This window comes from Nocardia pneumoniae NBRC 100136, assembly GCF_000308755.1.
GTDB classification, from domain to species: Bacteria; Actinomycetota; Actinomycetes; order Mycobacteriales; family Mycobacteriaceae; genus Nocardia; species Nocardia pneumoniae.
In genome coordinates this window covers 57,204-103,948 of sequence record NZ_BAGF01000069.1, presented here as the reverse complement: position 1 = coordinate 103,948, position 46,745 = coordinate 57,204, and the positions used below count along the sequence as shown (strand labels likewise).

Annotated in this window: 42 protein-coding genes and 1 pseudogene (1 of these 43 only partly in view); 23 read left to right on the top strand and 20 right to left on the bottom strand. The window is 68.0% G+C overall.

All coding sequences use genetic code 11. The annotated features are described in order from the left end of the window. A partial coding sequence (locus ON34_RS22050) for a DUF6542 domain-containing protein (protein WP_373291964.1) occupies positions 1-413 on the bottom strand: 413 nt, incomplete at its 3' end. A 997-nt stretch (positions 414-1,410) separates the two neighbouring features. Between ON34_RS22050 and ON34_RS22045 the strand changes: the two genes are divergently transcribed. Beyond that, positions 1,411-2,586, top strand: a complete 1,176-nt coding sequence (locus ON34_RS22045) for an exonuclease SbcCD subunit D (protein ID WP_040782378.1) — start codon at positions 1,411-1,413, stop codon at positions 2,584-2,586. A 306-nt stretch (positions 2,587-2,892) separates the two neighbouring features. Next, entirely contained in the window at positions 2,893-6,261 is a 3,369-nt protein-coding gene (locus tag ON34_RS22040) for an AAA family ATPase (RefSeq protein ID WP_040782377.1), read from the top strand. 26 nt (positions 6,262-6,287) lie between these two features. Here the strand turns inward: ON34_RS22040 and ON34_RS22035 are convergent, their stop codons facing one another. The 4 genes from ON34_RS22035 to ON34_RS22020 form a co-directional block, all read right to left on the bottom strand. Then, positions 6,288-6,830, bottom strand: coding sequence for a methylated-DNA--[protein]-cysteine S-methyltransferase (locus tag ON34_RS22035; RefSeq protein WP_040782375.1), 543 nt, complete (start codon positions 6,828-6,830; stop codon positions 6,288-6,290). Continuing rightward, on the bottom strand, positions 6,827-8,449 hold the full coding sequence (locus ON34_RS35595; protein ID WP_051022964.1) for a DNA-3-methyladenine glycosylase 2 family protein: 1,623 nt from the start codon (positions 8,447-8,449) through the stop codon (positions 6,827-6,829). Before ON34_RS35595 ends, ON34_RS22035 begins: the two co-directional genes overlap by 4 nt. Positions 8,450-8,620: 171 nt before the next feature. Then, positions 8,621-8,824, bottom strand: a complete 204-nt coding sequence (locus ON34_RS22025) for a YbdD/YjiX family protein (protein WP_040782437.1) — start codon at positions 8,822-8,824, stop codon at positions 8,621-8,623. A 53-nt stretch (positions 8,825-8,877) separates the two neighbouring features. After that, entirely contained in the window at positions 8,878-11,136 is a 2,259-nt protein-coding gene (locus tag ON34_RS22020; protein ID WP_040782372.1) for a carbon starvation CstA family protein, read from the bottom strand. 204 nt (positions 11,137-11,340) lie between these two features. Between ON34_RS22020 and ON34_RS22015 the strand changes: the two genes are divergently transcribed. Genes ON34_RS22015 through ON34_RS22005 form a run of 3 tightly spaced genes read left to right on the top strand, consistent with a single transcriptional unit; the run spans position 11,341 to position 14,476 of the window. Continuing rightward, on the top strand, positions 11,341-12,654 hold the full coding sequence (locus ON34_RS22015; RefSeq protein WP_040782434.1) for an ABC transporter substrate-binding protein: 1,314 nt from the start codon (positions 11,341-11,343) through the stop codon (positions 12,652-12,654). 44 nt (positions 12,655-12,698) lie between these two features. Further along, positions 12,699-13,574 (top strand): carbohydrate ABC transporter permease, encoded by an 876-nt coding sequence (locus tag ON34_RS22010; protein ID WP_040782369.1) that lies wholly within the window; start codon positions 12,699-12,701, stop codon positions 13,572-13,574. After that, on the top strand, positions 13,571-14,476 hold the full coding sequence (locus ON34_RS22005; RefSeq protein ID WP_083889620.1) for a carbohydrate ABC transporter permease: 906 nt from the start codon (positions 13,571-13,573) through the stop codon (positions 14,474-14,476). Before ON34_RS22010 ends, ON34_RS22005 begins: the two co-directional genes overlap by 4 nt. Positions 14,477-14,558: 82 nt before the next feature. On the opposite strand, the gene ON34_RS22000 is transcribed toward ON34_RS22005, so the two are convergent. From ON34_RS22000 to ON34_RS21990, 3 genes are read right to left on the bottom strand one after another with little or no spacing between them, the layout of a single operon-like run. Further along, a complete protein-coding gene (locus tag ON34_RS22000) occupies positions 14,559-14,981 on the bottom strand; it encodes a VOC family protein (protein ID WP_051022963.1) in 423 nt (140 codons plus the stop codon). Between the two features lie 11 nt (positions 14,982-14,992). Continuing rightward, the gene (locus ON34_RS21995) at positions 14,993-15,829 is read right to left on the bottom strand and encodes an AraC family transcriptional regulator (protein WP_040782366.1); all 837 of its coding nucleotides are present in this window, start codon (positions 15,827-15,829) and stop codon (positions 14,993-14,995) included. Between the two features lie 46 nt (positions 15,830-15,875). Then, positions 15,876-16,172, bottom strand: a complete 297-nt coding sequence (locus tag ON34_RS21990; protein WP_083889619.1) for an NAD(P)H-binding protein — start codon at positions 16,170-16,172, stop codon at positions 15,876-15,878. Between the two features lie 250 nt (positions 16,173-16,422). Between ON34_RS21990 and ON34_RS21985 the strand changes: the two genes are divergently transcribed. After that, a complete protein-coding gene (locus tag ON34_RS21985; protein ID WP_040782363.1) occupies positions 16,423-17,346 on the top strand; it encodes a quinone oxidoreductase family protein in 924 nt (307 codons plus the stop codon). 119 nt (positions 17,347-17,465) lie between these two features. Continuing rightward, the gene (gene ychF, locus ON34_RS21980; RefSeq protein ID WP_040782360.1) at positions 17,466-18,545 is read left to right on the top strand and encodes a redox-regulated ATPase YchF; all 1,080 of its coding nucleotides are present in this window, start codon (positions 17,466-17,468) and stop codon (positions 18,543-18,545) included. 38 nt (positions 18,546-18,583) lie between these two features. On the opposite strand, the gene ON34_RS21975 is transcribed toward ychF, so the two are convergent. After that, positions 18,584-19,738, bottom strand: a complete 1,155-nt coding sequence (locus ON34_RS21975; protein ID WP_051022961.1) for a transcription termination factor Rho, short form — start codon at positions 19,736-19,738, stop codon at positions 18,584-18,586. A gap of 525 nt (positions 19,739-20,263) precedes the next feature. On the opposite strand from ON34_RS21975, the gene ON34_RS21970 reads away from it, so the two are divergent. Further along, entirely contained in the window at positions 20,264-20,791 is a 528-nt protein-coding gene (locus ON34_RS21970) for a DUF6508 domain-containing protein (protein WP_040782356.1), read from the top strand. Positions 20,792-20,879: 88 nt separating this feature from the next. Here the strand turns inward: ON34_RS21970 and rox are convergent, their stop codons facing one another. Further along, positions 20,880-22,307: a rifampin monooxygenase gene (gene rox, locus ON34_RS21965; protein WP_040782354.1), complete on the bottom strand. Its 1,428-nt coding sequence runs from the start codon at positions 22,305-22,307 to the stop codon at positions 20,880-20,882. A 550-nt stretch (positions 22,308-22,857) separates the two neighbouring features. Here rox and ON34_RS21960 point away from each other — a divergent pair. Together ON34_RS21960 and ON34_RS33720 are read left to right on the top strand one after the other, a co-directional pair. Beyond that, on the top strand, positions 22,858-23,586 hold the full coding sequence (locus ON34_RS21960; protein WP_245548133.1) for a Rossmann-fold NAD(P)-binding domain-containing protein: 729 nt from the start codon (positions 22,858-22,860) through the stop codon (positions 23,584-23,586). Positions 23,587-23,935: 349 nt separating this feature from the next. Next, the gene (locus tag ON34_RS33720; RefSeq protein WP_051022960.1) at positions 23,936-25,630 is read left to right on the top strand and encodes a hypothetical protein; all 1,695 of its coding nucleotides are present in this window, start codon (positions 23,936-23,938) and stop codon (positions 25,628-25,630) included. A 65-nt stretch (positions 25,631-25,695) separates the two neighbouring features. Here ON34_RS33720 and ON34_RS38590 read toward each other — a convergent pair whose 3' ends face one another. Further along, positions 25,696-26,085, bottom strand: a complete 390-nt coding sequence (locus ON34_RS38590; RefSeq protein WP_083889617.1) for a DUF3237 family protein — start codon at positions 26,083-26,085, stop codon at positions 25,696-25,698. 35 nt (positions 26,086-26,120) lie between these two features. On the opposite strand from ON34_RS38590, the gene ON34_RS21950 reads away from it, so the two are divergent. The 4 genes from ON34_RS21950 (at position 26,121) to ON34_RS21935 (ending at position 32,366) form a co-directional block, all read left to right on the top strand. Then, entirely contained in the window at positions 26,121-27,515 is a 1,395-nt protein-coding gene (locus ON34_RS21950; RefSeq protein WP_040782352.1) for an ATP-binding protein, read from the top strand. 19 nt (positions 27,516-27,534) lie between these two features. Then, positions 27,535-29,487 (top strand): VWA domain-containing protein, encoded by a 1,953-nt coding sequence (locus tag ON34_RS21945; RefSeq protein ID WP_174372062.1) that lies wholly within the window; start codon positions 27,535-27,537, stop codon positions 29,485-29,487. Between the two features lie 65 nt (positions 29,488-29,552). Next, positions 29,553-29,891 carry a hypothetical protein gene (locus tag ON34_RS21940; protein ID WP_040782350.1) on the top strand — a complete coding sequence of 113 codons (339 nt, stop codon included), beginning with the start codon at positions 29,553-29,555 and terminating at the stop codon, positions 29,889-29,891. Positions 29,892-30,221: 330 nt separating this feature from the next. Further along, positions 30,222-32,366, top strand: coding sequence for a leucine-rich repeat domain-containing protein (locus ON34_RS21935; protein WP_051022958.1), 2,145 nt, complete (start codon positions 30,222-30,224; stop codon positions 32,364-32,366). A gap of 183 nt (positions 32,367-32,549) precedes the next feature. On the opposite strand, the gene ON34_RS34825 is transcribed toward ON34_RS21935, so the two are convergent. After that, a complete protein-coding gene (locus tag ON34_RS34825; protein ID WP_083889616.1) occupies positions 32,550-32,756 on the bottom strand; it encodes a transposase in 207 nt (68 codons plus the stop codon). Positions 32,757-33,374: 618 nt separating this feature from the next. Between ON34_RS34825 and ON34_RS21925 the strand changes: the two genes are divergently transcribed. Genes ON34_RS21925 through ON34_RS21910 form a run of 4 tightly spaced genes read left to right on the top strand, consistent with a single transcriptional unit; the run spans position 33,375 to position 35,398 of the window. Then, entirely contained in the window at positions 33,375-33,734 is a 360-nt protein-coding gene (locus tag ON34_RS21925) for a hypothetical protein (protein ID WP_245548132.1), read from the top strand. Continuing rightward, a complete protein-coding gene (locus ON34_RS21920) occupies positions 33,724-34,542 on the top strand; it encodes a MarR family transcriptional regulator (protein ID WP_040782343.1) in 819 nt (272 codons plus the stop codon). Before ON34_RS21925 ends, ON34_RS21920 begins: the two co-directional genes overlap by 11 nt. Beyond that, positions 34,539-35,015, top strand: a complete 477-nt coding sequence (locus tag ON34_RS21915; RefSeq protein ID WP_245548131.1) for a roadblock/LC7 domain-containing protein — start codon at positions 34,539-34,541, stop codon at positions 35,013-35,015. The genes ON34_RS21920 and ON34_RS21915 overlap by 4 nt, the downstream gene beginning before the upstream one ends. 11 nt (positions 35,016-35,026) lie before the next feature. Further along, entirely contained in the window at positions 35,027-35,398 is a 372-nt protein-coding gene (locus tag ON34_RS21910; protein ID WP_040782340.1) for a hypothetical protein, read from the top strand. 7 nt (positions 35,399-35,405) lie between these two features. Here ON34_RS21910 and ON34_RS21905 read toward each other — a convergent pair whose 3' ends face one another. After that, complete coding sequence (locus ON34_RS21905) at positions 35,406-35,882, bottom strand: MarR family winged helix-turn-helix transcriptional regulator (RefSeq protein ID WP_040782338.1); 477 nt, start codon at positions 35,880-35,882, stop codon at positions 35,406-35,408. A 56-nt stretch (positions 35,883-35,938) separates the two neighbouring features. After that, a complete protein-coding gene (locus tag ON34_RS21900; protein WP_040782337.1) occupies positions 35,939-36,919 on the bottom strand; it encodes a helix-turn-helix transcriptional regulator in 981 nt (326 codons plus the stop codon). A gap of 87 nt (positions 36,920-37,006) precedes the next feature. On the opposite strand from ON34_RS21900, the gene ON34_RS21895 reads away from it, so the two are divergent. Next, on the top strand, positions 37,007-37,648 hold the full coding sequence (locus tag ON34_RS21895; protein ID WP_040782335.1) for a TIGR03086 family metal-binding protein: 642 nt from the start codon (positions 37,007-37,009) through the stop codon (positions 37,646-37,648). A gap of 118 nt (positions 37,649-37,766) precedes the next feature. On the opposite strand, the gene ON34_RS21890 is transcribed toward ON34_RS21895, so the two are convergent. Genes ON34_RS21890 through ON34_RS21875 form a run of 4 tightly spaced genes read right to left on the bottom strand, consistent with a single transcriptional unit; the run spans position 37,767 to position 41,342 of the window. Then, the gene (locus ON34_RS21890) at positions 37,767-38,741 is read right to left on the bottom strand and encodes a glycine betaine ABC transporter substrate-binding protein (RefSeq protein WP_040782333.1); all 975 of its coding nucleotides are present in this window, start codon (positions 38,739-38,741) and stop codon (positions 37,767-37,769) included. Then, positions 38,738-39,499, bottom strand: coding sequence for an ABC transporter permease (locus tag ON34_RS21885; RefSeq protein WP_040782330.1), 762 nt, complete (start codon positions 39,497-39,499; stop codon positions 38,738-38,740). Before ON34_RS21885 ends, ON34_RS21890 begins: the two co-directional genes overlap by 4 nt. Next, on the bottom strand, positions 39,496-40,698 hold the full coding sequence (locus tag ON34_RS21880; protein ID WP_051022957.1) for an ABC transporter ATP-binding protein: 1,203 nt from the start codon (positions 40,696-40,698) through the stop codon (positions 39,496-39,498). The genes ON34_RS21885 and ON34_RS21880 overlap by 4 nt, the downstream gene beginning before the upstream one ends. Continuing rightward, on the bottom strand, positions 40,695-41,342 hold the full coding sequence (locus tag ON34_RS21875; protein ID WP_040782417.1) for an ABC transporter permease: 648 nt from the start codon (positions 41,340-41,342) through the stop codon (positions 40,695-40,697). The genes ON34_RS21880 and ON34_RS21875 overlap by 4 nt, the downstream gene beginning before the upstream one ends. Before the next feature lie 198 nt (positions 41,343-41,540). Here ON34_RS21875 and ON34_RS21870 point away from each other — a divergent pair, with 198 nt between their 5' ends. The 3 genes from ON34_RS21870 to ON34_RS21860 all read left to right on the top strand — a co-directional run bounded on the left by ON34_RS21870 (position 41,541) and on the right by ON34_RS21860 (position 44,396). Next, positions 41,541-42,143: a CHAP domain-containing protein gene (locus ON34_RS21870; protein ID WP_051022956.1), complete on the top strand. Its 603-nt coding sequence runs from the start codon at positions 41,541-41,543 to the stop codon at positions 42,141-42,143. A 233-nt stretch (positions 42,144-42,376) separates the two neighbouring features. Beyond that, on the top strand, positions 42,377-43,504 hold the full coding sequence (locus ON34_RS21865; protein WP_040782329.1) for a hypothetical protein: 1,128 nt from the start codon (positions 42,377-42,379) through the stop codon (positions 43,502-43,504). Between the two features lie 178 nt (positions 43,505-43,682). Further along, a complete protein-coding gene (locus ON34_RS21860) occupies positions 43,683-44,396 on the top strand; it encodes a DUF1906 domain-containing protein (protein WP_040782326.1) in 714 nt (237 codons plus the stop codon). 7 nt (positions 44,397-44,403) lie between these two features. Here ON34_RS21860 and ON34_RS21855 read toward each other — a convergent pair whose 3' ends face one another. Both ON34_RS21855 and ON34_RS21850 read right to left on the bottom strand, forming a co-directional pair. Next, positions 44,404-44,763, bottom strand: coding sequence for a hypothetical protein (locus ON34_RS21855; protein ID WP_051022955.1), 360 nt, complete (start codon positions 44,761-44,763; stop codon positions 44,404-44,406). A 126-nt stretch (positions 44,764-44,889) separates the two neighbouring features. Beyond that, on the bottom strand, positions 44,890-45,684 hold the full coding sequence (locus ON34_RS21850; RefSeq protein WP_040782324.1) for an Rv1157c family protein: 795 nt from the start codon (positions 45,682-45,684) through the stop codon (positions 44,890-44,892). A gap of 261 nt (positions 45,685-45,945) precedes the next feature. On the opposite strand from ON34_RS21850, the pseudogene ON34_RS21845 reads away from it, so the two are divergent. Continuing rightward, positions 45,946-46,745, top strand: a pseudogene (locus ON34_RS21845) (mannosyltransferase); its annotated part runs 490 nt beyond the window's last position; the annotation flags it as partial.

Below are 46,745 nucleotides of genomic sequence, written 5' to 3'. Positions count from 1 at the left end.
GCGCCGCCGATCAGGGCCACGGCGACCGTGGCGAGCACCATGGTCGGGAAGCGGTTCACCAGCGGGATCGCCAGGTTCAGCAGGATGTCCTTCATCGAGGTCGAGCCGCGCCCGGTGAGCTGCTGATAGGCCAGTGGCACGGCGACGAACAGCAGCAGCGGCGGCAACACCATGGTGCTGAACAGCCCGCGGTAGCGCACGGCCGCTACGGCCGCCACGCAGCCGAGGATGTACAGGGTGGCGAACGTGCCGGTCAGCTCACCGCCTCCGCCGCCGGCATCGATCAGGAATCCCACAAACGTGCAGGCCACCGCGATCAGAACAGCCGCGCCGACGGGGATCCCCGGCACCGACGGCAGGATCGAGCGTTGCGGCGCGGGCACCCGGGATCGCGCACGTTCGGAAGCAGCCACGCTATGCACCCTAGTTGCCGCCGCGCTCGGCGGCGTCGCGGCACGGCCATATGACCATCTCCTGGACATCCACCGAGGCCATGGCGTGGTCGAGAGCATCCACCACCCTGCCGCCTGTGCGGCCATCCGTTCCGGGGTGATCGCCAGTCACCCGGGGTGGGTGGTGTGGCTCACAGCCGGGTCTGCACCGCCGCCCGAGACCGGCCAGCCCTTGCGCCATCCGAGGCCGCCCAGCGACGGGGTCACCGTCACGATGACGCAGCTCGGCCGACCGGCATTCTTCAGCAACTACGCGCCAGTGATGAGCGCCGTGCCCCGGGCACGGATTGCCACGATGGGCTCCTCACCCGGCAAGGCCACCACACGGAACGCGATAGTGCCGACCGCTGCGGCGGCTCGGGACACCGCGCCGCAACCCAGTCCTTTCCGCGAGGGGTATCTACCTGTGCAAGCGCGGCGGTGCGCCGCGACGACGCCCGAGCGGTCGTCCTCGCCATGGTCCGCGCTCTCCGGTGGCTGGAAATCACGGCCCAGTCATACGGGCCACCTCGACTGCCGTGGCAAGCGCTGACTGTTGGCCGATGGAGCGAGGCGAGCGTCCCTGCCGTGCGCGCGGTGCCCGGGGCCGTGGGGTATGCCCCGCCAGTTGCCCGAGGCGGAATCCGGCCGCGGATACCGTGTCGCGGCGAGCATCGGTGCGGTCATAGCTCGGATAGTGCCGCATGCCACCGACAAGAAATAGCGCGAGCAACCGTGTCGTATCGCGTCGCCGTTCGACCACATACCACATGGCGACTTGGCATCTGGAGTCGCCAGTGGTCCGGCGCTCGGAAGGCCAACGTAAGTGCGATGATTCGATTCGCAGGCCGAACCGAGGTCCTGAGGCCGAACACATGGCTCCCGTCCCGGCGGACACGCCGTGCGGTGGCTGGGCAAACCCGACACAGCGGGCAGGGCGATTGAAGTCTGTCGGTGGGTTGCCCTACGGTTTCGCGGCATGCGGATGCTGCACACCTCGGACTGGCACATCGGGCGCACGTTTCACGGTGTCGATCTGCTTGCCGACCAAGCTCGTTCACTGACCGCGATCGCGGAGCTGGTGGCCGAGGAGTCGGTCGACGTGGTGGTGCTGCCTGGCGACGTGTACGACCGGTCGATCCCGAGTGCCGACGCGATCGCGGTGTGCAACCGGGGGTTCGAGGCCATCCGCGCGGCCGGGGCGCAGATCGTCGCCACCTCGGGCAACCACGATTCGCCTGCCCGGCTGGGCGCGGGAGCCAGTTTCGCCGCGGCGGGCGGGTTGCACTTGCGCACTACGGTCGCCGACGCCGATCGTCCGGTGGTCCTCCAGGACGAGCACGGGCTCGTCGCATTCTATGGCATCCCGTACCTGGAACCGGAGATCACCAGGGCGGAACTCGATGTGCCGCAGGCCCGCTCGCACGCCGAGATCCTGGACGCGGCCATGGCACGCATCCGCGCCGACATCGCGCGGCGGCCGGGCGCGCGGACGGTCGTGCTGGCGCATGCCTTCGTCGTCGGTGGGGAGGCCACCGGGTCGGAACGGTCCATCTCGGTCGGTGGAGTGGAGACGGTACCGCTGGCCGCCTTCGAAGGCATCGACTACGTGGCGCTCGGCCACCTGCATTCGCCCCAGACACTGGCGGAGTCGGTCCGCTACTCCGGCTCGCCGCTGCCGTATTCGTTCGCCGAGAACTCGCATCGCAAGGCGGTGTGGATCGTCGACTTGGACGCGCCCGGCTCGATTGCGGTGCGGCGCCGGGATCTGCCGACCATCCGGGGGCTGAGCAAACTCACCGGAACCCTGGACGAGCTGCTGAGTGACGAGCAGCACACCGCGGCCGAACAGCACTATGTGTCCGCGGTGCTCACCGATATCGCTCGCCCGGTCGACGCCATGCGCAAGCTGCGGGAACGGTTCCCCTATGCCGTGCACGTGGAATGGGCGCGGCCGGAGGGCAACCCGGAGCTGCGCTACCGTGAGCGGGTGCACGGCCGCCGCGACACCGAAGTAGCCCGCAGCTTCCTCACCGACGTCCGCGGCGCGCCGACCCCGAGCGAGATGACGTGGCTGGAGCGCGCGCTCGCCGCCGCCGTCGCGGAACGCGAGCAGGTGACCGCGGTGACCGCGCCCGAGGAACTGTCCGCATGAGCGTGCGCGGCGAGCGAGCCAGGGATTCCACCGAGCGCTCGCGTGTGCTGGAACTTGGCGTCGCTGGGCTGCCGGAATGAGGAAGTGCGGCGACGCGACGGACGTAGACGGACGTAGTCGAGCGCGCGCATGTACGAGAGTCGAGCATCGTCGAGCGCGGCGGTCGAGCCATGGACATAGCCGAGCGCTGCCGTACCGGAATCGAGCACAAGCACAGGGCAGGGCCGAGCTGATGATCGAAACAGCGCGCACCGCGCATGATGGATCCGAGCGCTGGCGAGGCGCGGTCACTTCAGGCGCGGCGGCATGAGGCTGCACAGACTCGAGATGACCGCGTTCGGCCCGTACGCCGACACCACGGTCGTCGACTTCGACGCGCTCGGTGCCGACGGGCTGTTCCTCCTGCACGGTCAGACGGGAGCGGGGAAGACCACAGTGCTGGACGCGATCGCGTTCGCTCTGTACGGCAAGGTGCCCGGTGCCCGCGGCGAAAGCAAGCGGTTGCACTCCGATCACGCCCCGGAGAACACGCCGCCGCAGGTGATGCTGGAGGCGACCTTGGGTGGTCGGCGACTGCGGCTGACCCGCAGCCCCGAATTCGAGCGCCCCAAACGAGACGGCACCGGCATGCGCACCGTGCCCGCCAAGGCCACGCTGACCTGGCTGGACGGCCGCGGCGAAAATCTCGCTCGGATCGTGGATATCGGCGAGGAGATCCTTCGCCTGCTCGGCATGAGCGCCGACCAGTTCTTCCAGGTGGTACTCCTGCCACAGGGTGACTTCGCGCGGTTCCTGCGATCGGACAACGAAGACCGCGAAAAGCTGCTCGAAAAGCTCTTCGACACCAAGCGTTTCGGCACCGTTGAGCAGTGGCTCGCCGACAAACGCCGCGCCGCCGAAGCCGATCTGGACGCACGCACCGAGGGCATCAAGCGACTGATCACCCAGATCGGCATGGCAGCCGCGGTGGCGGATTCGGCCGGGGTGCCGGAGTGCGTCACCTGGTCGGAAGATCTGCTGTCCGCCGCGCGCGTCGACCTCGCGGCCGCCGCCACCGAGCTGGAACGCTGCCAGCAGGAATCGGCGCGGACCCGTGAGCGGGCCGAACAACAGCGTCGACTGCACGACCTGCACCGCCGCATGGCGGCGGCCCGTCGGCAACTGGAGGATCACGCGGCCGACGCCGAACGGCGCGGCGCGCTGCGAGCCGAGCTCGAGCTGGCGCGCCGGGCCGAACCGGTCGCGGCGGCCATCGACGAGGCGCGCGCGGCGGTCCGAAACCAGCGGCAGCGGGAAAGCGAAAAGAAAAGCGCTGCAATCCGATTGGCCGAACGGCTGCGGGAACCGGCGAGCGCCGACCTCGGTGGCGCCGAATTGCTCCGGCCCGATGACGACGCTCAGGTACGCGACGACGCCGACATCGACGCGGCGATCCAGCGGTGGAGCGGGCAGATCGGCGCTCTGGACGAAGTGCGCGCCGACGCGGCTACCGCCACTCGGCTGGGTGACGAGCTCGTCGCGCTGCGGGCCGAGGACAGCACGCTTGCCGAACGCATCGTCGAAATCACCCAGCGACGCGAATCATTGCCCGCCGCGCTCGCCGGAGCGGAGGCCAGATCGCGCGAGGCGACCGAGGCGGCCGCGGCGCTGCCCGGCCTGACCGCGGAAACCGAGCGGCTGCAGACGGCCGCGACCGCCGCCGTCGAACTGGCCGCGCGCCGAACGGCGCTCGATCACGCGAGAATCGAGTTCGACACCGCCCGCACCGCGCATCTCGACGCCAAGGAACTCGTGCTCGACCTGCGCGAGCGCAGGCTGTCCGGAATGGCTGCCGAGCTGGCCGGTGAACTGGTCGACGGAATACCGTGCGCGGTCTGCGGTTCCGCTGACCATCCCGCGCCCGCCCGGCCCACCGCGACCGCGGTGTCCAAGGACGAGGAGGAGACCGCCGCGGCCGCCGAGCGCGCGGCCGAGGACACCCGCGACCGCGCGCTGGCCCGCATCACCGGGTTGGAGCGCGAGATCGAAGCGCTGGTGGCGCGTGGCGGCGACACCGACCGCGTCGAGCTCGCCGCCGCATTGCGCGCCGCCACCGACCGCTACGAGGACACGGCGGAACTGGCCGCGCACGCCGACGACCTGAACGCCGAGCTCGCCCGTCTGCGTGACGAGGAGACGCGCCTGAACGACGAGCTGCGCGAATGCGACGCCCGCCGCAGCGCGGTCGCCGCCACCATCGACTCCGCCGAGAAGCGCCTGACCGAGCTCACCGAGCGGCTGCGCAGCGCAGCCGGTGCCGACCAGACCATCGAGCGCCGCCGCGCCCGGCTCACCGCCCTCGTCGCCGAAGCGTCCGCGCTGCGCGATGCCCGCGCGGAGGCAGTGGCGGCGCGCGAGCAGGTCTCGGTTGTCGCCGATCGCGTCGAAAAGCTCGCCCGCGCTGCCGGTTTCGTGACGGAAGGGCAGGTCGTCGGCTCCGCCGCCGGTGTCGGTGGTTCCGTACCGGAAACACGCCTGGCGGGTGCCTCGGAGGAGCGAGTCGGCGATTCCGCGTCCAGTGTCGGCGGTTCCGTGCCGGCAACATTCCCGGCGGGTGCCGGGGACGAGCGAGTAGGACAAGTCGGCGATTCCGCGTCCGATGTCGGCGGCTCTCTACCCGCAATACACCTGGCGACTACCGCGGACGAGCAGGCGGAGAGCGCAGGCCGGACCGTCGACGCCGCCGTAGCGGTGGAAGGCGGCGACCCGGGTTCCGGCGTAGTGGGTGGCGATACCGCGGCGAGCGGTCCGCGCGACGACGTGGCCTTGCTGACCGCATACGCGAAGGTCGTCGCCGCCGCGTCCCGTACGCCCGAGCGGCAGGCCGAGATCGAAGCCGAACTCCTGGCGGCCGACCGGGCCCGCGCCCACGCGGAAGCCGTGCTCGCGGAACCGGAGATCCAGGCCGCGGCGACGCTGGAGCCCGGTGACCTGGCCGAACTCGACGCGCAGGTAGCGGCCGCGCAGAGCAGCCTGAACGCCGCGGTGGCCGCCCATGCCGAAGCCAGCAGGCGGGCGAGCCAGCTCGAGGAACTTGGCGGCCAGCTCTGGGCCGCCGTCGACCGGATCGCACCGGCCCAGCAGGCCTTCGAGGAGCTCAAAGGACTCGCCGAGGTGGTCGCCGGGCGCGGCGCGAACAACCGCCACATGTCCCTGCACTCCTATGTCCTGGCCGCCCGCCTGGAAGAAGTAGCACAGGCGGGGTCGCTGCGATTGCGCAAGATGTCCGGCGGCCGTTACGAATTCGTCCACTCCGACAAGGCCGGTCCGCGTGGTCGCCGAGGCGGACTCGGCCTCGACATCCGCGATGACTACACCGGCGCCATCCGCCCCGCCAAAACGCTCTCCGGCGGCGAAACCTTCATGGCCGCGTTGTCCTTGGCGCTGGGCCTAGCCGACACCGTCGCGGCCGAATCCGGCGGCGTCGTGCTGGACACCCTCTTCATCGACGAGGGCTTCGGCGGCCTGGACGCCGACAGCCTGGACGCCGTCATGGGCGTCCTCGACGAACTCCGCGCCGGTGGCCGGGTGGTCGGCGTGGTCAGCCACGTCGACGAAATGCGCCAACGCATCCCCAGCCGCCTGCACGTCCTCCGCGGCCGCAACGGCTCCCGCCTACAGGCGACCATCGCCTGACTCGGGCTGGTCCGGGGCGAGGATGCTCACCCTTCGTGGTCGAGTAGCCAGCGCTTCACCGGCAACCCCCAGCGGAATCCGCCGAGCGCGCCGCCGATGCGCAGGATTCGATGGCAGGGCACGAACAGGGCGGCGGCGTTGCGGGCGCATGCGTTGGCGGCGGCGCGCGTGGCGTCGGGACGGCCGGAGCGGGAGGCGAACTCGGTGTAGGTGAGCGGGCTGCCCGCGGGGACCTTGCGCAGCACCTCCCAGGCGTGCACCAGGAACTCCCCGGACCGCTGGCGAACCGGAATCGGGTCTATCGCCGTGAGGTCGCCCTCGTGATAGGCGATTACGGCGCTGGTCACCTCGCCCAGCGAATCGCGGTGCCGTAGCTGGTCGGGGCGCAGCGTGGGATGGATCAAGCCGCGCAGGTTCTCCGCGTCGGAAGTCCAGCCGGAGGCCAAGACCGCGCCCTCCGCGTCGACGAGCGCGGTGAACGGCCCGAGCGGGGTGTCGGTAGTCGCGAAATCCGCGGTACCGGTGACCTTTCCGGCGACTGGGGAGGAAACGGCGATGCTGGCGTTCATGATTCGACACTGCCTTTCGTGGTGGCGAGCGCGTGGACTTTGGTAGACGTGGCGCGGTCGGTCAGGGCCGCTTTCCAGAGGTGCATCGACAGGTATGACCGCCACGGCGCCCAGCGCGCGGTATCCGTCAGATCGATGCCCAGTGCGGTCGCGCCTTGGCGGACGACCAGATCGGTGCTCAGCAGGACGTCCGGATCGGCGAGCAGGCGCATGGTCACGTAGTCGGCCGTCCACGGCCCGACGCCGTCCAGCGCCAGCAGATCCCGGCGCAGGTCGGCGGCGGTACGTCCCTGGTGCAGCAGCAGCTCACCCGCGGCCAGCGCCTCCGCGGCAGCGACGATGGAGCGAATCCGCCGCGCCGGGCCGGTCAAGACTTCGGCGCCGCGCTCGGCGATCACCTCCGGTGCCGGGAACAGCAGCGGAATCGGACCGTCGACTCGCTCGCCGAGCGCCTCGACCAGCCGCGCGGTGTGCGTGGCCGCGGCGGCGACCGAGATCTGCTGCCCGATCATGGTGCGCAGCAACAGTTCCGCACCGTCCAGGCAGCCGGGTACCCGGATACCCGGCGTGAACGACGGGTGTATCGCGCCGAACCGGTCGGCCTCGGGCATCGCCTCGGCATCCGGCGGCGAGCCCGCACCGGCATCCGGCAAATACTCGGTGTGGTGCTCCGACAGCCGTTCCAGGGACGGCCCTGGCGCCCCTGGCCCGACGCCGAGCGCCTCATCGATCCCGACCGGATCGGCGTCCAGATCCAGCAGATGCCGCAGCCGCGCCACCGTCGGCGCCAGATCGCGCATGTCGTGCAGGGACAACTCGGCCCGCACGTGGTCGCGCTGGAAACTCAGCCGCACCGTGGCGTGCCCGTGTGGCGTGCGCAGATTCCGCGTGTAGGCGCCGCTGTCCCACAGCTCCATGCCGGGCACGACGTGCGCGGACAGGAACCACTCCAGCCACGCGCGGTCCAGCGGCTCCCGATAGGGCAGCCGCAGTGTGAGCGAGCCGTTGGCGGGAGGTGCCGCACGACCGGGCGCGTCGGATCTCGCGCGCTGGGCCTCGGTCCGCATGGTGGTGGGGCTGACCGCGAACACCTCGCGCACCGTGTCGTTGAACTGGCGAATGGAGGCGAACCCCGCCGCGAACGCGATATCGGACATGGGCATCGTGGTGGTCTGGATCAGCAGCCGCGCGGTGTGCGCCCGATGCGCACGGGCCAGTGCCAGTGGTCCCGCGCCGAGCTCGGTGGTCAGCACCCGGGTGAGTTGCCGCTGCGAGTAGCCGAGCGTGGCGGCCAGCGCCGGCACCCCACCCCGTTCGATGACGCCGTCACCGATCAGCCGCATCGCCCGCGCGGCCAGATCCGCCCTGGTGTTCCACAGCGGTGAACCCGGCGCGGCGTCCGGCAGACAGCGGCGGCAGGCCCGATAGCCCGCCTGCTGCGCCGCGGCGGCGGTCGGCAGGAACGACACGTTGGCCCGCTTCGGGGTGATCGCCGGACACGAAGGGCGGCAATAGATTCCAGTGGTTCGCACCGCGGTGAAGAATTGACCGTCGAATCGCGAGTCTCGGGTCGACACCGCCCGATAGCACCGTTCGAAGTCCAATGCCGTGATCGTCACGCCAACCACAATGTCAGCTACGGCGGACCCGTGCTAGCGGAAATCCGCCATCAATGCAGGGTGCTGTCGCCACCTCGCACAAGCGTCATGACATCGCACCATTGATACGTGGTGCGCAGTAGTGCGAAGCACCAAAACGACATGCGGCGGCGCGCACCGAAAAAAATTCGCTCAGCAGCAGCGGTTGGCCGGGTTGCGATCCGCCTCGGCATGGCGCTGCCGCCAGTACTCCCGCTCGGTCGGAATCGCGCAGTCCGGATGCCTGCGACGCAGGTGCTCGACGTAGCGCTGGTAGTCCCGCCCGCCCAGGATCGAGTTGAACCACCAGATCCCGGCGCGAACGCCGTTCCCGCAGGCGCGGGCCGTGGCGCGCAGCCGGGCGCCGACCAGTCGCGCGGACCGGTCGGCACCCGTGGCGGCGGAATTACTCATTGCGCGTGCACGTGCGCCGCGCCGGGCGCGCGCACCTGTCCGGTCGCGATCAGCTCGTCCCACTGCTTCTGGACTTCCCGCTCCGCCGCGGTGGCGACGAATCCGCTGGGCGCGAAGATCTTCGACGGCTCCTCCGGAGTCTCGGTGGTCGTCGTCTCGCTGGAGCGCCAGGCGCGGAAGGCGACCACCGCGCCGACCACCGCGACGATCAGCACCAGCGCCGCGAACACGATCGACAACGTGCCCTGGATGAAGGTGTTGCGCACGATCGCGTTCATGTCGTCGGGGGTCTTCGCGGTCAGGCACAGTTTCCCGGCCTCCTGTGCCGCCTGGCAGATGCTGTGCTGCTTCCAGTAACCCAGCTTCGGATCCGCGGAGAAGATCTTCTGCCAGGACGCGGTCATGGTCACCGCGAGGTCCCAGGCCAGCGGAATACCAGGAACCCAGGCCCATTTGGCCAGGCCCTTCTTCACCAGAATCACCAGCACCACGGTCAACGCCATCGCCGCGAGCAGCTGGTTGGCGATGCCGAACAGCGGGAACAGCGTGTTGATGCCGCCCAGCGGATCGGTGACGCCCATCAGCAGGATCGACCCCCACGCGCCGACCACGACCGCCGAGCACAGCCACGCCCCGACCCGCCAGGACGGATCACGGAACTTCTCGGCCGCGCCGCCGAAATTGCCGAGGGCGTCCGACAGCATGAACCGCGCCACCCGGGTCCCCGCGTCGATCGTGGTGAGGATGAACAGCGCCTCGAACATGATCGCGAAGTGGTACCAGAACGACTTCATGCTCGCGCCGCCGAGGAACTGGTGGAACACCTCGGAGATGCCGACCGCCAGCGTCGGCGCGCCGCCCGTGCGGGAGATGATGGTCGTCTCGCCGACGTCGCTCGCGGCCTGGCTCAGCTCCGCGGGCGTCACGGCGGGACCGCTGAGGCCGAGGCTGTTGGTGTAGGCCGCGGCCTTCTCCGCGGTGCCGCCGGTGAGCCCGACCGGCGCGTTCATCGCGAAGTACAGGTGCTGGTCGATGATCGAGGCGGTGATGATGGCCATCACCGCGACGAACGACTCCATCAGCATGCCGCCGTAGCCGATCATGCGCGCGTGCGATTCCTTCTCCAGCAGCTTCGGCGTGGTTCCAGAGGAGACCAGCGCGTGGAAACCGCTGAGCGCGCCGCATGCGATGGTGATGAACAGGAACGGGAACAGCGAGCCCGCGAACGCAGGACCCTTGCCCGAACCGGCGAAGCTCGACACCGCAGGGGCCTGCAACACCGGCAGCGTGACCAGGATGCCGACCGCGAGCAGGACGATCGTGCCGACCTTCATGAAGGTGGACAGATAATCCCGCGGCGCCAGCAGCAACCACACCGGAAGCACCGACGCGAAGAAGCCGTAGGCGATCAGCAGCCAGGAGATGGTCACCGGCGACAGCGTGAACCAGTCCGCGCCCCAGTCGGTTTCCGACACCCAGCCGCCGCCCACGATGGCCAGCAGCAGCAGACCGAACCCGATCGCGGACACCTCGCCGACCTTGCCCGGCCGCAGGAACCGCAGGTAGACACCCATGAACAGCGCGATCGGGATGGTCATGCCGATCGAGAAGACGCCCCACGGGCTGTGCGCGAGGGCGTTCACCACCACCAGCGCGAGCACAGCGAGCAGGATCATCATGATCACGAGAATGCCGACGATGGCCGCCCAGCCGCCGATCACGCCCAACTCGTCGCGCGCCATCTGACCGAGGCTGCGGCCGCGCCGCTTCATCGAGATCCACAGCACCAGGTAGTCCTGCACCGCCCCGGCCAGCACCACGCCGACCACGATCCAGATGGTCCCGGGCAGGTAGCCCATCTGCGCGGCCAGCACCGGACCCACCAGCGGACCCGCGCCCGCGATGGCGGCGAAGTGGTGCCCGTAGAGCACCCGCCGGTCCATCGGCATGTAGTCCTTGCCGTTCTCCAGGATTTCGGCGGGCGTGGCCAGGTCGTCGCGCGGCTTGGTGATCTTGCGTTCGATGAACCTGGCGTAGAACCGATACGCGATGATGTACGTGCTCACCGCGGCGATCACGATCCACACCGCGTTGACCGATTCGCCACGTGAGATGGCGAGTACCGCCCAGGCTATGGCGCCCAGTACGGCGATCCCGGCGAAGATCAATTTCTTGCCTGGCGTGATCGGGGACTTGTCGACCACGCCGACGGGCGGCAGATCGGGATCGGTCCGCAGATATTCGATTGTCGCCATCTGCCTACTCTCCTGTAAAACGCGCAGGATCTTGCTGAAACACGTGACAACGTATCCGATCGATGATCACCGTCGTGCCGATTCCGGCCGCCAGGCGAGCAGCGTGAAATATTGTTCATGTGTCAGCCGTCACCTTGTGATAGCCGAACGTATGCTGCCATGCGGTTCGAAGAAGGTCCACATCCGCCCTGGAGGAGGGCTGTGTTGCCTGCCGATACCGTCGCCCGGGTCCGTCGCCGGACGCTGCTCGGGTCGGCGCTGGCCGCCCCGCTGCTGGCGACCGGCGGCTGCGGCTCCGATGACGACGCGCTGACGTTCTTCTTCCAGGCCAGGCCGGAAGAGGCGCGGGTGCGGCTGAAGATCATCGACGAGTTCCGGAAGCGACATCCCGGCATCCGGATTCGCACCATCATGTCGGGTCCCGACCCGATGCAGCAGATGCTCACCTATTGCGCGGGCGGCAAGTGCCCGGACGTGCTGATGGCCTGGGAGCTGCTGTATTCCGGCTTGGCCGATCGCGGTGTGCTGCTGGATCTGAACACGCTGCTGGAGCGCGATCCGCAGTACGCTGCCCAGTTGCGCGTCGACAGCTACCCGGCACTCTACGACACCTTCAACTACGCCGGTGGTCAGTACGCCCTGCCCGAGCAATGGTCGGGGGTATTCCTCTACTACAACCGCGAATTGTTCGCCGACGCGGGAATCACGCCGCCCGCTCGCTGGCGGGAAGCCTGGTCGTTCGACGAGTTCCTCGCCGCCGCCAGCGCTTTGACCGAGCGCGATTCGTCGGGGCGGACCCGGTGGGGCTTCGCCGACGCCTGGGTGCCCTACTTCTCAGCAGCCTGCTTCGGCATGAACAACGGCGCCGAATGGTTCACCCCGTCGGTGAATCCGACCAGGACCAATATCGGTGATCCGCGTTTCGCCGAAGGATTCCAGTTCTACGCCGACCTCGCGGTGCGCCACCGCGTGGCGCCGAAAGCCGCCGATACGCTGTCGGTTTCGGCGCCGGACCTGTTCCGGAGGGGGCGGGCGGCCATGGCGTTGGGCGGGCATTGGCTGTACTCCGAATTCGCCGGGCACGATGATCTCGCCATCGACGTCACGGTACTGCCCGCAGGTCCGCGCGGCGGTCCGGGCGCGATCACCGACGTCGGCAGCACCGGACTGTCCATTGCGTCGGATAGTCCGCGCATCGAACAGGCTTGGGAATTCGTCAAATTCGCGACCGGGCCGGTGGGACAGGAGATCATCGCCGCGTCCGGCCTGTTCGTTCCGGTGCTGAAGTCCGCCATGAGTTCGCCGGGGTTCGCCGCCGCGCACCGCGAGATCCGGAATCTCGAGGTGTTCACCGACGGCCCGGCCAACTCGCGGCCCCTGCCGGTGACACCTGTCTGGGGCAAGGTTTCCGCATTGCTCGAGCGGGGCTCCAACCGCGTCCTGCGCGGTGCCGCCACCGCCGATTCCTTGAACGGCCGGTTCGCCTCCGACGTCGACGCTCTCCTGGCGGCGCGATGAGCCGAGCGCAGCGATCGCAAACCACGAGCAAAGCACCATCTCGCTTGGCGCGGCGGCGGGAACGGGCTGGTTGGGCATTCGTCGCGCCCAATGTGGGAGCCGTAGCGGTTTTCCTGTTGTTCCCCTTGGGGTTTTCGCTCTATCTGAGTTTCCATTCGTGGGACTTGTTCGGCCCCATGCGGTTCGTCGGCCTGGGAAACTATCGGAGGCTGTTCGGATCCGATCCGCTGTTTCTCATCGCGGTGCGCAACACGGCTGTTTTCACGGTGCTCACTTTGGTCCCCACCGTGGTGATCGGACTCGCGGTCGCCGCGGTGCTGAACCGAAAGCTGGCCGGTATCGGCATCTTCCGGACGATAGCGTTCCTGCCGTTGGTCGCTTCCGCCGTCGCCATGGCGGTGGTGTGGCGGTTCTTGTTCACCGATGACGGTCTGCTGAACGTCGCGGTCGGCTGGTTCGGCATCGACGCGGTGCCGTGGCTGACCGACCCGGACTGGGCGCTGGTGTCGCTGAGCATCGTCACCGTGTGGAAGAGCGTGCCGTTCGCGACGGTCGTCCTGCTCGCCGCCATGCAGGGCGTGCCGGAGACACTCTACGAAGCCGCGAAGATCGACGGCGCCGGAGCGCTGCGGCGGTTCTCCGCCATCACCTTGCCGCTGATCCGAGGGCCGTTGTCGTTCGTCTTCATCATCACGATCATCAATTCGGTGCAGGCCTTCGATCAGGCGTACGCGCTGACCGGCGGTAACGGCGGTCCGGAGACCGGCACCTATCTGCTGGGGATCATGCTGTTCCAGAACGCGTTCGGCTTCTACGAGGTGGGCTACGCCTCCGCGCTCGCCTGGGTGATTTTCGCGATGCTGTTTCTGCTGACCCTGCTGCAATTGCGGATGGCCCGGCGGGCGGAGGTCGAGCAATGAACGCTGTCGAGGTGGTGCGGCGCGCGCTCCCGGTGCGGTGCGGCGCGGTTGTCGCGCGCGGCCGGGCCGAGCGGGCGATCGTGCGGCGGGTGGTCCGGGGTGCCGCCGTGTACGCCGCGCTGGTCGGCGTCGCGTGGTGTGCGCTGCTGCCGATCCTGTGGGCGGTGTCCGGGTCGCTGAAGTGCGACGGTGAGATCGCCGACGCCGCGTTGCTTCCGGAGCGGCCGCAGTGGTCCAACTACGGGAAGGTTTTCCAGCTGCTGCCGCTTGGGCGAATGCTGCTCAACACCACGGTCTACGCGCTGTGCGTCACGGCGGGGCAGGTCTTCTTCTGCTCGCTGGCCGGTTATGCGTTCGCGCGCTTGCGTTTTCGCGGTCGGGACATGTTGTTCCTGGCCTACCTCGCCACGCTGATGGTGCCGCTGACCGTGACGGTGATTCCCCAGTTCCTGCTGATGCGCGCGTTCGGCTGGGTGGACACCCCGTGGGCGATGATCGTGCCCGGCCTCTTCGGCAGCGCGTTCGGCACCTATCTGATGCGCCAGTTCTTCCGCACACTGCCGACGGAACTGGAAGAGGCCGCCATCCTCGACGGCTGCACCACCTGGCAGGTCTATTGGCGGGTCCTGCTCCCGCACACCCGTCCGGCCCTCATGGTGCTCGCCGTGCTCACCTGGATCACCGTGTGGAACGACTTCCTCTGGCCGTTGGTGATGATCCAGCGCGAGGACGTCGCCACGGCGACACTGGGCCTGATCCGGCTGCAAGGCCAGTACCACACCCAGTGGCCGATCCTCATGGCCGCCGCGGTCGTCATCCTGCTTCCGCTGCTGGTGATCTACGCGATCGCCCAGCGCGCGTTCATCCGCGGCATCGCGATGTCGGGACTCGGCGGCCGTTGAGAGGCTGCCTCGACTTCGCTCGGCCCGGCGCACAAGCGGCTGCCTCGAGCCTTCGATCGGCCCGGAGCGGGCCGAGCGAAGGCTATGCCCCCCAGTAGGTGCCGAAGCTCCAGAGGTTGCCCTCCGGGTCGCGGACGGTGAAACCGCGGGAGCCGTAATCTTCGTCGCGCAGGCCGCGGACCACCTCGGCGCCCGCGGCGGTGGCGCGGTCGAACAGGGCGTCCGGGTCGTCGCAGACCAGGTAGACGGAGTCGGTGCCGGGCGGGCGGGTGCCGAAGGGGCTGTCGTCCTTGCCCGCCGAGCCGAACATGATGCCGCCGCCCAGCGGCCAGCGCAGTTCGGCGTGTTCGACGATGGAGGGGTCGTCCTCGCGGGTGTAGCGCGCGGTCTGCTGGAATCCGAACGCCTCGACGAGGAACGTTTCCATCGCGGCGGCGTCGCGGAAGGTGAGGGTGGGCCAGACGGCGGTGCGGGTGCCGGTTTCGGTTGTTATCGGGTTCGTCATGCCCCTCATCGTCATCCGGCGGCCTCGTCGGAGGCTTGGACGGATGGAACCTCCTCGGCCAGCCAGGCCGTCGGGCTGGTCCCCGCCAGGTCGGCGAAGTCGCGATCGAGATGGGCTTGGTCGTAGTAGCCGCAGGCGGCCGCCACCTGGGCGATCGTGATGAAGGATGGGGTGTGCGCGAGCATCCGGCGTGCCCGCTCGAAACGGGTGATCCGGGCCGCCAGTTTCGGACTCAACCCGAATTCTCGACTGAACCGGCGGGTGAGATGCTGCCTGCTCCACCCGATCTCCTCGGCCAGCGGGCCGACCGCGATCCCGCCGCCGGAACGGACCACCGCGCGCCATGCCCAAGTGAGCTCGGGACCGACCACGCGATCGGGATCGGCGAGGGCCGACAGCACGCTGTCGCAGGCGGCGAAGCGTTCCGGCCAGGTCGGCGCGTGCTGCAACCGCTCCCACAGCTGCACGCCCACCGGCCCCACCACGTCGGCGAATTCGACCGACGTATCCCACAGCGCGGCGGCGGGCATGCCGAACAGTGTTCGACAGCCCAGCGGCGTCAACGCCACGGCCACCCCCTCCTGGTAGCCGTCGTGTGCGATCAGCGCGGTGCTCGCCTGCAGACCGCTGAGCACGCACCGGTAGTTCTGCGGGGACTGACGCGGATCGGTCTGCTCGACGACATCAATGGTGGGGCCGATGGCCACGATGAAAGTCATATGCCGCGAAGGCAACCCGCGATGGATCGACGCGGCGAACCCGGACATGCGGTAGCCGAGATAGCGGTCGATGAACGCCGCGAGCATGGGTGCCGGACGCGCCGTCACCACCTCCGTGGTCGGCTCCATATGGTCACGCTACTGTCGCAACGTCGGCTCCGTGAAGCTCGCGCGATCAGTTCGCGACATTGACATGTTTGTGGATCGCTGCCTGGTCGGCAGTCAGGTCGAGCAGACAGGTGGCCAGGTCGTCGCGGGTGATGCGGATGCCGAACAGTACGTTGCGCTCGACCGCCGTGCGGTATGAGCCCTTCGCCGCGTTGTCGGTGAGCTGCGGCGCGCGGACGATCGTCCAGTCGAGTGCCGAATCGCGAACCGCCTGCTCCGCGGCGGCCATATCGGCCGAGCTGTGCCGCAGGACGGCATTGACGTGATCGCCGCCGCGTCTTTGCTCGACGGGACCTGCTTCCATCCGGCGTTTCTTCGCTACTACCAGTACGGTCCGGACGCCGAACCGGCATCGGACGAACTCGCTCGCGGTTTGTGCCGGACTCTGGTTCGCGGCCTGGGCCAGTCGTGCTGACGGTGCGCCGACCCGATTCGCAGGATTTGTGGGCAACCTCTCAGCCGATGGCAAGAGACGGTGAGATGCAGCACTACAGCGTGTAGTTGAGTGCGGTCGAGCGTTACCGTTGCCCCTTCTAACGATTTCTGGAGGTGCGATGCGGCGGGTGCAATACGAGTGCAGCGGTGGTCCCGAGGTGCTCGAGCTCGTCTCGGTCGAGGTCCCGACGCCAGGGCCGGGCGAGCTCCTGGTCCGCGTCGAGGCGGTCGGGGTGACCCTGCCGGTGGTGCGGAAGGTGCGCGAGCAGCGGGAACCGATCCCGCTGGGCGGGGAGATCGCCGGTGAGGTGGTCGCGGTAGGCGACGGCGTCGACGGGTATGCGCCCGGCTACCGCGTGACCGGCCTGGTGTTCGGCCACGGCTACGCCGACTACGCGCTGCTCTCGGCGGCCATGGCCTCGCCGATCCCCGACGGAGCCTCCGCTGTCGATGCCGTCGCCTTGGTGCGCAGCGGGCTGGTGGCGCTCGGTGCGCTCGACGCGGCGTCACCCAAGGAAGGGGAGTCCGCGCTGATCACCGCCGCCGCGAGCGGCGTCGGCCACCTCGCGCTCCAACTGGCGCGGGTGCGCGGCGCGGCGCGCGTGGTCGGCGCGGTGTCGGATCTCGCCAAGGCGGAGTTCGTGCAGAAGCTCGGCGCCGACGACGTGGTCGGGTACGGCCAGGAGTCCTGGGGCGCGCCCGTCGACTACGTCCTCGATGCCGTCGGCGGCGACCTGCTCACGCCCGCGATCGCCGCCCTGGCTCCCGGTGGACGTCTGGTCGCCTACAGCTCCGGCGGCGGCACCATCCAGGCATACGACCTGCTCATCGGCGCGAAATCGGTGGTCGGCTTCCAGATGGGCCGCATCGCCCGGGAACGCCCCGACACCTACGACCACTGGCGCCAAGAGCTGTGGCAATACTTCGCCTCCGGCCAGCTACGCCCCGCCATCCACGCCGAATACCCCCTCGAAGACGCCGCCGAAGCCCACACCGCCATCGAAACCCGCGCCAACCTCGGCAAAGTAGTCCTAACCCCCTAACCACACCCCGCGAGTGGCACATGGTTGCGGTGAAGTCCGAGAAGACCCCTCCACCATGTGCCACTCTCGGGGGAGTTGACGGGGAGGGGGGTTCGCGTGCCGCGTAGACTCTGTTCCTCGTGAGTCTCACCCTCGGAATCGTCGGCCTGCCCAACGTCGGAAAGTCGACGCTGTTCAACGCGTTGACCAAGAACGACGTGCTCGCCGCGAACTACCCGTTCGCGACCATCGAGCCCAACGTCGGCGTCGTTCCGCTGCCCGACCCGCGGCTGAACAAGCTCGCCGAGATCTTCGGCTCCGAACGCATCGTGCCCGCCACCGTGTCGTTCGTCGACATCGCGGGCATCGTGAAGGGCGCCTCCGAGGGCGCGGGCCTGGGCAACAAGTTCCTCGCCAACATCCGCGAGGCCGACGCCATCTGCCAGGTGGTGCGCGTGTTCGCCGACGACGACGTGGTGCACGTCGACGGCCGCGTCGACCCCTCCGCCGATATCGAGGTGATCGAGACCGAACTCATCCTCGCCGACCTGCAGACCTTGGAGAAGGCGGTCGTCCGCCTGGAGAAGGAAGCCAAGGTCAAGAAGGACCGCAAACCGGTCGCCGACGCCGCCAAGGCCGCCCAGGAGATCCTCAACAACGGCACCACCCTGTTCGCCGCGAGCGACAAGGTGGACACCGAACTCCTCAAAGAGCTCTCCCTGCTCACCACCAAGCCGTTCCTCTACGTCTTCAACGCCGACGAATCGGTCCTCACCGACGAAGCGAAGGTCGCCGAGCTGAAAGCGTCCGTCGCTCCGGCCGATTCGGTATTCCTCGACGCCAAGGTGGAAGCCGAACTCCTCGAACTCGACGACGAATCCGCCCTCGAACTCCTCGAATCCATCGGCCAAACCGAACCCGGCCTGCACGCCCTCGCCCGAGCGGGCTTCCACACCCTCGGCCTCCAGACCTACCTCACCGCAGGCCCGAAAGAGGCCCGCGCCTGGACGATCCATCAGGGCGACACCGCCCCCAAGGCAGCCGGTGTCATCCACACCGACTTCGAACGCGGCTTCATCAAGGCCGAGATCGTCGCCTACAACGACTTGGTCGAAGCCGGCTCCATGGCCGCCGCCAAGGCCGCAGGCAAGGTCCGCATGGAGGGCAAGGACTACGTCATGGCCGACGGCGACGTCGTCGAGTTCCGCTTCAACGTGTAGCTGTCGACAGGGCCACTCGAAGCAGACAGGACACCGTCTCAGCCTGCGGTGCGGATCTGGGTCAGGAATTCGGAGTTGGTTTCGGTCTGTCCGAGGCCGGTCAGCAGCAGTCCCAGCGCTTGATGCGGGTCGCGGCCCGAGAGCGTCTTTCGCAGGGAGTGAGTGGCGGTTAGCTCATCGGTGGACAGCAGCAGTTCCTCTTTGCGTGTGCTCGAGCGGGTGATGTCGATCGCGGGGAACCTGCGGCGGTCGGCGAGTTGCCGATCGAGCTTCAGTTCGGCGTTTCCGGTTCCCTTGTACTCCTCGAAGATGACGGTATCGGCGAGCGAACCGGTCTCGACCAGGGCAGTGGCGATGATGGTGAGGGAGCCGCCGTTCTCGATATTGCGAGCGGCGCCGAGGAATTTCTTCGGTGGCGCGAGTGCCCCGGCGTCGACGCCACCGGAGAGGATGCGGCCGGACCCGGCGGCCGCCAGGTTGTAGGCGCGGGCCAGCCGGGTCAGCGAGTCCAGCAGCACGACGACGTCGTGGCCCGCTTCGACGCGGCGTTTGGCGTGTTCGATGGCCAATTCGGCGAGCGCGATGTGTTCGAGGGCCGGTTGGTCGAAGGTCGCGGCGGCGACCTCGGCCGGCACCGCGCGGGACAGGTCGGTGACCTCTTCCGGGCGTTCCCCGACCAGTACCATCATCAGCTGGCATTCGGGATGATTCTTGGCGATGCCGTGCGCAATAGCCTGGAGCACAGACGTTTTGCCAGCCTTTGGCGGGGCGACGACCAAGGCGCGCTGTCCCTTGCCGATCGGCATGACCAGGTCGGTGGCGCGTGTGGTCAGCTCATGCTGTTCGGTCTCCAGCCGTAGACGGTCCTGCGGATAAATGGGGACCAACTCGGAGAAGTGCGGTCGTGTTCTGGCATTGCCAGGTGGCAGGCCGTTGATGCTGTCGACTCGGACCAGCGGTGCGCGTTCGGCGCCATCACGTCTGTGCCCGACTGTGCCGGTGACGGTATCGCCGCGGCGGAGTCCGTGCTCGCGTACCAAACGCGCTGGCACACGTGCGTCTCGCGGTCCGGGCAGATAGCCGTCGACGAGCAGCGAGGCGTGGTTGTGGGTGATGTCGAGGATGCCGGTGACCGACGTCGTCGGGCTCGCTCCGGCTGCGCTGTCTTGTGTGTGAATACTGTTGGCTTGCATGGTTTCTACTCCTGGGGATCAGCTCGTGGGATGCGGCCGTGAATGCCGCCTGCTTGGAATGACGCTCGCCGCACGCACCGATGTGATGTGGCTGGAATCCGTCCAGTCCGAACACGGTGCGAGTACACGGCATACGAGACCGCCGTGGTGAATGTGGACTCTTGTGGGAGGGAGTTGTCACCTACATCCACAAGATGGAGACCGCACCTACAGTAGCGACACCAGGCGCAACACGCAATAGTGCCCGGTTTTTCCGCTGGTCAATTCGATACCCCAGCCTTGGGTGAACAACTCCATCGCACGTCGCATGAATCGCTCAACCGGCGGCCGCCTCTCGTGCCGGCTAGCTCTGAATTGCCCGATCGGACCCCGATGGCGGCTGTCTGCGTAACCCGAATAGGGTTGATACTACTTGGGGCACAGTCTATTTCACATCAACCTAGAGGAAGAACCGTGGCCGGATCGTGGAAGAGGTTGCTCGGCAGAAGCTCCGGACATGTTCCACCCGGCTACACCGAGGACGAGATGGCCCGAATCAAGGCTCAGCTCGACGAATTCAACCGCAAGCTGCGGCAATCCGAGGCCGAACTACGGGCTGACCCCTATCATCCCGACCCGAGCGACAATCCCGCCATCGAATCCGCCCTCCGCGCCGCACGGCCGGAAGCATGGCACCGGCTGTGGTCCGCCGTCGACGAAGTCCGCACCGAGGACGCGGAGTCCCAGGCCAGTTGGCGGTTCGAGAACCCCGACGGCTCCTTGGCGTTGCCGTATGCCGACTACAGCGATGCGATCCGTCGAATGATCGAGAGCCTGCATGGCGTAGATGCGATCGTGAGTTTCCCTTGGATGAAATGGGACTTCAAGAGCGTTTACCCGGGTGGTCAGGGCCTGGATACCGCCCCGGTCGCCGATGCCGCCCGCGTGCTCACCGCCGTGGTCCGTGGCGAGCGCTTCTGCGATGGCGCAATCCTGGCGGCATTGGGCGACGGCACCCTGTTATCCGCTCTGCAACGGCTGCGCACCTGGTACGAGCAGCAAGCGAACCGTTGATCAGCGCGATCAGCTGGATGGGCGACCACCGGGACATGGGGCGGCGGGGTGCGGTACCGCACCCCGCCGCGTTAGCCCACCCACGAAATCAGCCGACAGCGGCGCCGAACCACTGAGGCAGCTGGTCGAGGAGATCCTGCTGATCGTCACCGACCCACGCCACGTGGCCGTCCGGCCGCAGCAGGACGGCGGGCGCGTCCAGTTCCTCGCTGACGTCGACGACGTGGTCGACCCGGTCCGCCCAGCCCGCCACCGAGAGCAGGCCGGTCTGGTCGAGCAGCAGTCCGCGGCCGCCGTGCATCAGCTCGTAGAGCCGCCCACGCTTCAGCCCCACGTCCCGCATCCGTCGGCCGAGCAGGTCATGCCCCGCGCCGAAGTCGTAGCGGACACTGATCGCGGTGATCTTCTCGATCAGGTACCGGTTCACCTCCTCGAAGTCCATCAGTTCCGACACCAACCGGCGCACTGCCAGGGCGCCCGGCTCGAGGGACATCAGCTGCATCTGCGCGCGGGTGTTGTTCAGCACATCGGCGGCTACCGGGTGCCGTTCGGTGTGGTAGCTGTCCAGCAATCCCTCCGGAGCCCAGCCGTTGACCTCGGCGGCCAGTTTCCAGCCCAGGTTGAACGCGTCCTGCACCCCGAGGTTGAGCCCCTGCCCGCCGGTCGGCGGGTGGATGTGCGCCGCGTCACCGGCCAGCAGCACCCGGCCGACCCGGTAGCGCTCGGCCTGCCGGGTGGCGTCGCCGAAGCGGGACAGCCAGCGCGGTGAGTGCACGCCGAAGTCGGTGCCGGCGATCGCCCGCAGCTGCTGCTTGAACTCCTCGAGTGTGGGCGGAACCGCGCGGTCCTGGGCCACCCCTTCGGCGGGCACGACGACGCGGTACACCCCCTCCCCGAAGGGCGCGAGCCCGAACCGCTTCTGGGTCTTGCGGACTTCGGCCACCACCGCAGTCAGCGTGTCCGGTGGCACGTCCACCTCCATCTCGCCCAGCAGCGTCTCGACCCTGGAGGGCTCGCCGGGAAAGCCGACGCCGAGCAGCTTTCGCACCGTGCTGCGGCCGCCGTCGCAGCCAACGAGGTAGCGCGAGCGCAACCGCGTACCGTCGGCCAGCTCAGCGGTCACCCCGTGGTCGTCCTGGCTCAGCCCGACCAGCTCGCAGCCGCGCCGGATCTCGGCGCCGACCTCGATGGCGCGCTCGGCCAGCAGGCGATCGGTGGTGGTCTGCGGTATGCCGAGGACATAGGGATGCGCGGTGTCCAGCCGGTCGGGCGAGGGTGTCTCGATACCGGCGAAGAAACCACCGAGCGGGTACTGCTTGCCGTGCTCGAGGAACCGCTCCAGCAGACCGCGCTGGGCCATCACCTCGATGCTGCGCACATGCAGACCGAGCGCGCGGACAAACCCCGTCGGCTCCGCCTGCCTCTCCAGCACGAGCACCCGCACGCCGTGCAGCCGCAACTCGCTGGCCAGCATCAAGCCGGTCGGTCCACCGCCGGCAACGATTACGTCGAACATGAACCGCCCATTCCTGAGGTTGATTGTCGGCCAGCCGCTCCGCACAGTTCGGCGGCGCATACCCGCGATCAGGAATCCTGATTTCCGCAGGTTCTGGCCTCGGCCGGACATTCTGCGCCACGACCGGGGTCTTGCCGCAAGACCCCCGGTGCGCTATATGTTGAAAGTGGGAGGGAGTCTTCTTGCCTTTGGCGTCCGGTGTGGACGACCAACTCCTCCCTAAGCGGTGATGCACCACGCACGGCGATGGCAAGGGCGCAAACAGACCCCTCGAGTCTTCGGATGCCGCCGCGGAACGCGGAGATTACTCGGCTATTCCGCTTTGTCGGCCTGAACGCCGTCGAGAGTGCTGCCGCACTTCCAGATTCGGCCCCCGCCAAGTACTGCTCGCACCAGAAGCGTAGCGCCGGTGGATATCGCTTGACCTCAATGTTCGTTGAGGTCATAGCGTCGTCGCCGGAAGGGAGTTCACTGTGACGATATTGGTAACGGGCGCAACGGGAAACACCGGAAGGCACGTGGTGGCCGAGCTGCTGCGGAGGGGCGATCGGTGCGTGCGCTGACCCGCGATCCACAGCGTGCCGCGGCTCTGCTGCCCGCGGGCGCGGAGTTGGTAGCGGGCACTCACACCGAGCCGGGCACACTCGATGCCGCGCTGGACGGTGCTACCGGGCTGCACATCACCGTGACCGCAGGTGTGGCCGAGACCGGACCCGAGTTGGTCCGCAGGGCGGTGTCTGCAGGAGTCGAGCGCATCACCATCCTGTGGGGCGGGCACGTCGGTCCCGCGGAAACCGCGGTGGCGGAATCGGGTGTGGCCTGGACCAGGCTAGAGCCGCAGGAGTTCATGTCCAACGCACTCACCTGGGTCGACTCGATCCGAGCCGAGGCTGTGGTGCGTGAGCCTTTCGACTTCCCCAGCGCGGTTGTGCACGAGGCCGATCTCGGCGCGGTGGCCGCGACCGCCCTGACCGAGGACGGGCATGCGGGCCGGGCCTACAACCTCAACGGACCTCAGGCGCTGACCACGAGCGAGCGCGTCGCGATGGTCGCCGACGCGATCGGGCGGGACCTCGCCTTCGAACAGATCGGCTATGCGCAGGCCATCGAGCGGCTACAGCAGAAGGGAGTATCGCGGACCGATGCGGAGTACGTCGTCGGCTGGTACGCCGATCCACCGGAGGCAGCGCGGACTCCCGATGGCACCCTCGAGCGGATACTCGGTCGACCCGCCCGCACTTTCGCTGAATGGGTAACCGAACACAAGGATCGTTTCTGAGCGTCTGAGCGATCTGCTTCGTGGCTGCTGGGCTCGGCCGACCAGCGTTTCGCTGGTGGTGTCAGGCCCAGCGCGCCGATTTCGAAGCTGTCGTGGGAATTATCGATCCAGGCCTGCAACTGCCGCTGGCCCGACGATGAGGCGTCCGGAGCTGCCGTGTCACGGACATCCGGCTCGGTGGACGAACAGCGAGTCGATTGCTCGTCGGGTCGAACGGTTTTCGATGACGAGTTATCTTTTCGGTCTCGGCCGAGGCGGTCGTCGCGTTCGACGCCAGAGACGTGGACGGCCGGAGCTGCTCTGGCGCGCTGCGTCTGGAACACTCGATCGTCGGAAAGGTTCTTTGCTGATGCTCCGTCGTTTCACGACCCAAGCGCCCGATGTGGCGCAGCCTGTGGATGATCTGGTGGCCGGTGCTCTGCCGGACCGGGTGCAGATCGCGCATGAGCGGTTGGCGCACCAGGACGATCCGGCACTGCTGGAAGCATTGTCCGAGCGCGAGCTCGCCGCGGCGCGCGAGTTGGCCGAGCTCGTGCGTGACTATGAGCGCCATGAACAGCGTGCGCGTATCCAGGCGGCCGCCGATGCCGCGGAGCGGGTGCGGCGCACGGCGGCCGAGCTGGCCGAACGCGAGGCCGCCGACCTGCTGCGCGCCGCGCAGGCGATCGGGGAGCAGCGGCACAGCAGCAGTCCGCACGCGAAAGTCGCTCGTCTGCACCAGCGCAAGCCTCGTGTGCTGGGGCTGCTCGCCGGTGTGGTCGGGTTCTCCATGCTGTTCTCCGCGGTCACGGTGCAGCAGAACATCGCACCCACCGGCGGCGCGACCAATCCGATGTTCTGGCTGTCCTACGGCCTGGAAGCACTGATCAGCGCGGTACTCGTCGCGCTGATGTTGTCCACCGCCGATACTGCCGAGTGGGGTGTGATCGACCGGCTGTGGCAGGTCTACACCGTCGAGGGCGTCCTGCTGACAGCGAGCATCGCGCTGAACACGTTCCCCTACTTCCGGGTAGGTGACCTGGCCGGCATCGGGATCCATATGATCGCGCCGATCATGATCGGCGTCGCGCTCGTCACCCACCGGCTCATCGCCGAGCGATATGGGCGGGCGATCGAGCAGGCGACCGCGGCCGTACCCGACCATGAAGATCTCCAAGAGCGGCTGGCGGCGCTGACCCAGGTCGGCGGAGCCGCCAACCAAATCCTGCCGAGCATTCTCACGCCTACGTCCGCTAGCCGCGCTGGCGAGCAGCCTGCCGGTGGTACCGGGCAGCCTGACGTCGCGGGGCACCCGGCTCCACCAGCACAGCCTCCCACTGCCGTTGCCGACCACGAACGAAACACCGCGGAGCAACCCACCGTCCAGGCCGAAAACGCGGCGGCCGCCGCTCCCCCCGCACCCGAGTTCACTGAGCTGTGGCTGGCCACAACACCGCTCCCGGCGGCCGAACCGCCGCACGCGGCGGCCCCGAGCGGTTCGCAAGCCTCGGCCGACGGCGGTACGGATGAGGCTGAGCTGGATGCGCGGTTGGCGGCGGCGGTGCGAAAAACACTGCACCGGATCCGGATCAGCGAGCAGGTGGAGCCCGTGCCCGCCGAGAACCTGAGGGAGCCCGCGCCTGCCGAGCACCCGGCCGTGCCTGTGTACGCCGAGCACTCGGCGTCGCCCGTGCCCGCCGAGCACTCGGCGTCGCCCGTGCCCGCCGAGCACCCGCCGTTACCCATGCCCGCCGAGCACTCGGCGGAGCGTGCCCCCGTTGTGCCGCATGATCGGACTGTCTCTGATTCCGCTGAGACGGAAGACGAGCATGTCGCCGGTGTGGAGACAGCCGTGCCGCACCGTGAATCGATCCCGCGCGACGCGTGGGAGTCGATTACCACGCGTGCCGCCGAGAACCGCGCACCGAGCGCGGCCGACGATCGCGCGGCCCGCCTGGAACAGGACGCACTGATCGCGGCTGGACCGATCGCGCACGAAAACGGCGACGCCCTCGCCGCGACCGCACCGCGCGTGGCCGACGAGCCCGAGCTCACTGCTCGGTAGCTCAACCAGCTTCCGAAGGCCCGTGTGCGGGTGATCCGCTTCGGATCGCTCGCCGCGAGTCGCCGCTACAGCACCTGCTCGACGTGGTAGGCGACGCCACCGTCCACCACGTATCCCGAACCGACGCAGACGCTGTCGTTGAGCCAGGAGTACCGGCTCGAACCGGTTTCGAACAGCGGGGTCGTCCGGAAGTAGTAGCGCGACGGGTCGACCTGGGATTCTTCGCAATGGCCAGGGCTTGGGCCAGTGCGAACATGCGCCGACGTTCCATGGAGCGTCCTTCCGATCGACCCACTGTTATCTAAGCATACGTCCGACCGTATTATGAACAAGGTGGCCGCGGGCGTCGAATCACATGGCTCCGGGTGCTGTCCTGGTCGTCCGGACAAGGCGAAGCTGCTCAGAGCCGGGCTGTCAACATTTTTTCGGGCATGTTTCCTCGAGAAGTTCCACATCGACCTGATCGCCGAATGCACGTAGCGTCGAATTCGTGAAAGTTCCCGCACACCTGCCCACGACCGCGGGCGAGCTGCGCTCGGCCGGTTATCTGCCGCGTGGGGTGAAGACCGAGATTCGCGAGAACCTGCTGGCGCTCTTGGGTTCCGGCGGCGAGCCGTGGCCCGGCATCGTCGGCTTCGACCGGACCGTGGTGCCGCAGTTGGAGCGCGCTTTGCTGGCCGGGCACGATGTCGTGCTGCTGGGGGAGCGCGGTCAGGGCAAGACCCGGCTGCTGCGCACGCTGGTCGGCCTGCTCGACGAGTGGACGCCGGTGATCGCGGGCGCCGAACTCGGCGAGCACCCGCTCGAGCCGATCAGCCCGCAAGGGCGTCGGCTGGCGGCCGAGTTGGGCGACGACCTACCCGTCGCGTGGCGGCACCGGTCGGAGCGGTATGCGGAGAAGCTCGCGACACCGGACACGTCCGTCGGTGACCTGATCGGTGACGTCGACCCGGTCAAAGTGGCCGAGGGACGCAGTCTCGGCGATCCGGAGACCATCCATTTCGGGCTCGTGCCGCGCGCCCATCGCGGCATAGTCGCGATCAACGAGCTGCCCGACCTCGCCGAACGCATCCAGGTCGCGCTGCTGAACGTGATGGAGGAACGCGATATCCAGGTCCGGGGCTACACCCTGCGCCTGCCGCTGGACGTGCTGCTCGTCGCGACCGCCAACCCGGAGGACTACACCAACCGCGGCCGGATCATCACGCCGCTGAAGGACCGGTTCGGCGCGGAGATTCGCACCCACTATCCACTCAGCGTGGAGGCCGAGGTGGCCCTCGTGCGTCAAGAGGCCGACCTGGTGGCCGAGGTGGGGGATCCACTGATCGAGGTGCTGGCCAGGTTCGTGCGGCAACTGCGCGAATCGTCCGCGATCGACCAGCGGTCCGGAGTGTCCGCGCGGTTCGCGGTCGCCGCGGCCGAGACGGTGGCCGCCGCCGCGCTGCGCAGATCCGCGGTGACCGGCGAGCGACCCGCCGTCGCCCGTCCCGTCGACTTGGAATCGGTGCCCGCGGTGTTGCGCGGCAAGCTGGAGTTCGAGTCCGGCGAAGAGGGCCGGGAGCAGGAACATCTCACGCATCTGCTGCGTCGCTCGTTCGCCGAGACCGCGCGGGCGCTGCTCGGCGGACTGAATCTGCGGCCGTTGGCCGAGGCGGTCGGCGACGGTCACCTGGTCACCACCGGTGAACGCGTGCCCGGCGAGGAGGTCCTGTCCGCGTTGCCCGAGCTACCCGTCCTGCACGAGGTCGCAGGCCGGCTCGGCGTCGCAGCCACCGATCCGCCGCCGCGCATCGCCTCGGCCGTCGAATTCGCTTTGGAGGCCCTGTATCTGGCCCGCCAGATCGCCAAGGACTCCGACGACGGCATGGCGGTGTACGGGCGATGACCACTCCCAGCGAGGCATCGTGACCTCCGCCGATCGCTACTCCTACGGGCCCTATCACGACGGGCCCGATCCGCTGGCGCCTCCGCTGGATCTGCGCGAGGCGCTGGACCGGATCGGACGCGACGTGATGGAGGGCAGTTCGCCGCGCAGCGCATTGCAGGAGCTGTTGCGGCGCGGCACCAGCACGATGCCCGGGCTGGAGGAACTGACCCGCCGGGTGTGGCAGCGCCGGTCGGAGATCTCCCGGCGGCACCGGCTGGACGGAACGTTGCAGCAGGTCCGCGAATTGCTGAACGAGGCATTGGACGCCGAGCGCGGCGCCCTGTTCCCCGATCCATCCGATGACGCCAGGTTCGCCGAAGCCCAGCTGGACGCATTGCCGTCCAGCACGGCCGCCGCCGTCAACGAACTCGCCGACTACCCATGGCGATCGGAAACCGGCCGGGAGAACTACCAGAAGATCCGCGACCTGCTCGGCAGGGAACTGCTGGAATCCCGTTTCCAGGGCATGAAGCAGGCGCTGCGGAACACCACGCCCGAGGACGTCGAGCGGGTCGGACGCATGATGGCCGACCTCAACGACCTGCTCGCGGCCCATGCGCGAGGCGAGAACACCGAGCGGCGGTTCGCCGATTTCATGGCCGAGCACGGCGACTTCTTCCCCGAGAACCCGCGCGACACCGAGGAACTGATCGACGCGCTCGCCGCCCGCGCCGCCGCCGCGCAACGCATGATGAACTCGATGTCCGAGCAGCAGCGGGCGGAGCTGACCGAGCTGATCGGCCAGGCGTTCGGCGACCCGAGGATCGCCGAGCAGGTCGCCGCGCTGGACGCGAATCTGCGGGCGTTGCGTCCAGGGGAGGACTGGGTCTCCGGGCGGCGGTTCCGCGGCGAGGACCCGTTGGGGCTCGGTGCGGGCGCGCAGGCCCTGCAGGACCTCGCCGAACTGGACGCGCTCGCCGAGCAGCTCGCCCAGTCCTACCCCGGTGCCAGGTTGGAAGACATCGACCTGGACGCCTTGGCCCGTCATCTCGGCGACGAGGCAAGGGTGGACGCGGGCCGACTCGCCGAGCTGGAGCGGGAACTGCGCGGGCAAGGTCTGTTCGAACGCGCGCAAGACGGCTCGCTCCGATTGACGCCCAAGGCTTTACGACGACTCGGCGAGGTGGCGCTGCGAGATGTCGTCGGGCGGTTGCGGTCTCGGCGCGGCGAGCGGGACACGGCCTTGGCCGGTGCGGCCGGTGAGCCGACCGGTGCGGCGCGAGCGTGGCGCTTCGGCGACACCGAACCGTGGGACGTGCCGAGGACCGTGCGCAACGCCGTGCTGCGCTCGGCGTCGGCGGGCAGTCGCCGAGTGGCGCTGGACGTTTCCGACGTGGAGATCATGGAAACCGAGCAGCGATCGAGGGCGGCGGTGGCGCTGTGCGTCGACACGTCCTGGTCGATGGTGCAGGACGGCAGATGGGTGCCGATGAAGCGCACCGCCCTCGCCCTGCACCACTTGATCGGCACCCGGTTTCGTTCCGACGCGCTGAGCGTGATCACGTTCGGCCGGTATGCCACGACGGTCGACATCGGGGAACTGACCGCGCTGGAAGGGGTGTGGGAGCAAGGCACCAATCTGCACCACGCACTGCTGCTCGCCGCGGCGCACCTGCGCAGGCATCCGGACGCCGTGCCCGTCGTGCTCGTCGTCACCGACGGCGAGCCCACGGCCCATCTGGAGCCGGACGGCGAGGCGTACTTCAACTGGCCGCCCGAGTCGCGCACCCTGGCCGCGACGATGGCCCAGGTCGACGCCTTGGCCAAACTGGGCGCGTCGGTAACGGTGTTCATGCTCGGCGACAACCAGAGGCTGGCCGCGTTCGTCGACCTGATGGCCCGCCGCAGCGGCGGCCGCGTCGTCGCACCGGACCTCGACGGTTTGGGCGCCGCCGTGGTGAGCGACTACTTGCGCGGCAGACGCGGCTGACGGACCTCGCAAGGGATTACGGCCAGATGCCGGACGGCGTTGCCCGTTGCCTCTACACTCGTCGCGTGTCTGTTCGTCGGCTCGTCGCTGTGTCCCTGTTCATCTTGTCGGCCGCGCTCGGGGCGGCCTGCACGGCGGAAGGGCAGGGCACGAAGACCGACTGCGCGGTGAGTGGTTGCACGGTCACGTTCGCCCGCGGTGTGGACGCCAAAGCCAGCATCCTGGGCATCGAGGCGAAACTCGTGGCGGTGAACGGCAATCTGGTCACGCTATCGGTGGGCGGTCAGGAGGTCACCGTTCCGGTCGGGGAAACCCAGTCCGCGGAGGGGCGCACCGTTACGGTGCAGGAAGTCAGCAACGACAAGGTCGTGGTCAAACTTTCCACCGGCATCACGGGCGGCTGACGGCCTGCGCTCGTTTACGGGCCTCTGTCCTGCACCGACTCCATGCCAGCTGGGATCATTTGGCCGTTCGGAGGGAAGGGTCTGCTGCGGTGGACCGCGACTACGCTGTGTTTCACAAGTGGGCGCGGAACTCGACCGGCCGAATGCCACATGGGAGTAGCTCGTCTTCAGGGGAAGATCGATTGCCTGGCGGTCGAGCGCTGAGTCACCCTGGCGGTATGCCCAGAAGACTTTTCGAGCGTCCAGCAGATCCCGCAGACCGGATATTGGTGTTCTGGTATCCGCGGTGGTGTTGGGCACCGAAACCGAGGCTGTTGGTAGGTTTCGATTGTGATCGATTTCGAGATCGAGCGGCTGCTGGACGGCCCGCCAAGCAAACTCGCCTTTCGATCGTTGTGCGCGACGCTGGGCATGGCGGACTACCCCGACGATCTCGTCTCGTTGTGCGACGATCGACTCGCCTCGTGGCCGGACGCCGTGCGGGAGGCGCCGGCGTCGTGGCTGCGCGAGCTCGATGCCGACTTCACGAAGCCGACGTGGTCGCTGGTCCGGTCATTAACCGTGCGGTCGGAGGGCCTCGGCATGCTCGATCCGGTCCTGCCCGATCCGCGCTCCCATCCGGAGGTGCGCGGCGTGACGCATCTCGATATCAGCTGGAACGCATTCGATTATCGCTGGGACGCGTTCGATTCTCTCAATGCGTTGGTCGACGGATTCGACCTCTGGGAGAATCTGCGGACACTTCGGCTCAACATCGACGACCGGGATTCACTGGCCGAAATCGCGAACCACGATGCTCTCGCCCGAATCGAGTCGTTGACCCTGCGGGAACTTCGAGGCCATGTGGGGGATTCGGACAACCCATCATTCCGGCCCCCTGCCGGGCAGCCATTGCGTTTGCGGCACGCCGAAATGCGGGCACCGCATCTGATTCACCTGATCCATGCGGGCCTTGTGCCGGACCTGCGCTCGGCCGAGGTGACGGTCACCAATCCCGCGGAGGCGCGAGCACTCGCCGACTGCGCCGCCCTCGCCCAACTCGACCGGCTGGGAATCCGATTCTGCAGTAGCCAGAACAGGGAGGGGCCGTGGCCCATACTGCACTGCGACAACATTGTCGACGAAGACGACGACGCTTGCGAGACCTTCTTCACACACGCCGACCTCGCGAACCTTCGCAGCCTGGCAATACTGGGAACCGAACAGAATGAATACCGCGAAGGTTTGGGCACTCGCGGATCGAGCGCCATCGCTGCGAGCGGCATTCTGCAACAACTCACCGAGGTGCACCTCGAACAGTTGCCTATCGGTGACACGGGAATTGCACACTTCCTCAGCGGGATCAACAGAGACCGCATCGAGAAGCTGGTGCTCGTCGATCTTGTCGGCACAGATGCGACCGCAACGACATTCTCCGAGATAGCGGAGTTTCCGCACCTGCGCTACCTCGACCTCAGCGGTAACTATCTCAGCGAAACAGGCGCACAGCACCTGGCAACCAATGTCACGATGCCGGTACTGGAGCACCTCGACCTCAGCGGAATCAAAGGCGGTTCGCCGTATTACGGTCGCCACACGGTCCAACCGATCGGCGACAGAGGACTCATGGCGTGGGCCAGGTCGGACAATTCCACGAATCTGAAGTACCTCAACGTGGCAGCCACAGGACTGAGTGTGGACGGGCTCACGGCGCTGATGAGGTCGGAACTACTCCAGCAACTCGAGACCCTGGACCTGTCCTGGAATCCCATGGGCCGCTGGCCCGACACCATGCACACCTCGGCCGTGTGGCACACATTGCGAACCTTGAACCTCGTCGAATGCGGAATCGGCGACGACGATATCGAAGTTCTCACGGGCACGACGGCCCCCCACCTGAGCAGTGTGTCGCTGGCGTACAACAGCGTCGGGTCGCGCGGCGCGACGGCCTTGGCCTCGTGGCCGGTACTGCCACAGTTGTGGGAACTCGACCTGCACGACAACATCATCGGAGACGACGGACTGATCGCGCTGGCCACCTCCCGCGCAGCCGTCCGGCTACTCGAACTCGACCTCGAACAGGACTGCTGGAACGCCCGCAAGAGAAGCACTCGCAGCGCGCTGCCACCCGAAGTGATCGATGAGGAGTCCTTTCCCAGCCTCGACTCGATTTCTCTCGGCATCGTCGACGAATACCACGGGGCACGGTACTTCTGCGGATTTCCGACCCGCACCCTTGGCGACATCGTGTCAGCGCCCGATACCCGCCCGGAGGTCGTCACCTTTCTCACCAATCTCGAGCTGAACCAACTAGAAGATCTCGACGAGCCGATCCAGGAGGAAGACGATTCAGCGCCGGACGAAGACAATCCGGCATGGTTGACTGTGCACATCCAGAACAGAGATTTCCGAGAACGTCGCCGGGAAATTCACACGGAGAAAATCCGTGAGGCCCAGGAACGTGCGTGCCGCCTCATCGACCCTTCCGGCCCCTGACCCGCCGACAGAGATGCGCGTGGCGTAGACGTGAGGTGTCGAGCCGGGAGCGGGACGCGGGCGACTCTGCATCGACGCGTCAGTGACATCAGCCCGGATCTTCCCGGCCGCGTCGGCGAACGCCTGCAGCATCTTCCAGATCCACACCCACACTCCCGCGCGCTGCCAACGGCGAAACAGCCCCTAGACCGTCTGCCAGCACCCGTAGCGTCCGGGCACGTCCCGCCACGGAGTACCACACCGGATCCGCCACCGGATGCCGTCGATGAGCTGTCGTTTGCTCCATATCGGCGGGCGACCCGCCTTCTTCCCGCGAGGCAACAGCGGTTCCAGCCGCGCCCACTGGGCATCGGTCAGATCCGCTCGCCCCGCCACTACTACGCTGGGCACGAGGTCTCCAGTATTCGTTCTGTTTGGTCGCTGAACTGCATACCGGAGACCTCACCCATACCTGGCTACCGACACACCGACGCCGACAACACCTTTCAACCATCCTCTCGTCTGCGCCGCGCAGCGGCGCACACCAGCCACCTCACTTCCAAAACACAGGCTAGATCGTGGCCGGTGTACCGAGTCGGCTGCGTACAGCGGCAAGTCTCCGCTCGATTGCTACGTGATGGCTGCAAGGCGTGACGACACCGTGCGCAGCGGTCTGCCCAGCGGCGAAACGAGGTACCAAAGCCGCTGCGTCACCGCTGATATCGCGTGTCTTGTGAGGTCGCCGAGGTCGCGCGTCGGTGAGCCGGAGCGGCGGAGCATCCGTTCGAAGGATTCGCCTGCTCGTGCCTGTCGGCGGAAAGGAAAACCGAAAGGTATTGAATACCAATAGGTATTGAATACCGAATGGTATTTCTGCCCTCCAGCCAGGGCAAACGTTTTTTACCGGAAATTTCTCCCGAATTTGCTGTACAGCACTCCGCTGTCGTGTGTAGCGTCTGGAACCCGTAAACACCCGCACATGACAAGTGGTGGCGCGTGATCGGTATTGACGGCTGTCTGAAACGCATCATGGACATTCCCGGTGCGCGCAGTGTGACGTTGGTGGACGGCGCGAGCGGCCTGGCGATCGCCGCGGCCGGGGTGCACGAGCTGGTCGACCAGCACGAGGACGCCGCGGCCACCACCGACGTGGTGCGCGCGGTGCTCGGCTGCCCGGCGCTGTCCACGGGACCCGGCGGCGACGACGTCACCGAAATCATCGTCTGCGGGACCAGTGGTTATCACTTGCTGAATCTGGTGAACGGCGACTTCGACGGACGGCTTTTCGTGCACGTGCTGTTCGACGAGGACACCGGGAATCTGGCGATGGCGCGATTCCAGCTCCGGGGAATTCTGGCCGAATTGGCTGAGGACGGTCATGGGTGTTGAGCTCGCGGTCGAATTGCGGCGACTGGAAGAGGAAGGACGCACCGGCGTGCTGCACGCCGCGGACGGCGCGTTTCATCTCGCTGAGGGCGCGATCGTCTCCGCCGACTGCGGCCGCACCACCGGACTGGACCGGTTGGTGATCGAGGCGGGCGTGGCCACGGCCGAGGACTGGCAGCGCGCCGGAGCCGGGGACCCCGGCCGCGTGCTGGGGCGGCCACGGCTGGAAACTCTGGCATTGCTGGCGGTATTCGATGCCGCCTACTTCCTACTGGCCTCGCCCGCCGTCCCGGAGTTCCAGCCCGCGCCGCCACACTGGCTCGCCCCCGTCTGTCACATCACGCCGCGTGCGCTCGTTCACGAGTGCGCCCGGCGCGGCGATCCGGAATGGGGGCCGTGGCCTGCGGAACTGGTCGACAGTGCCCCTGTCGTACCCGTGCGCCGGGTCCGACGTCGGCGCGTGATGCTCACCGGCGGCCAAGCCGAGGTGCTGGCCGCCGCCGATGCCCGGCGCAGTATCGCGGGGATCGGCCGCGAACTCGGCCGCACCACGTATGGCTGTCTGATGGCGGTGCGGGATTTGACCGAAGCGGGGCTGATCGAGCGGCCTCTCGTGACGCCACTGCCCGCCGAACCCGTCACACCTGCCGAGCCGGAACCGGCAATTCCTGTCGCGGCGGGGGTGCCCGGTCGGCTTCCTCGGCGCAGAGTCCGGCGGCCGACCGCATCGGTTCCCGTCCCGGACCGCCTGGAGCCGCCGGACCGCGACCTACTCGTCCGCCTGCGGGCGGCTTTGGAGGAACTCGCGTGACCGCGCGGAAGAAAAGGCTCGGCGAACTGATGGGAAGGTTGACGAAGGTGGGGATGTCCGGACCCGAACCGAACGCGGCGGTGCTGGCCGAACTGAAGGCCCTGCGCGATCGCGTCCCTCGGCTGACCGGCGCGCTCGTGGCGTCCAACGACGGGTTGCTCGTCGCGCACGACCTACCGACGCACATCGAACCCAACGGAATGGCCGCGATGGCCGCCTCCCAGCTGGCGCTGTCGCACCGGCTGGCCGGCACCGCGCACGGCGGCGGGTTCAGCGAGGTCGTGGTGCACGGCACCGACGGGCACGTGGTCATCTACGCCGCGGGCTGGACCTCGCTGACCGTGCTGGCGAGCCCGGAAGTGAACATCGGTCGGCTACACCTGGAATCGCGTCCGGTAGCGCGCGCTATCGCCGACCTTCTGACGCCGATGGCGAACGACTCCGGAAAAGAACAGGCAACGAAAACCCACTGAAAGGAACGGATATGTCCAATATGGATCTGGCCCTCAAAGACATGATGGTGATCGATGGCGCGATCGGCGCCGCCGTCGTGGACTACAACAGCGGCATGGCCCTCGGCATGCTCGGCAGTTCCAAGTCCCTGGATCTCCAGGTCGCCGGCGCGGGCAACACCGAGGTGGTGCGCGCCAAGCTGCGCACGATGGACCAGCTCGGTCTCAAGGACGACATCGAGGACATCCTCATCACACTGTCCGGCCAGTACCACATCATCCGGCCGATGACCGACCGCAAATCCAAGGGCCTGTTCCTCTACCTCGCCCTGGACCGAGGCCGGGCGAACCTGGCCCTCGCCCGCCACCGCCTCAAGGGCATCGAAGAGGACCTCGAAGTCTGACCCACACTCACCCTGGCGGGCGGGGCCAGGGGTTGTGTTCTTTCTCCTCTACTGATCGGTTGAAGCGGGAGATGAGTTTGCTGAGTTGGTCTACGTCGGACTCGGGCCAGTCGGCCACTACCGTCTCGATGCCTTGACGGCTCTGTTTGCGGTCGGCGGCCAGTAATTCCAAGCCCTTCGCGCTCGCGCGGATCTTGCGGGCGATGCCACCTTCGGGGTCGGGTACCCGGTCGACCAGCCCTTGTTTGAGCATCGCGGCGACCTGGCGGTTGATCGTGGAGACGTCCAATCGGAACGCTTCGGACAGTTCGCGCAGGCTCAGCGGGGAGTCCAGTTCCAGCCTGGTCAGGATCAGATACGCCGAGCGGTCGAGCCGGAAGCCGGGGCGGCGGGCCAGGGCGGCGGGGAAGTGCCTGGACAGCAGCGAGAGTTCGAAAGCGAGGCGGGTCAGCGCTGTGTTGTCGGCGGGACCGGAATCGGACATGGCCTCACTATGTCACCCCCCGTCGCGATGGCGGCGGCCCGGCGTTCGCGGCGTGCTCAGTCGTCCGGCGCGTCGGCGATCGCGGCGGCGTACCGCCGAGCGAGGGTGCGCAGATGCGCGACGAGTTCCGGTGGGCCGTCCACCCGGAAGTCCATCATCAGCATGGACAGGTAGATGGCGATGGTCTCCAGTGCGTCCGCGCCGGTGTGGAGCACGCAGGTGTGGGCGTCCACGGGTTCGACCACGCCGACGGCGGGATTGACGCGGGCGATCACGACGTCGGCGGGGGCGAGCACGGTGACCCGCGCCTGCACCTTCCAGCCGGTCGTGGCGATGTGGCGCATGACGAAGGCGACCAGATTGTCGTCGGGAAGCGAGCGCGCGGCGAAGCGCCGGGAACTCGCCTCGGCCCGCGTGATCCGGGCGACGGGAATCGCGCGCCAGGAATGGTTTTCCAGGCTGTAGGCGACCAGATACCAGCGCCGCTGCCAGTTGATCAGCCGATAGGGCTCGATTTCCACGGCGGATTCGGCGGCGGTCTCCTGTATGCGGACCGTCGCGCCGTCGCGGATGGCGCCCGCCAGGGTGGTGAGGACGGCGGCGGGAACCGGGGCGTCCGGTTCCCGTGACCCGGTTGTCGCCGGGCCGATCGCGGTGGCCTCTCGCAGCGCGGACACCTTGCGCTGCAAGCGTTTCGGCAGGATCTGGTCCAGCTTGCCCAGCGCCCTGGTGACGTGCTCGGCGATATCCGCGATGCCGGTGGAGCCGTCTTCGGCGAGCCCGACCGCGACCGCGACGGCCACCGCCTCGTCGTCGTCCAGCAGCAGGGGCGGCATGGTGGTGCCGCGGCCGAGCCGATAGCCGCCGATCGCGCCGCGCTCCGCGTGCACCGGATAACCCAACTCGCGCAGCCGCTGGATGTCGTTGCGCAGAGTGCGGTCGGTGACGCCCAGGCGCTCGGCCAGCTCCCGGCCGGTGTGGGCGCGGCCTTGGAGGAGTGCCAGCAACCGCAGCAATCGCGGAGTGGTCGAGGCCACCTTTTCCTCCTGCGTAATTAGGAACGAAATGAGCCTAATGGTCGCATAGGCTGATGTCAGCAACGAAAACAACCGAAAGGCTCCGACATGAACGCCACCACCGCCGCGAACCTTTTTCCTGTTTGGCGGGACGTGCTCGCCGACGCCTACGAGGCGCTGGAGACCGTCGTCGCCGGGGTCCGTGCCGACCAGTGGCAGCTGCCCACTCCGTGCTCGGAATGGGATGTGACGCAGGTGGTTCAGCACGCCGCGGGGGATCAGCTGGCGTATGCCAAGTTCCTCGGTATCGGCGACGGCCCGACCGACAACCCGTTCGCGCCGTCCGGCGCGATCGACGGTTCCCCGTCGACCCTGGTGCGGGACGCGATCGAGCAGACGTCCGCCGCGTGGGCCACCGTCGACGACGCCACCGAGACGGTGCCGACGCCGCTGCCGCACGGCGCGCTCGCCACTCCGGTCGCGGCGGTCCTGTGCGCGCTGGACGCGGCGGTCCATGCCTGGGACATCGCGATCGCCACCGGTCAGCCGTCGCCGTTGACCGACGAGCTCGCCACCCACCTGCTCACCGCCGCCCGCACCGTCCATCCGGCCCCCGGCGGCGGTGCGTCGGCCGAAATCATCGAACCGCTGCGCCAGTGGGGCGCCTACGCCGCGATCGTGGACGGCCCGGCCGACAGCACTCCGGTCGCGGAACTGCTGCGTTACCTCGGCCGCGATCCGCGTGCCTGATTTGCTGCGGCAAAGTGATTCGGGCCGAGCAGCGCGGCGTGTCGCCGTGGCTGACGCCGGGCGGCGTGCTGCGCCGCAGGGGCAGCCTGGTCGTGATGGTCGCGCGGGGAGCAGGCGCTCAGCGGGCGGTGACGAACCCCTGGGCGACCATCCAATCCCGCGCCACCTCGGCCGGTTCGCGTCCGTCCACGTCGACCTGGCGGTTGAGTTCGGTGATGGCCTCGTTGGTGAGGCGCTGCGAGATCGGCGCCATGATCGCGGCGATCTGCGGATGCTCCTCGGCGAAATCCTCGCGCATCACCAGCGCCGCGTTGTATTTCGGGAAGAAGCCGCGATCGTCTTGCAGCAGCACGAGATTCAAGGCCGGAATGCGGCCGTCGGTGGCCGCGACGGAGCCGAAGCGGCACTGCTTGCCGTCCGCGGTGGCCTGGTACACCACCGGGTCCTGGACGATCTGCTTGCGCACCTTGCCCGCGTCGATCTCGTATTTGCGGGTCAGGCCGGGGAATCCGTCCTGCCGGACGTTGAATTCGGTGCCGACGCAGATGGCCGCCGCGGCCGGGTCGGCGTCCACCAGACGGGCGTAGTCCGACAACGTGCGCACCCCCGTCTCCCGCGCTGTCTGTGCGCTCATGACCAGCGCGTAGGTGTTGTTCATCGGCGCCATCGCCGTCCACACCATGCCGTGCTCGGCTAGATCGGCGGCGCGGACCGCTTCGAACTGGCCGATCTCGTCGGGCACCGGCGTCTCGTTGCCCAGGTAGTTGATCCAGCCCGTGCCGGTGTAGTCGTAGGCGATGTCGATCTGACCGTGCAGCTGGGCGTCGCGCACGCTGTTGGAGCCCTGGATGTTGGTCACGTCGCGCACGTCGGCGCCCGCCGCCGACAGGGCGAATTCGATGAGGTATCCGAGGATGTTCTGCTCGGTGAAGTCCTTGGAGCCCACGGTGACGCGCACGCCCGCCAGTTCGGGCGCCGGGCGGATGCTCCCCGGACCCACCCGCAGCGGCACCGCGCTGCCTGATTGCAGCCCGCATGCTGCCAGCAGTGCCAGGCCCAGCGCCAGCGCGAACGTGCGCCACACCCGCGTCATTTCAGTCCCCTCGGCCCGAGGAACTCTTCGGCGAGCGCGCCGATCCAGTCCACCAGCAGAGCCAGCGCTACGGCCAGCACCGCGCCGACCACCAGGGTGACGTTGTCACGCAGTTTGTAACCGGTGTCGATCAGAATGCCGAGCCCGCCCGCGCTCACCAGGAACGACAGCGTCGCGGTGCCGACGGCGAGCACCAGTGAGACGCGCAGTCCGGCCAGGATGTACGGCACGGCGAGCGGGAATTCGATGCGGCGCAACACCGTCGACGCGGACATGCCCTGACCTCGCCCGGCGTCGATGAGGGTCCGGTCCACCTGCTGGTAGCCCAGGATCGTGTTGCGCAGCACCGGAAGCAGCGAATAGAACGCGATCGGCGCAACGCCGATCCAGAAGCCGGTGGTGTGCGTGGCGAGATAGAACAGCACGATCAGCCCGATCGCGGGCGCGGCCGCGCCGATATTCGCGATGCCGAGGAAAACCGGTGCCAGGCGGCGGAATCCGGGCCGGGTGAGCAGCGTGCCGAGCGGAACGGCCACCGTCACGACGATCAGCGCCACCGTCGCGGTGATCAGCACGTGCTGACGGGTGACGGTCGCGATGGTGCCCGCGTTCAGACTGGCCTGCTGCGTGGCGGTGAGGTCGCGGGCGAACGCCCACACCAGCACACCCGCGGTGAGGACGAGAACGATCACCGGCTGCGCGAAGAGCCGGATGCGCTCGGCTCTGCGCTGGGTGGCGGGCGAAGCCGTGGTGGTCATGGTGCGTCATCCGTCGACGAGGCATGGTCGCCGCCGTGTTCCGCGCGCAGCGCCGACAGGTGTGCGACCAGGGTGTCGATCGTGATCAACCCGACGTACTCGCCGCGCGTTCCGGTGACCACCGCGGTCGCGCTCTGATGGGCCAGCAGGGCTTCCAGCGCGTCCTGCAACGTCGACTTCAGCGACAACGTCTCCCGCAGCGGTGCACCGATCCCGCGCAACGAGTCCGCGTGCGCCAGCTGCTCGGCCGAGACCCAGCGCAGCGGTCGGCGCTGGCGGTCGAGCACCAGCGCCCACGGCCAGTCCCGGCCCGCGAGCGCGCCGCGCAGCTCGTCGACCGGGTCCTCGTCGATCGCGGTGGGGCACTCGCCGAGTTCGACGTCGCTGACCCTGGTCAAGGTGAGCTGCTTGAGCGAGGCATCCGCGCCGACGAAACCGGCGACCGTCTCGTCGGCGGGATCGGCCAGGATCGCCGCGGGCGTGTCGTACTGGAGAATCCTGGACCGGTCGCCCAGCACGGCGATGCGATCGCCGAGCTTGACCGCCTCGGTGAAATCGTGGGTCACGAAGACGATCGTCTTGCCGAGTTCGCCTTGCAGGCGCAGCAACTCGTCCTGCAACAGGCCCCGAGTGATGGGGTCGACCGCGCCGAACGGCTCGTCCATCAACAGCACGGGCGGATCGGCCGCCAACGCCCGCGCCACGCCGACGCGCTGTTGCTGGCCGCCGGAGAGCTGACGCGGGTAGCGGTCGCGGAAGGTGTCCGGGTCGAGGCCGACCAGCGCGAGCATCTCGTCGACTCGCGCCGCGATCCGCCGCCGGTCCCAGCCGATCAGGCCGGGCACGGTGGCGACGTTCTTCGCGACGGTCAGATGCGGGAACAGGCCCGCCTGCTGAATCGAATAGCCGATGCCGCGCCGGAGTTCGTCGGGATGGATCGTGGCCGCGTCGCGGCCGCCGATCGTGATGGTGCCCGAGGTGGGCTCGATCAGCCGGTTGATCATCCGCATGGTGGTGGTCTTGCCGCAGCCGGACGGCCCGACCAGGACGACGATCTCACCGGCGGGAATGGTCAACGAGACCTGGTCCACGGCCGGATCATGTTGTCCGGCATAGTGTTTGGTCACCGAATCGAGCACGATCTCGGCGCCGGAGACGGCTGCTTCGGCTCGGCCGCCGCGGGTTTCGGTGTCCGTCACGCCATTCCCCTCGAGGTGGTGAGCCGCCCGACGAGGACGTAGATCCCGTCGAGCACGAGTGCGAGCACGACGATGAGGATCGTGCCGACCAGGGCCTGCGGCACCGCGTTGGGGCTGCCCAGGCGCGCGAGTCCGGAGAAGATCAGGTTGCCCAGCCCGGGGCCCTTGGCGTATGCCGCGATGGCGAGGATGCCCATGATCAACTGGGTGCTCACCCGCATACCGGCCAGGATCGCGGGCCAGGCGAGCGGGAGTTCGATGCGGGCGAGCACACGGAGCCGGTTCATCCCGACGCCGCGTGCCGCGTCGGTGACGGCGGGGTCCACCGAGGCCAGTCCGATGATGGTGTTGCGCAGGATCGGCAGCAGCGCGTACACCACCAGCGCGGTGATGGTCGGTGCGACGCCGAGACCGAGGATCGGGATCAGCAGGCCGAGCAGCGCGAACGATGGAACCGTGAGCACCGCGCTGGCCAGCGCGGTGGCGATCGAGGAGCCGAATCGGCTGCGGTAGACCAGAATTCCGAGCAGCACCGACACCGCCGTGGCCAGCAGCACCGATTGCACCACGGCCGAGACGTGCAGATAGGAGTCGACGAGCAATTGGTGCCGCCGGTGCACGACGAACGTCCAGAGCGTGTCCAGGGCCGGACCTCCCCATCGGCTGGTCTGTTCGCCAGACACTATCGCGGTTTCCGCGGCGCGGGAAGCGATTCCGGCGCGTACGGGTGCCCGGCCGCGGTAATCGAAACAACCGTATGGTGCCGGGAACCGTTCGGTGCTTTCGCGCGTCGAACCTGATAAGACGAAATATCGATGCCACACGGATGAACCGGGGGAGCGATGACACAGCAGCTGAGAGCGCGGTACGGCCCGTGGATCGCGCTCGCTTCGGTGCTGCTCGTCCTGGCCACCGCCGGGATCGCCGGGAGTCTCTGGTGGCAGCAGCGGTCGGACAGCGAGACCGTGGTGGGCGAGCGCCTCACCGAGTTCCCCCGGCTCGATCGTTCGACGCTCGATCCGATCCAGGCCGGAATCGTCGCGGTCGCCGAGCGTGAGTTCAGCGATCCGGGTGCCGGGACGAAGTACGCGGAGGGCGTCGACGAGGCGTGGTGCGCCGATTTCGTCAGCTGGGTCCTGCGTGAGGCGGGCGCTTCGCTGGTCAACCCGAACTCCGGGTCGTGGCGGATTCCCGGCGTGTACACGTTGCAGGAGTACTACGAAAGCGCGGGACGGTTCGTCCCGATCGGGGCGGACTACCACCCGCGCACCGGTGACGTGCTGCTCTACCGGGAGTCCAGCCCGTTCGGGCAGCACACGAACATCGTCCTGCGAGCCGCAGCGGGCCAGGTTACGACGATCGGCGGCAACGAGTTCGACCAGGTGCGCATCCATCGGTTCGCCCTGGCCGACGTGCCCGGCGTGGTCGGTTTCGGGCGATTGTGACCGGTCACCACCGGCACGCGGAAATCCGCCCGGTATGCGGGTGAAACAGCGCGCCGGATAGTCCTACGATGGAGTTGGCGGCGCCCGGCAGCGCCGTCGCCGATCCCCGCCCTGCTTCCCCCTCATCGGCAGGACGGGGATCTCGGGTGGGGCCGCGCGTGGCGACGGTGGCGCAAGATCGGTCGCGTACCGTGTCGGTTGTCCATCGAGAGGTGAGGGTTTCGGAACTACTGATGCAGCCGACCGACGAACCGCGTAGTGAGCCGGCCTGGATCGACTATGCCGAATTCGGCGAGCGTTTCGTCAAGCACGCCGTGACCGCGGCCCGGATCGAATCCGCCATCTCCAGCATGGCGGGCCGCGGGCTGACCATCGGCCCGGTGTCGATCGGCCCGGCCGGGCTCGCCGGTTTCGTCGCCGAGGGCAAGGTCGGCGCGCCGCGCGTCCTGCGCAGCGGCCCCAAGGTGACCTTCGAGGTCACCGTCCCGGTGTCGTTGACGTTGAAGGTGCTGCTTGGTGGCCGGAAGCTGCGGCTGGAGGCCAGGGTCGAGATCGATCTGACGCTGCACGCCCGCACCGCGGAACCCGTGCTCATCGTCATCGATATCCCGCCGATCACCCAGCGCGACATCAGCTTCGTGTTGCGCGCCCAGGCGGTGGATTCGGCCTGGGAGTGGCTGCTGGACCCGATCGCCGGGGTGGTGCAGCGCGAGGTCGCCTCCCGGGTGAACGCCATGCTGGCCGATCCGCAGACCCGCCGCAATCTGGTATTCGACATCGAGGCGATGGTCGGCGGCACTGCTTCGGCGCATCGGGACTCCGCCGAGTTCGACTGGATCTGCTACGACGAGTTCGGCCATCGGTTCTTCTCCCACATCGTGACCCGGCAGCGGGTGTTCGACGTGGTGGAACGATTGGCGGGCAGGCCGATCGAGGTCGGTCCGCTGCGGACCGGACCGCGGGGCGCCGCGACGGTGACGGTCCACGGAGCGGTGCGCGTCCCCAAGTTGGCGGATCGATCCGCCGAGCCCGTCGCGTTCGACCTGACGCTGCCGGTGAGCCTGGATATCACCGTGGACGTCTTGAAAGCCAATCGCTATCGTGCCGATGTGGAAGTGCCGTTGGTGCTCACCGCTCGAGCGGCAGACCCGTTGCTTGTGGTGATCGACGTTCCGCCGCCGGACCCCGCCGGCGTTCGCATGGAGTTCACCGCACAGGGCGCTCGCGCGGCCACGCTCGGTGCGCTCGCGGGGATCAAGAAGCAGATCGTGGCGCAGGTCGTCGCGGTGATCAGCAAGGAACTGGCCAACCCGTCGATGCGAACCATCGACGTTGCCGCTCGTATCGACGGCATAGCCTGACCAGCCTGCCGCCCGACTCGGGCGTGTGACCAGTGTGAAATATGTGCCTCCTGGGTCTGGCGGTTCCCTTGTGAATGTGGTGAAATGAGTTCACGTTCGAGGCTCCCGGCGCGCGTGGATAGGGGAAGGCGCGCCGGGCACGCTGCCATCCATGTCGGGTTGCGCGAAGGAGTCCACGATGCGTTCTCATTCGGTATCCCGGCGGGACCTGTTCGTCTACGCGGCCGCGGCGGCCGTCGCCGGAGTGGCCGCCGGAGCGGCTCCGGCCTCCGCCCGGCCCTCGCTCGGCACCCTCATCGATTACGCGGGCGGTGTTCCCTCGCCCGCGGCGATCAAGGAGGCGGGGCACCTCGGCGTCATCCGCTACGTCTCCGATCGCAGGCCCGGCGCCGAATGGATGGCGGGTAAGCCGCTGCGCGTCGCCGAAGTCGAGCGGCTGCGAGAGGCGGATCTGCGGATCGTGTCGTGCTACCAGTTCGGCAAGGGGGCGACCGCGGACTGGCGCGGCGGGCTGGAGGCGGGCAAGCGGCACGCCGAGCGCGGACTCGCGCTGCATCGCGCCGCGGGCGGTCCGGACCACGCGCCGATCTACGCGTCCATCGACGACAACCCGTCGGCGGCCGATTTCGCCACCATGATCGCGCCGTACCTGCTGGGTTGGCAGACCGTGCTCGGCAAGGAGAGGACCGGCGTCTACGCGAACGCCCCGACCATCGAGCTGGCTACCGCCGCGGGACTGTGCTCCTGGTACTGGCAGCACGATTGGGGCACGCCGGACGGTTTCGTGCACCCCGCCGCCCACCTGCACCAATTCGAGATCGACAAACGATCCATCGACGGGGTGGGCATCGATCTGAACAATGTGCTCGCCCCGGAATACGGGCAGTGGTGATCGCGGGCTAAGTCTGGCAGTGGCTCAGGGGTGCGACGCGCAAGTCGGGCTCGTCGTCGGGAACGACGCGCAGCGTCGGGCGGCCGTCCGGCGCCTCGTGGTTGCCGAGCCAGGAGAACAGCGACCACCGGGACAAGCCGGAGAACGCCGAACCGAGGCTGGCGAAGGAGAACGACGAGATCGCCGACCCGAACGATCCCACGGACCCGATCGACAGCACCGATCCGACGCTGCCGATGGACAGGATCGAATAGGCCGAGCCGATCGACAGAATCGAACCTTCCGAGCGGATCGACAGGATCGAGCGGTGCGAGCGCCTGCTGCGGATGGAATGCCCCGGGTGTATCGAACGATCGATGGTCGCCATAGTTAGCGGTCTACCACAGTCCCGGCGGACGTATGCGTCATCGCGGCAGATCATCCAGGATGTCGGCGGCCGCGGGTAGGAGTGAGAGCGGCGACCCCGGTGGAGTCGCCGCTCTCGAAGGAAAACTCAGGCGACGGTGAAGAACCCGAGCGTCGGCAGGAACGAGCAGGTCCGCGGCTCGGCGTCACCGGCCTTGGTGGTCAGCGAACCGCCGATCACGGCGACGACCCGGCCGGAACCGGTGTTGGCGATCGCGGACAGCGTGGCGGGGCCGTCCGGGTTGATCTTCGCCTCGTCGGTCAGCGGCTGGACGCCGGACTGACGGGTGTCCAGGTTCAGCCACTGCACCGTCATGGGCGGGTTCTGCTCCGGCGTCGGCGACTTGGTGCCGAGCGCGGTGAACACGAATCCGGTCTGCCCGGCCTGCGGGCCGGGCGGCGGCAGGGTGGCCGGGCCGGGCACGGCCAGCGCGGTGCCGACCGAGTCGGCGGTCGGGCTGATGCAGCCCTTGCCGATGGTCGGGTACAGGAACTGCGCGATCACCGGGCCGTCCTGCGGGACCTCCGGGCCACCGCCGCCGCTGCCGTCCAGGAAGGTGATGATCCGCTCCAGGGTCGACTTGATCTGCGGCGGCAGATTCAACGTGGCGAGCAGCCTGCGCGCCTGGTCCAGAATCGCCGACTGCGGGCCCGCGATACCCGCGGGGCTCGCGATGTCGGCCGGGCCCGCGATGGCCCCGACGATGGCGGGGGCGAGCGCGGCCAGCGCGTCCACCGGCACGCCCTCGGGGACCATCGGAACGCTCTGCGTGGTCGCCGCGGGTGCGGGGGCAGCGATTGCTGTCGTCGGTGCGGCGAGCGTGGCACTCGCCGTTAGGGCGAGTGCGGTCAATGCGATCCGCGATCCTCGGGTGCGAAGCACTGGTCTGGCCGTCCTTACCTCGGGGTACAACTCGGTTCGATTGCTAAAAGCCATCGTTTCGGGGGTCACTCTAGGGACATTGCGGCTACGTGTACAGCCGCAGTGTCCGAATGGCGCTGTGGACGATCAGTGTTAGCAGACTGTAGTGCGCCACTGGTGTTACTGGTGTGAAATTTGATGCAAATGTTACCGGTGGTTCGAGGGTGGCACCGAGCGGATTCGCGCTGCGGTTAATCTAATCCGTGCCGTCCGCGCTGTCGTCGGAACACTCCGAAGTCCGGGCGTGCCGAACCGACACACCGCACCCGAGCCGAAAGCAGCGATTTGAATCGTCACCTCCGATGGGCTGTGTCGGTGCTCGGTCTGTCCGTGCTGGCCCGGTTGCTCTGGATGTTGCTGTCTCCGAATGGGATGAACCTGGTCGACCTGCACGTCTACGTCGGTGGATCGGCCGCGCTGCTGACCGATCAGCTCTACGACTTCACCTACGCGGAGAAGACGCCGGACTTCCCGCTGCCGTTCACCTATCCGCCGTTCGCGGCACTGGTGTTCTTCCCGCTGCACTACCTGCCGTTCACCGCCGTCGCGGTAGCCTGGCTGCTGGCCATCGCCGCGGCGCTGTACGCGGTGGTGCACATCAGTCTCGAGCTCGTGCTCGGTGCGGAGACGCTGCGCGCGCCGCGGTGGCGGGTGGCGACGGTCGGCTGGACCGCGCTGGGGCTGTGGCTGGAGCCGGTGCGAACCACGATGGATTACGGCCAGGTCAATGTGTTCTTGGTGCTCGGCGCGATGCTCGCGGTGCGCAGTTCGCGATGGTGGGTCTCCGGCGGGCTGGTCGGCGTCGTCGCCGGGATAAAGCTGACGCCCGCGATCACCGGTCTGTATTTCGCGGCGCGGCGGCGGTGGGCGACCGTCGCGTGGTCTGCGCTCGTCTTCGGCGCGACGGTGGGTGTGAGCTTCTTGATCGCGCCGATCGAGGCGCGGCAGTACTTCGGCACCTTGCTCGGCGACGCCGACCGGATCGGGCCGGTGGGCTCGGTGTGGAACCAGTCGCTGCGCGG

Excerpts from the sequence above, each read along its gene's own strand:
- ON34_RS22045 (WP_040782378.1), top strand. The coding sequence starts at position 1,411 with ATGCGGATGCTGCACACCTCGGACTGGCACATCGGGCGCACGTTTCAC.
- ON34_RS22040 (WP_040782377.1), top strand. The coding sequence starts at position 2,893 with ATGAGGCTGCACAGACTCGAGATGACCGCGTTCGGCCCGTACGCCGAC.
- ON34_RS22035 (WP_040782375.1), bottom strand. The coding sequence starts at position 6,830 with ATGAACGCCAGCATCGCCGTTTCCTCCCCAGTCGCCGGAAAGGTCACC.
- ON34_RS22020 (WP_040782372.1), bottom strand. The coding sequence starts at position 11,136 with ATGGCGACAATCGAATATCTGCGGACCGATCCCGATCTGCCGCCCGTC.
- ON34_RS22005 (WP_083889620.1), top strand. The coding sequence starts at position 13,571 with ATGAACGCTGTCGAGGTGGTGCGGCGCGCGCTCCCGGTGCGGTGCGGC.
- ON34_RS22000 (WP_051022963.1), bottom strand. The coding sequence starts at position 14,981 with ATGACGAACCCGATAACAACCGAAACCGGCACCCGCACCGCCGTCTGG.
- ON34_RS21995 (WP_040782366.1), bottom strand. The coding sequence starts at position 15,829 with ATGGAGCCGACCACGGAGGTGGTGACGGCGCGTCCGGCACCCATGCTC.
- ON34_RS21990 (WP_083889619.1), bottom strand. The coding sequence starts at position 16,172 with ATGGAAGCAGGTCCCGTCGAGCAAAGACGCGGCGGCGATCACGTCAAT.
- ON34_RS21985 (WP_040782363.1), top strand. The coding sequence starts at position 16,423 with ATGCGGCGGGTGCAATACGAGTGCAGCGGTGGTCCCGAGGTGCTCGAG.
- ON34_RS21975 (WP_051022961.1), bottom strand. The coding sequence starts at position 19,738 with ATGCAAGCCAACAGTATTCACACACAAGACAGCGCAGCCGGAGCGAGC.
- ON34_RS21970 (WP_040782356.1), top strand. The coding sequence starts at position 20,264 with ATGGCCCGAATCAAGGCTCAGCTCGACGAATTCAACCGCAAGCTGCGG.
- rox (WP_040782354.1), bottom strand. The coding sequence starts at position 22,307 with ATGTTCGACGTAATCGTTGCCGGCGGTGGACCGACCGGCTTGATGCTG.
- ON34_RS33720 (WP_051022960.1), top strand. The coding sequence starts at position 23,936 with ATGCTCCGTCGTTTCACGACCCAAGCGCCCGATGTGGCGCAGCCTGTG.
- ON34_RS38590 (WP_083889617.1), bottom strand. The coding sequence starts at position 26,085 with ATGTGGAACTTCTCGAGGAAACATGCCCGAAAAAATGTTGACAGCCCG.
- ON34_RS21925 (WP_245548132.1), top strand. The coding sequence starts at position 33,375 with ATGGACATTCCCGGTGCGCGCAGTGTGACGTTGGTGGACGGCGCGAGC.
- ON34_RS21920 (WP_040782343.1), top strand. The coding sequence starts at position 33,724 with ATGGGTGTTGAGCTCGCGGTCGAATTGCGGCGACTGGAAGAGGAAGGA.
- ON34_RS21910 (WP_040782340.1), top strand. The coding sequence starts at position 35,027 with ATGTCCAATATGGATCTGGCCCTCAAAGACATGATGGTGATCGATGGC.
- ON34_RS21905 (WP_040782338.1), bottom strand. The coding sequence starts at position 35,882 with ATGTCCGATTCCGGTCCCGCCGACAACACAGCGCTGACCCGCCTCGCT.
- ON34_RS21895 (WP_040782335.1), top strand. The coding sequence starts at position 37,007 with ATGAACGCCACCACCGCCGCGAACCTTTTTCCTGTTTGGCGGGACGTG.
- ON34_RS21890 (WP_040782333.1), bottom strand. The coding sequence starts at position 38,741 with ATGACGCGGGTGTGGCGCACGTTCGCGCTGGCGCTGGGCCTGGCACTG.
- ON34_RS21885 (WP_040782330.1), bottom strand. The coding sequence starts at position 39,499 with ATGACCACCACGGCTTCGCCCGCCACCCAGCGCAGAGCCGAGCGCATC.
- ON34_RS21870 (WP_051022956.1), top strand. The coding sequence starts at position 41,541 with ATGACACAGCAGCTGAGAGCGCGGTACGGCCCGTGGATCGCGCTCGCT.
- ON34_RS21865 (WP_040782329.1), top strand. The coding sequence starts at position 42,377 with ATGCAGCCGACCGACGAACCGCGTAGTGAGCCGGCCTGGATCGACTAT.
- ON34_RS21860 (WP_040782326.1), top strand. The coding sequence starts at position 43,683 with ATGCGTTCTCATTCGGTATCCCGGCGGGACCTGTTCGTCTACGCGGCC.
- ON34_RS21855 (WP_051022955.1), bottom strand. The coding sequence starts at position 44,763 with ATGGCGACCATCGATCGTTCGATACACCCGGGGCATTCCATCCGCAGC.